This window comes from Amycolatopsis sp. NPDC023774, from assembly GCF_040639695.1.
Lineage (GTDB): Bacteria > Actinomycetota > Actinomycetes > Mycobacteriales > Pseudonocardiaceae > Amycolatopsis.
This window is the reverse complement of the sequence record NZ_JBFAAJ010000001.1, coordinates 169,531-225,379: the sequence shown is the minus strand read 5'-3', so window position 1 is coordinate 225,379 and position 55,849 is coordinate 169,531. Positions and strand designations below refer to the sequence as shown.

Annotated in this window: 57 protein-coding genes and 1 pseudogene (2 of these 58 running past the window's edge); 27 read left to right on the top strand and 31 right to left on the bottom strand. The window is 70.4% G+C overall.

Annotation, left to right across the window (positions count from 1 at the left end; genetic code table 11):
* From AB0F91_RS01140 to AB0F91_RS01130, 3 genes are all read left to right on the top strand, one after another.
* Positions 1-855 carry the 3' portion of a peptidase C39 family protein gene (locus AB0F91_RS01140; protein ID WP_360593682.1) on the top strand. The gene continues 408 nt to the left of window position 1, outside the view, so the window shows 855 of its 1,263 coding nt (coding positions 409-1,263); its start codon lies off the left edge, out of view; the stop codon is at positions 853-855.
* A 112-nt stretch (positions 856-967) separates the two neighbouring features.
* Positions 968-2,065 carry an S-(hydroxymethyl)mycothiol dehydrogenase gene (locus AB0F91_RS01135; protein ID WP_360593680.1) on the top strand — a complete coding sequence of 366 codons (1,098 nt, stop codon included), beginning with the start codon at positions 968-970 and terminating at the stop codon, positions 2,063-2,065.
* A 48-nt stretch (positions 2,066-2,113) separates the two neighbouring features.
* Positions 2,114-2,689 carry a gamma-glutamylcyclotransferase gene (locus AB0F91_RS01130; RefSeq protein WP_360595097.1) on the top strand — a complete coding sequence of 192 codons (576 nt, stop codon included), beginning with the start codon at positions 2,114-2,116 and terminating at the stop codon, positions 2,687-2,689.
* On the opposite strand, the gene AB0F91_RS01125 is transcribed toward AB0F91_RS01130, so the two are convergent.
* Entirely contained in the window at positions 2,682-3,386 is a 705-nt protein-coding gene (locus AB0F91_RS01125) for a class I SAM-dependent methyltransferase (protein ID WP_360593679.1), read from the bottom strand. The two genes, AB0F91_RS01130 and AB0F91_RS01125, sit on opposite strands and share 8 nt — an antisense overlap.
* A 28-nt stretch (positions 3,387-3,414) precedes the next feature.
* Positions 3,415-4,824, bottom strand: a complete 1,410-nt coding sequence (locus AB0F91_RS01120) for an FAD-binding oxidoreductase (RefSeq protein ID WP_360595096.1) — start codon at positions 4,822-4,824, stop codon at positions 3,415-3,417.
* Positions 4,825-5,041: 217 nt separating this feature from the next.
* Here AB0F91_RS01120 and AB0F91_RS01115 point away from each other — a divergent pair, with 217 nt between their 5' ends.
* The 5 genes from AB0F91_RS01115 (at position 5,042) to AB0F91_RS01095 (ending at position 10,715) form a co-directional block, all read left to right on the top strand.
* The gene (locus tag AB0F91_RS01115) at positions 5,042-5,686 is read left to right on the top strand and encodes a TetR/AcrR family transcriptional regulator (RefSeq protein ID WP_360593677.1); all 645 of its coding nucleotides are present in this window, start codon (positions 5,042-5,044) and stop codon (positions 5,684-5,686) included.
* 34 nt (positions 5,687-5,720) lie between these two features.
* A complete protein-coding gene (locus AB0F91_RS01110) occupies positions 5,721-7,256 on the top strand; it encodes a glycerol-3-phosphate dehydrogenase/oxidase (protein WP_360593675.1) in 1,536 nt (511 codons plus the stop codon).
* An 87-nt stretch (positions 7,257-7,343) separates the two neighbouring features.
* A complete protein-coding gene (locus AB0F91_RS01105; protein WP_360593674.1) occupies positions 7,344-8,255 on the top strand; it encodes an ATP-binding cassette domain-containing protein in 912 nt (303 codons plus the stop codon).
* A complete protein-coding gene (locus AB0F91_RS01100) occupies positions 8,252-9,445 on the top strand; it encodes an ABC transporter permease (protein WP_360593672.1) in 1,194 nt (397 codons plus the stop codon). The genes AB0F91_RS01105 and AB0F91_RS01100 overlap by 4 nt, the downstream gene beginning before the upstream one ends.
* An 82-nt stretch (positions 9,446-9,527) precedes the next feature.
* Positions 9,528-10,715, top strand: a complete 1,188-nt coding sequence (locus tag AB0F91_RS01095) for a serine hydrolase domain-containing protein (RefSeq protein WP_360593670.1) — start codon at positions 9,528-9,530, stop codon at positions 10,713-10,715.
* A 39-nt stretch (positions 10,716-10,754) separates the two neighbouring features.
* Here the strand turns inward: AB0F91_RS01095 and AB0F91_RS01090 are convergent, their stop codons facing one another.
* From AB0F91_RS01090 to AB0F91_RS01075, 4 genes are all read right to left on the bottom strand, one after another.
* The gene (locus AB0F91_RS01090; protein WP_360593668.1) at positions 10,755-12,095 is read right to left on the bottom strand and encodes a deoxyribodipyrimidine photo-lyase; all 1,341 of its coding nucleotides are present in this window, start codon (positions 12,093-12,095) and stop codon (positions 10,755-10,757) included.
* Positions 12,096-12,165: 70 nt separating this feature from the next.
* Positions 12,166-13,482, bottom strand: a complete 1,317-nt coding sequence (locus AB0F91_RS01085) for a citrate synthase (RefSeq protein ID WP_360593666.1) — start codon at positions 13,480-13,482, stop codon at positions 12,166-12,168.
* Between the two features lie 191 nt (positions 13,483-13,673).
* Positions 13,674-14,615: a carbohydrate kinase gene (locus AB0F91_RS01080; RefSeq protein ID WP_360593664.1), complete on the bottom strand. Its 942-nt coding sequence runs from the start codon at positions 14,613-14,615 to the stop codon at positions 13,674-13,676.
* 41 nt (positions 14,616-14,656) lie between these two features.
* Positions 14,657-15,253 carry a TetR/AcrR family transcriptional regulator gene (locus tag AB0F91_RS01075; protein WP_360593662.1) on the bottom strand — a complete coding sequence of 199 codons (597 nt, stop codon included), beginning with the start codon at positions 15,251-15,253 and terminating at the stop codon, positions 14,657-14,659.
* A gap of 124 nt (positions 15,254-15,377) precedes the next feature.
* Here AB0F91_RS01075 and AB0F91_RS01070 point away from each other — a divergent pair, with 124 nt between their 5' ends.
* Positions 15,378-16,523, top strand: coding sequence for an acyl-CoA dehydrogenase family protein (locus tag AB0F91_RS01070; protein WP_360593660.1), 1,146 nt, complete (start codon positions 15,378-15,380; stop codon positions 16,521-16,523).
* A gap of 195 nt (positions 16,524-16,718) precedes the next feature.
* Here AB0F91_RS01070 and AB0F91_RS01065 read toward each other — a convergent pair whose 3' ends face one another.
* The 3 genes from AB0F91_RS01065 to AB0F91_RS01055 are packed head-to-tail and all read right to left on the bottom strand — an operon-like array spanning position 16,719 to position 19,341.
* Complete coding sequence (locus tag AB0F91_RS01065; RefSeq protein WP_360593658.1) at positions 16,719-17,939, bottom strand: amidohydrolase; 1,221 nt, start codon at positions 17,937-17,939, stop codon at positions 16,719-16,721.
* Positions 17,940-17,950: 11 nt separating this feature from the next.
* The gene (locus AB0F91_RS01060) at positions 17,951-18,457 is read right to left on the bottom strand and encodes a GNAT family N-acetyltransferase (protein WP_360595094.1); all 507 of its coding nucleotides are present in this window, start codon (positions 18,455-18,457) and stop codon (positions 17,951-17,953) included.
* Entirely contained in the window at positions 18,436-19,341 is a 906-nt protein-coding gene (locus AB0F91_RS01055; RefSeq protein ID WP_360593656.1) for an aldose 1-epimerase family protein, read from the bottom strand. Before AB0F91_RS01055 ends, AB0F91_RS01060 begins: the two co-directional genes overlap by 22 nt.
* Positions 19,342-19,429: 88 nt before the next feature.
* On the opposite strand from AB0F91_RS01055, the gene AB0F91_RS01050 reads away from it, so the two are divergent.
* Together AB0F91_RS01050 and AB0F91_RS01045 are read left to right on the top strand one after the other, a co-directional pair.
* Positions 19,430-20,008, top strand: a complete 579-nt coding sequence (locus AB0F91_RS01050; protein ID WP_360593654.1) for a TetR/AcrR family transcriptional regulator — start codon at positions 19,430-19,432, stop codon at positions 20,006-20,008.
* Positions 20,008-20,811 (top strand): MBL fold metallo-hydrolase, encoded by an 804-nt coding sequence (locus tag AB0F91_RS01045; protein WP_360593652.1) that lies wholly within the window; start codon positions 20,008-20,010, stop codon positions 20,809-20,811. The genes AB0F91_RS01050 and AB0F91_RS01045 overlap by 1 nt, the downstream gene beginning before the upstream one ends.
* Here the strand turns inward: AB0F91_RS01045 and AB0F91_RS01040 are convergent.
* The 4 genes from AB0F91_RS01040 to pdxH form a co-directional block, all read right to left on the bottom strand.
* Entirely contained in the window at positions 20,789-22,159 is a 1,371-nt protein-coding gene (locus AB0F91_RS01040) for an APC family permease (protein WP_360593650.1), read from the bottom strand. The two genes, AB0F91_RS01045 and AB0F91_RS01040, sit on opposite strands and share 23 nt — an antisense overlap.
* A gap of 38 nt (positions 22,160-22,197) precedes the next feature.
* Entirely contained in the window at positions 22,198-22,728 is a 531-nt protein-coding gene (locus AB0F91_RS01035) for a hypothetical protein (RefSeq protein WP_360593648.1), read from the bottom strand.
* 24 nt (positions 22,729-22,752) lie between these two features.
* Positions 22,753-24,033, bottom strand: coding sequence for an MFS transporter (locus AB0F91_RS01030; RefSeq protein WP_360595092.1), 1,281 nt, complete (start codon positions 24,031-24,033; stop codon positions 22,753-22,755).
* A 374-nt stretch (positions 24,034-24,407) separates the two neighbouring features.
* On the bottom strand, positions 24,408-25,091 hold the full coding sequence (gene pdxH / locus AB0F91_RS01025) for a pyridoxamine 5'-phosphate oxidase (RefSeq protein ID WP_360593647.1): 684 nt from the start codon (positions 25,089-25,091) through the stop codon (positions 24,408-24,410).
* A gap of 231 nt (positions 25,092-25,322) precedes the next feature.
* Here pdxH and AB0F91_RS01020 point away from each other — a divergent pair, with 231 nt between their 5' ends.
* Positions 25,323-25,520, top strand: a complete 198-nt coding sequence (locus tag AB0F91_RS01020; protein ID WP_360593645.1) for a hypothetical protein — start codon at positions 25,323-25,325, stop codon at positions 25,518-25,520.
* Positions 25,521-25,646: 126 nt separating this feature from the next.
* Here the strand turns inward: AB0F91_RS01020 and AB0F91_RS01015 are convergent, their stop codons facing one another.
* Entirely contained in the window at positions 25,647-26,054 is a 408-nt protein-coding gene (locus tag AB0F91_RS01015) for a hypothetical protein (protein WP_360593643.1), read from the bottom strand.
* 251 nt (positions 26,055-26,305) lie between these two features.
* Between AB0F91_RS01015 and AB0F91_RS01010 the strand changes: the two genes are divergently transcribed.
* On the top strand, positions 26,306-26,539 hold the full coding sequence (locus tag AB0F91_RS01010) for a hypothetical protein (RefSeq protein WP_360593642.1): 234 nt from the start codon (positions 26,306-26,308) through the stop codon (positions 26,537-26,539).
* A 479-nt stretch (positions 26,540-27,018) separates the two neighbouring features.
* Here AB0F91_RS01010 and AB0F91_RS01005 read toward each other — a convergent pair whose 3' ends face one another.
* The 7 genes from AB0F91_RS01005 to AB0F91_RS00975 form a co-directional block, all read right to left on the bottom strand.
* A complete protein-coding gene (locus tag AB0F91_RS01005) occupies positions 27,019-27,636 on the bottom strand; it encodes a TetR/AcrR family transcriptional regulator (RefSeq protein WP_360593640.1) in 618 nt (205 codons plus the stop codon).
* Between the two features lie 497 nt (positions 27,637-28,133).
* Positions 28,134-28,832, bottom strand: a complete 699-nt coding sequence (locus AB0F91_RS01000; protein ID WP_360593639.1) for an urease accessory protein UreD — start codon at positions 28,830-28,832, stop codon at positions 28,134-28,136.
* Positions 28,829-29,548 carry an urease accessory protein UreG gene (ureG, locus tag AB0F91_RS00995; RefSeq protein ID WP_360593637.1) on the bottom strand — a complete coding sequence of 240 codons (720 nt, stop codon included), beginning with the start codon at positions 29,546-29,548 and terminating at the stop codon, positions 28,829-28,831. The genes AB0F91_RS01000 and ureG overlap by 4 nt, the downstream gene beginning before the upstream one ends.
* Positions 29,538-30,224 carry an urease accessory UreF family protein gene (locus AB0F91_RS00990; RefSeq protein ID WP_360593635.1) on the bottom strand — a complete coding sequence of 229 codons (687 nt, stop codon included), beginning with the start codon at positions 30,222-30,224 and terminating at the stop codon, positions 29,538-29,540. The genes ureG and AB0F91_RS00990 overlap by 11 nt, the downstream gene beginning before the upstream one ends.
* Positions 30,224-31,945, bottom strand: coding sequence for an urease subunit alpha (locus AB0F91_RS00985; protein WP_360593633.1), 1,722 nt, complete (start codon positions 31,943-31,945; stop codon positions 30,224-30,226). Before AB0F91_RS00985 ends, AB0F91_RS00990 begins: the two co-directional genes overlap by 1 nt.
* Positions 31,946-31,947: 2 nt before the next feature.
* Positions 31,948-32,253 (bottom strand): urease subunit beta, encoded by a 306-nt coding sequence (locus AB0F91_RS00980; RefSeq protein ID WP_360593632.1) that lies wholly within the window; start codon positions 32,251-32,253, stop codon positions 31,948-31,950.
* 9 nt (positions 32,254-32,262) lie between these two features.
* Positions 32,263-32,565, bottom strand: a complete 303-nt coding sequence (locus tag AB0F91_RS00975; RefSeq protein ID WP_360593630.1) for an urease subunit gamma — start codon at positions 32,563-32,565, stop codon at positions 32,263-32,265.
* Positions 32,566-32,871: 306 nt separating this feature from the next.
* On the opposite strand from AB0F91_RS00975, the gene AB0F91_RS00970 reads away from it, so the two are divergent.
* The gene (locus AB0F91_RS00970) at positions 32,872-34,017 is read left to right on the top strand and encodes a citrate synthase 2 (RefSeq protein WP_360593628.1); all 1,146 of its coding nucleotides are present in this window, start codon (positions 32,872-32,874) and stop codon (positions 34,015-34,017) included.
* A gap of 66 nt (positions 34,018-34,083) precedes the next feature.
* Here the strand turns inward: AB0F91_RS00970 and AB0F91_RS00965 are convergent, their stop codons facing one another.
* On the bottom strand, positions 34,084-34,671 hold the full coding sequence (locus tag AB0F91_RS00965) for a TetR/AcrR family transcriptional regulator (RefSeq protein WP_360595091.1): 588 nt from the start codon (positions 34,669-34,671) through the stop codon (positions 34,084-34,086).
* A gap of 14 nt (positions 34,672-34,685) precedes the next feature.
* Positions 34,686-36,404, bottom strand: a complete 1,719-nt coding sequence (locus AB0F91_RS00960) for an SDR family oxidoreductase (protein ID WP_360593626.1) — start codon at positions 36,402-36,404, stop codon at positions 34,686-34,688.
* Between the two features lie 213 nt (positions 36,405-36,617).
* Here AB0F91_RS00960 and AB0F91_RS00955 point away from each other — a divergent pair.
* The 7 genes and pseudogenes from AB0F91_RS00955 (at position 36,618) to sepH (ending at position 43,763) form a co-directional block, all read left to right on the top strand.
* A pseudogene (locus AB0F91_RS00955) lies at positions 36,618-37,457 on the top strand (ABC transporter ATP-binding protein).
* Positions 37,454-38,278, top strand: coding sequence for an ABC transporter permease (locus AB0F91_RS00950; RefSeq protein WP_360593624.1), 825 nt, complete (start codon positions 37,454-37,456; stop codon positions 38,276-38,278). Before AB0F91_RS00955 ends, AB0F91_RS00950 begins: the two are co-directional and overlap by 4 nt.
* Positions 38,275-39,447: a sensor histidine kinase gene (locus AB0F91_RS00945; RefSeq protein WP_360593622.1), complete on the top strand. Its 1,173-nt coding sequence runs from the start codon at positions 38,275-38,277 to the stop codon at positions 39,445-39,447. Before AB0F91_RS00950 ends, AB0F91_RS00945 begins: the two co-directional genes overlap by 4 nt.
* Positions 39,444-40,067, top strand: a complete 624-nt coding sequence (locus AB0F91_RS00940) for a response regulator transcription factor (protein ID WP_360593621.1) — start codon at positions 39,444-39,446, stop codon at positions 40,065-40,067. The genes AB0F91_RS00945 and AB0F91_RS00940 overlap by 4 nt, the downstream gene beginning before the upstream one ends.
* A 24-nt stretch (positions 40,068-40,091) precedes the next feature.
* Complete coding sequence (locus AB0F91_RS00935; protein ID WP_360593619.1) at positions 40,092-41,438, top strand: serine hydrolase domain-containing protein; 1,347 nt, start codon at positions 40,092-40,094, stop codon at positions 41,436-41,438.
* 73 nt (positions 41,439-41,511) lie between these two features.
* Complete coding sequence (gene serC / locus AB0F91_RS00930; RefSeq protein ID WP_360593618.1) at positions 41,512-42,645, top strand: phosphoserine transaminase; 1,134 nt, start codon at positions 41,512-41,514, stop codon at positions 42,643-42,645.
* A 269-nt stretch (positions 42,646-42,914) separates the two neighbouring features.
* Entirely contained in the window at positions 42,915-43,763 is an 849-nt protein-coding gene (sepH, locus tag AB0F91_RS00925) for a septation protein SepH (protein ID WP_360593617.1), read from the top strand.
* A 3-nt stretch (positions 43,764-43,766) separates the two neighbouring features.
* On the opposite strand, the gene AB0F91_RS00920 is transcribed toward sepH, so the two are convergent.
* The 4 genes from AB0F91_RS00920 to AB0F91_RS00905 all read right to left on the bottom strand — a co-directional run bounded on the left by AB0F91_RS00920 (position 43,767) and on the right by AB0F91_RS00905 (position 46,003).
* A complete protein-coding gene (locus AB0F91_RS00920; protein ID WP_360593615.1) occupies positions 43,767-44,120 on the bottom strand; it encodes an MmcQ/YjbR family DNA-binding protein in 354 nt (117 codons plus the stop codon).
* An 18-nt stretch (positions 44,121-44,138) separates the two neighbouring features.
* On the bottom strand, positions 44,139-44,735 hold the full coding sequence (locus AB0F91_RS00915; RefSeq protein ID WP_360593613.1) for a DUF2537 domain-containing protein: 597 nt from the start codon (positions 44,733-44,735) through the stop codon (positions 44,139-44,141).
* Positions 44,736-44,863: 128 nt separating this feature from the next.
* Complete coding sequence (locus AB0F91_RS00910) at positions 44,864-45,043, bottom strand: hypothetical protein (protein ID WP_360593611.1); 180 nt, start codon at positions 45,041-45,043, stop codon at positions 44,864-44,866.
* A gap of 156 nt (positions 45,044-45,199) precedes the next feature.
* Complete coding sequence (locus AB0F91_RS00905) at positions 45,200-46,003, bottom strand: RNA methyltransferase (protein ID WP_360593609.1); 804 nt, start codon at positions 46,001-46,003, stop codon at positions 45,200-45,202.
* A 226-nt stretch (positions 46,004-46,229) separates the two neighbouring features.
* Here AB0F91_RS00905 and AB0F91_RS00900 point away from each other — a divergent pair, with 226 nt between their 5' ends.
* The 5 genes from AB0F91_RS00900 to AB0F91_RS00880 all read left to right on the top strand — a co-directional run bounded on the left by AB0F91_RS00900 (position 46,230) and on the right by AB0F91_RS00880 (position 50,889).
* On the top strand, positions 46,230-47,729 hold the full coding sequence (locus AB0F91_RS00900) for a glutamate-cysteine ligase family protein (RefSeq protein ID WP_360593608.1): 1,500 nt from the start codon (positions 46,230-46,232) through the stop codon (positions 47,727-47,729).
* 63 nt (positions 47,730-47,792) lie between these two features.
* Entirely contained in the window at positions 47,793-48,410 is a 618-nt protein-coding gene (locus AB0F91_RS00895; protein WP_360593607.1) for a TetR/AcrR family transcriptional regulator, read from the top strand.
* 66 nt (positions 48,411-48,476) lie between these two features.
* On the top strand, positions 48,477-49,145 hold the full coding sequence (locus AB0F91_RS00890) for a biliverdin-producing heme oxygenase (protein WP_360593605.1): 669 nt from the start codon (positions 48,477-48,479) through the stop codon (positions 49,143-49,145).
* Positions 49,146-49,353: 208 nt separating this feature from the next.
* A complete protein-coding gene (locus AB0F91_RS00885; protein WP_360593604.1) occupies positions 49,354-49,977 on the top strand; it encodes a superoxide dismutase in 624 nt (207 codons plus the stop codon).
* Positions 49,978-50,076: 99 nt separating this feature from the next.
* The gene (locus AB0F91_RS00880; RefSeq protein WP_360593602.1) at positions 50,077-50,889 is read left to right on the top strand and encodes an arylamine N-acetyltransferase; all 813 of its coding nucleotides are present in this window, start codon (positions 50,077-50,079) and stop codon (positions 50,887-50,889) included.
* 283 nt (positions 50,890-51,172) lie between these two features.
* On the opposite strand, the gene AB0F91_RS00875 is transcribed toward AB0F91_RS00880, so the two are convergent.
* The 3 genes from AB0F91_RS00875 to AB0F91_RS00865 form a co-directional block, all read right to left on the bottom strand.
* Complete coding sequence (locus AB0F91_RS00875; protein ID WP_360595089.1) at positions 51,173-52,432, bottom strand: MFS transporter; 1,260 nt, start codon at positions 52,430-52,432, stop codon at positions 51,173-51,175.
* Positions 52,433-52,632: 200 nt separating this feature from the next.
* Entirely contained in the window at positions 52,633-53,064 is a 432-nt protein-coding gene (locus AB0F91_RS00870; protein WP_360593601.1) for a MarR family transcriptional regulator, read from the bottom strand.
* A 118-nt stretch (positions 53,065-53,182) separates the two neighbouring features.
* A complete protein-coding gene (locus AB0F91_RS00865; protein ID WP_360593600.1) occupies positions 53,183-54,649 on the bottom strand; it encodes an NCS2 family permease in 1,467 nt (488 codons plus the stop codon).
* 107 nt (positions 54,650-54,756) lie between these two features.
* On the opposite strand from AB0F91_RS00865, the gene AB0F91_RS00860 reads away from it, so the two are divergent.
* Entirely contained in the window at positions 54,757-54,984 is a 228-nt protein-coding gene (locus AB0F91_RS00860) for a DUF2530 domain-containing protein (RefSeq protein ID WP_360595088.1), read from the top strand.
* A 7-nt stretch (positions 54,985-54,991) separates the two neighbouring features.
* On the opposite strand, the gene AB0F91_RS00855 is transcribed toward AB0F91_RS00860, so the two are convergent.
* On the bottom strand, positions 54,992-55,849 hold the end of the coding sequence (locus tag AB0F91_RS00855; protein WP_360595086.1) for a molecular chaperone Hsp90. The gene runs 1,908 nt beyond the window's last position; 858 of the gene's 2,766 nt are visible here — the last part of the coding sequence; the start codon falls outside the window, past its right edge; it ends in the stop codon at positions 54,992-54,994.

Below are 55,849 nucleotides of genomic sequence, written 5' to 3'. Positions count from 1 at the left end.
CGCTGGGCCAGCGGCGACGCCGACATCCAGCGCACCAGCGTCGACGGCCAGAGCGACGACAACGCGTCGGTGGACGTCGACACGCTGGCCACCAAGACCGGCGTGACGCTGCGTTCGTACCAGCTGCGCGTGAGCCTCTACCGCGAGGCGGGCACGCGGGTGACGCCCACGGTGTCCACGCTCGGCGCCATGACCTCGAACGTCCCGGACCGCTTCGACGTGCCGGCGACCAAGCCGGGCCGCGCGCGGGGCATCGAGCTGAAGGTGCCGGCGTATGCCCAGAACATCCACAAAGGACAGTTCCCGCAGTACGGCGGCGGCGGTGAGGCCTGGTGCAGCCCGACGTCCACCGAGATGGTGGCCGAGTACTGGGGCAAGAAGCCGACCGCGCAGCAGATGAGCTGGATCCCGTCGGACTACCTCGACCCGTCCGTCGTCTACGCCGCGCGCAACACCTACGACTACGCTTACGACGGCACCGGCAACTGGCCGTTCAACACCGCGTACGCCGCCTCCCTCGGCCTGCGCGGCCACATCACGCGCCTGCACGACCTCAACGAGCTCGAGGATTACATCGCCCGCGGCATCCCGGTCATCACCTCGCAGTCCTTCCTCTCCGACGAGCTCGACGGCGCCGGCTACGGCACGTCCGGCCACATCATGGTCGTCGTCGGCTTCACCCAGGCCGGCGACGTGATCGTCAACGACCCGGCCTCCAGCACCGACGCCCGCGTCCGAAATGTGTACAAGCGCGACCAGTTCGAGAAGATCTGGCAGCGCACGAAGCGCTACACGGCCGCCGGCAACGTGGCCGGCGGGCCGGGAGGCGTGGTGTACATCGTGACACCGGCCTGAGCGAGCTCCGGTTTTTCCAGGAGTGGAAACCGACGCATCGTGGTATGGCCACGTGTGCATGTTCCGTGATTAGCTGCCCCGGCAAAGCAAAGGTGCCGGAAAGGGTGAGCGCATGCCGTACGAAGTCCAGGGGGTCGTGTCCCGCGCGAAGGGCGAGCCGGTGGCGCTCGAGACCGTGGTGGTGCCGGACCCGGGTCCGGGCGAGGCGGTCGTGTCGGTGCAGGCCTGCGGGGTCTGCCACACCGACCTGCACTACCGCGAGGGTGGGATCAACGACGACTTCCCGTTCCTGCTCGGCCACGAGGCCGCAGGTCGGGTCGACAAGGTCGGCGCCGGGGTCACGGACATCGCGCCGGGCGACTACGTGATCCTCAACTGGCGCGCCGTCTGCGGCACGTGCCGGGCGTGCAAGCGGGGCAAGCCGTGGTACTGCTTCTCCACGTTCAACGCCGAGCAGCCGATGACGCTCACCGACGGCACGAAGCTGTCGCCCGCACTGGGCATCGGGGCGTTCCTCGAGAAGACACTGGTCCACAGTGGACAGTGCACGAAGGTGGACGAGCGGGCGGAACCCGCGGTGGCGGGCCTGCTCGGCTGCGGCGTGATGGCGGGCCTCGGCGCCGCGATCAACACCGGCGCCGTGACGCGCGGTGACTCCGTGGCCGTGATCGGCTGCGGCGGTGTGGGCGACGCGGCCATCGCCGGCGCCAACCTCGCCGGCGCGACCACGATCATCGCGATCGACACCGACGACCGGAAGCTCGAGTGGGCCAAGGGCTTCGGCGCCACGCACACCGTGAACAGCAAGGGCCTCAGCCAGGACGCGGTGGTGGCGGCCATGCAGGACGCCACGCACTCGTTCGGCCCCGACGTGGTCATCGACGCCGTCGGCCGGCCCGAGACCTGGAAGCAGGCCTTCTACGGCCGCGACCTCGCGGGCACCGTCGTACTGGTCGGCGTGCCGACGCCGGACATGCGGCTCAACGACCTGCCCCTCATCGACTTCTTCGGCCGCGGCGGCTCGCTGAAGTCGTCCTGGTACGGCGACTGCCTGCCCTCGCGCGACTTCCCCATGCTCGTCGACCTCTACCTGCAGGGCCGGCTGCCGCTGGACAAGTTCGTGACCGAGCGCATCGGCGTCGGCGACGTCGAGCAGGCGTTCGAGCGCATGCACCACGGTGACGTACTGCGCAGCGTCGTCGAATTCTGAGTGCGGCTTTTCACCGACGCCGACTACCCGGCCGTCCCCTACCCCGGGGTGCGGCCGGGTACGTCGTTCGTCCACCTCGACGGCGCCGGCCACTCCCTGGACACCGCCCCACCCGGCTGGCGCGACCGGCTGCCCGTGCTGGCGTACGGGTCCAACGCGTGCCCGTCGAAGATCACCTGGTTGCGTGACGAGCTCGGCCTGACCGGTCCCGTCGTAGCCGCCCGCGTGCGCTGCACCGGCCTGGCCGCGGTGTGGGCCTCGGGCCTGCGCAAGGTCGACGACCAGCGCCCCGCCACCCTCACGGCGCTGCCCGGCGCCGAGCACCACTTCCTGTGGTTCGTCACGCCGGAGCAGCGCGAGGTCCTCGACGTCTGCGAAGGCCGCGGCACCCGCTACCACCTCGCCCACCTGCACGACCACTCCGTCGAGCTGGACGGCTCCCCGGTCGGGAACGTCCACGCCTACGTCGGCGCCTCCGCCGTCCGCTACCCGCTCCTCGTCGACGGCCGCCCGGTCCGCGTCACCGACGTCCCCCAGGCCGAAGCCGCACTCCTCCTCGGCGAGCCGGCGGGTGAGCACGGCCTGAAGTGCACGGTCGTGGAGCCGGAGCGGGTCTTCAGCTGAGGCGCGGGTCAGGAATCGCCCGGATGGCGAGGAACCCGGTCGGTTCGCGGGAAAGCCGCGCGTACCGCTCGGGATCGACGTCGGCCGCGGCGACCTGCGGCTGAGGCTCGACCAGCCGCTCGATGAGAAACCCCGCCTCCCGCAGCTCGGCGCATGTGTCCCGCAGCGGGGAGAGCCAGAAGCGCACGTGCCAGCCGTTTTCCCACGTCTCCTCCACCACGCGCGGCTCGAAGTAGTCGCCGCCGTGGCGAAGCCAGTCGCCCGTCGGGTGCATTCGCGAGAGCACCAGCGCGCCACCGGGCCGCAGCACGCGGTGCAGCTCACGCAACACCTGGACCCGGTCGTCCACATACTCGAAAACGAGTGCCAGCAACACCAGATCCACCGACGCCTCGGCGAGCCAGCCGAGCGGCGCGCCAAGGTCGTGCACGCGGAACACCGCGCCCGGCACTCGCGCCCGGCTCAGTTCCACCATGCGCGGGCTCAGGTCGAATCCGGTCACGCGCGCGCCTCGCGCCACCAGCTCTTCCGCGTACAGCCCGGGGCCACAGGCGGCGTCGAGCACGTCGCGGCCGATGACGTCACCGAGCAGCCCCAGGCAGGTGGGGCGGTCGATGTGCGCGTTATAGAACCCGTCGTGGGCGTGGTCGAGGAACTCGTCGGCGAACTGTTCGTACTGGGGGAACGATCCGATCATGCCGGCCAGTCTTCCGGCCGCGCCCGGTTCAGCCGAGCAGTTTTCCGGGGTTGAGGATCCCCGTCGGGTCGACCGTAGACTTCGCGGCGCGCAACACGGACAACCCCAGCGAGCCGATCTCCGGCTCCAAGTACGGCGCGTGGTCGATGCCGACCGCGTGGTGGTGGGTGATCGTGCCGAGGCCGACGATCGCCTCCGAAGCGGCGTGCTTGGCGCGCTGCCACTGGCCGACGGGGTCGGCGTCGTCACGGGAGGTGAGCACCGTGAAGTACAGCGAAGCGCCCGTCTCGTAGACATGCGAAACGTGGCACATCACGATCGCGCAGCCGAGCGAAGCCACCAGCGCCGCCCGCACGGCGTCGTGCAGGTCATCCAGCCGAGACCAGTACGCGGCGGTCTCCAGCGTCTCGACGCACACCCCCAGGTCCATCAACGCGTCGCGCTGGCGCGGACCCGAGAACCGGCCGTGCCGCCACGACTCGCCGAGTGCGGCGCCGATCCGCAGGGCGCCGGCGCGACGGAGGAACCGCGCCGTGCGGTGGCGGCGGGCCCGCACGTCGCTTTCCCAGCCGACGATCAGCAGGCAGGGATGCTTCACGCCCCGCGCGGCCAGGTACGTCCGCAGCGCGGAGGTCTTCAGGCCGGCGTTCAAGGCGAACGACACCGCCGTCTCGTCCACATCGGACAGTCGTGTGACGTCGGCCGTCGCGTGGTTCTGCGCGAGCGCGCGCACGGCCTCGGCGCCGGCGGTCCAGCCGTCGATCACCCAGCCCTCGTAGCGGCGCTCGGCGGGCACCGGCCGCACCCGCAGCGCGACCTCGGTGATCACACCCAGCGAGCCCTCACTCCCCACCGCGAGCTGGCGCAGGTCCGGCCCCGCCGCCGACGCGGGCGCGACACCCAGCCGCCACTCGCCCTGCGGCGTCGCCACGCGGACGCCGGCCACCATGTCCTCGAAGCGGCCGTAACCCGCCGACGCCTGCCCGGCCGAGCGCGTGGCCGCGAACCCGCCGATGGTCGCCCGCTCGAACGACTGCGGCACGTGGCCGAGCGTGAACCCGTGCTCACCGAGCAGCCGCTCGGCCTCGGGCCCGCGCACGCCGGCCTGCAGCACGGCGAGGTGCGACTGCTCGTCCACCGACACCAGCGCGTCGAGCCGCACCAGGTCGAGCGCGATCACGGCGGCCTTGCCGCCGCGCAGCGCCGCGACGCCGCCGACCACCGACGTGCCCCCGCCGAACGGGACGACCCCCACGTCGTGCCGCACGCAGACCTCGAGCACGGCCTGCACCTGCTCCGGTGAAGCGGGCAGCACCACCGCGTCGGGCGCCGGCACCGAGTCGCCGAGCCGGCGGTGTAGCAGGTCCAGATAGGACAGACCACCGGCGCGCGCAAGCCGCTCGTCGGCGTCGACCAGCACGTTCTCCACGCCGACCACGGCCGAAAGGTCCTCGCGAGCTTGGCCGGGAAGGGCAGAACCGGTCAAGTTCGGGACGGAATCCGGCCTTCGCCCTCGATCAGCACCCACCGGGCCGATACGCTGGCCGAGCCACCGGACCGCCCGATCGGGCAGCAAGGTGGCGCCAGCGCCGTCGCCGGTCCACGAGTGCCGGATGCGGTGGTTTATGAGATCGCTCACGACTACAGTGTGACATATGGACGTCAAACGTCACTCCCCGCCGGGAGAGACTCCCTCGGCCCTCGCGGGGGCCCGCAGCCGCCAGACCTCAGCGCGCGTTGCCGACGACGTGCTGCTCGACGCCGCGCGCGAGTGCGTGCTCGCGGTCGGTGTCCGGCGCACCACGCTCGCCGAGATCGCCCGCACCGCGCGCGTGAGCCGCATGACCGTGTACCGCCGGTTCCCCGACGTGCGCAGTGTGCTCGCCGCGCTGATGACGCGCGAGTTCAGTGGCCTGCTCAAACACGCCAGTCACGTGGGCGACGAAGCGACCAACACCCGCGAGCGCCTCGTGCTCATCGCGGCGGCCGGCGTCAGCGCGCTGGCGGCCGACCCGCTGTTCCGCACGCTGCTCGACGTCGACCCGGAGCTCGTGCTGCCCTACATCGTGGAGCGGCTCGGGGCCACGCAGATCTTCGCCGAACAGGTACTGCGCCAACTGCTCGAGGCCGGGCACCGCGACGGTTCCGTGCGCCAGGCCGAGGTCACCGCGCAGGCGCGCTCGATCCTGCTGGTCGTGCAGTCGTTCGCCTTCTCGCTGCGGCCCGCCACCGCGGACCTCGACGAGCAGGTGCTGCTCGAAGAGTTCCGGTACCTAGTCGACGCAGCGTTGAAACCATGAGCACCGCCGACGTACTCCTTCCCGCGGAGGCGGCATGAGCACTGGTTCGCTGAACGCACGCCGGCGCGAACGTGAGCTGGACCGGCTCACGAACGGTGAGCGGGTGGACGTCGTGGTGGTCGGCGGCGGTGTCACCGGCGCGGGCATCGCGCTCGACGCGGCGGCCCGCGGGCTGTCGGTCGCGCTGGTCGAGGCCCACGACCTGGCGTTCGGCACGTCCCGCTGGTCGAGCAAGCTCGTGCACGGCGGCCTGCGCTACCTCGCGAAGGGCGAGTTCGCGCTCGCGCACGAGAGCGCTGTCGAGCGCGGGATCCTGATGACGCGCACAGCGCCGCACCTCACGCGCGCCATGCCGCAGCTGTTCCCCTTGTACCCCAGCACTTCCCGCGCGCAGCAGGCCGTGATCGCCACCGGCCTGCGCGCGGGTGACGCGCTGCGCCGAGCCGCGCGCACGCCGTCGTCGGTGCTGCCGCGGCCGCGGCAGATCCCGGTGGCCGAGGCCGTGGCGTTGGCTCCGGGTCTCACGCCCGCCGGTCTGCGCGGCGCGTTGCTCGCCTACGACGGCGCCCTGGTCGACGACGCGCGCCTGGTCGTGAACCTCGCCCGCACGGCCGCGATGCTGGGCGCCCGGATCCTCACGCACCTGGAAGCCGTGTCGCTGTCGGGCACCGGCGTGCGCGTGCGCGAAGGATCGGCGGAGTACGACCTCCACGCGCGCCAGGTCGTCAACGCGACCGGCGTCTGGGCGGGCACCCTCACCGACGCCGTGCGGCTGCGGCCGTCGCGCGGCTCGCACCTGGTCCTCGCGCCGGGCGCCGCCGCGGTGGGCGCGACGTCGGTGAACGTCGCCGTGCCGGGGGAAAGCAACCGGTTCGTCTTCCTGCTGCCGCAGGTCGACGGCCGCGTCTACTTGGGACTCACCGATGAGCCCATCGAGGGGGAGATCCCGTCGGTGCCCGAGGTGCCGGAGTCCGATGTGGACTTCCTGCTCTCCGTGGCGTCGTCGGTGCTCGCCCGGCCCCTGACCCGCGCCGACGTGATCGGGTCCTACGCCGGCCTTCGTCCTCTGGTGGCCGGCTCCGCGGGCAGCAGCGCGGACCTCTCGCGCAAGCACGCGGTGGTCACCGGCACCGACGGCGTGCTCACCGTGGTCGGCGGCAAGCTCACCACCTACCGCCGGATGGCCGAGGACGCCGTCGACGCGGCGCTGGTGCACTCGGGCCTGCACGCCGGCCCGTCGCGCACCGCGCGCCTGCCGTTGCTGGGCGCCGCCCCGCGTGCCCGGCTGTCCCTTGTGGATGCTCCGGCTCTCCTGGTCGCCAAGTACGGCACGGAAGCTCCCCGTGTCGCCGCCCTCGGCGAGGTCGACCGGACGTTCGCCACGCCACTGTTCGACGGCACGCAGATCACCGCGGCCGAGGTCGTGTGGGCCGTCCGCCACGAAGGCGCTCTGGATGTCGAAGACGTGCTCGAACGCCGCACCCGCCTGTCGCTGGTCCCCGCCGAAGCCGAAGCCGCGCGCGCCCGCGTGGCGGAGCTGGTCGAGAAGGCCCTGGCCGGACTGTCCTGAACACCGGGAGAGGACCCGCGCCGTTCGCTAGAGTTGGCGGCGCGGGGCTCACCACCGTCCACACAGGCGTTCGGAGAGGGGGCGGTTTTGCCCGGAGGAGCACTCGAGATCGATGCGATCTCCAAGCGCTACGGGCGCAAGCTCGCCCTCGACGGCGTGACGTTCGACGTGCGGCCGGGTGAGCTGTTCGGCTTCGTCGGCAGCAACGGCGCCGGCAAGACCACCACCATGCGCATCGCGCTCGGCGTGCTCGCGGCCGACTCCGGCGAGGTCCGCTTCGCGGGCGAGCCGGTGACCCACGAAACCCGCACGCGCATCGGGTACATGCCCGAGGAGCGCGGTTTGTACCCGAAGATGAAGGTGCTCGAGCAGCTCGTTTTTCTCGCGGAGCTCCACGGCCTGAGCACCAACGACGCCCACCGCGCCACGGAGCTGTGGCTCGCGCGGCTCGGGCTGGGGGAACGCCGCACGGACGAGGTGCAGAAGCTGAGCCTCGGCAACCAGCAGCGCGTGCAGCTCGCGGCCGCGCTCGTGCACGAACCCGACGTGCTGGTGCTCGACGAGCCGTTCTCCGGCCTCGATCCGATCGCCGTTGACGTGATGAGCGCGGTGCTGCGAGAGAAGGCGTCGACCGGCGTGCCCGTCGTGTTCTCCAGCCACCAGCTCGACCTGGTCGAGCGCCTGTGTGACCGCGTCGGCATCATCCGCGACGGGCGCATGGTCGCCGTCGGCACGGTGGAGGACCTGACGCGCGGCGCGGGCAGCCGGCTCGTGGTGACGGCGCCGGCCGCGCGGCCCGGCTGGGCGTCGACCGTGCCCGGCGCTCGCGTTGTCGAGTCTTCCGGCGCCACGACGGTGCTGGAGCTCGCCTCGAGCGCCGACGACCAGGCCGTGCTCGCCGCCGCGCTGGCCACCGGGCCGGTCACGGAGTTCAGCCGGCAGCGCCGATCGCTGGGTGAGCTGTTCCGCGACGCCGTCGCCCAGGGAGAGTCGGCGTGAGCCGCATCAGCGCCGCGCGGGCCGTCCGGCTCGTCGCGGAGCGCGAGGTGAACACGCGGCTGCGCACGCGGGCGTTCGTGGTCAGCACGGTGGTGTTGGTGCTGCTGCTTGTCGGATACGTGGCGCTGCAGGCTTTCCTCATCGGATCCGCGACCACGTCGAAGGTCGCGCTGACCGGTCAGGCGCAGGGCATCGCGCAGCAGCTGCAGCTCGCCGGGAAGGCGGGCGGGGAGACGATCGACGTGGTCACCGTCGCGTCCGAACAGGACGGGCTCGCCCAGGTCCGCAGCGGTGACGTCGACGCGCTCGTCTCCGGCAGCGCCTCGCGGCTGCGGGTCACCGTCAAGTCCACTGTGGACCCGACGCTGCAGCACTCGCTCGACGAGATCGTGCAGCAGCAAGTGCTCGACGCGCAGCTCTCCGCCGCGCACCTCGACCCGGTCGCCGTGCACCAGGCCGTGTCCGCGGCCCACGTCGACGTGCTGCCGCTGGAGAAACGCGATCCGCGGGCCGGGCAGAAGCTCGTGGTCGGCGTGGTCGTGGCGGTGTTGCTGTACCTGAGCATCATCACGTACGGGATGCTCGTGGCGCAGGGCGTCGTCGAGGAGAAGTCGAGCCGGGTCGTGGAAATCCTGCTGTCGGCCGTGCGGCCGTGGCACCTGTTGCTGGGCAAGGTGATCGGGCTGGGGCTGGTCGGGCTGGCGCAGCTCGGGATCCTCGCCGTGGTCGGGCTCGCCGCGGCGCTGGGCACCGGCGTGCTGGGGTCGATCTCGGGCATCGCGGTGGGCGCTGTGGTGTGGGGGGTCGTCTGGTACCTGCTCGGTTTCCTGCTCTACGCCATGATCTACGGCGCGGCGGGCTCGCTCGTCTCGCGCCAGGAGGACACGCAGTCGGTGGTGGCGCCGGTGAACATCGCGCTGGTCATCGGGTTCGTCGCGGGCATCAACCTCCTCACGCAGTCGCCCGACGGCGCGGCGACGAAGGTCCTCTCACTCATCCCGCTGCTGTCGCCGGTGCTGATGCCGGCGCGGATTGCGACGGGTTCGGCCGAGCTGTGGGAGATCGTGCTGTCGGTGGTGTTGACGGCGGCGCTGATCGCGCTCGTGACGTGGGTGGGCGCGCGGATCTACCGCAACGGTGTGCTGCGCGTGGGCAGCCGGGTCAAGCTGTTCGAGGCCCTGCGCGGCTGACCCTGCGCGGCTGACCCTTAAGTAGCCGAGCCCGGGTTTCTCCCCGATGGCAGGTCGTTCGCAAGTCGAAAGACTCGCTGCCATGAAGAGAAACCCGTTGATCCGCATCGCCGCGGCCGCGAGCGCCACCCTCCTGCTCACCGCCGCCGTGACCCCGGCCGCGCTCGCCGAGCCCGCGTCCTTCTCGAACCCCGCTGTGTCTCCGAAGTACACGCTGTCTCCGAGGAACACGTTGCCGCCGATGAACCCGGCCTCGCTGGCGGGCGCCATCGCCGGCCTCCCCAATGACCAGGCCACCGGCGCGCTCGTGCAGGTCCGCGGCTCGGCCGGCGCGTGGAGCGGTGTGTCCGGGACAGCCGACCTGAGCACCGGGGCACCCGTCCCGGCGAACGCGCACTTCCGCATCGGCAGCATCACCAAGACGTTCACCGCCGTCGTCGTGCTGCAGCTCGCGGCCGAGCACCGGCTCGACCTCGACGCGCCCGTGCAGCGCTACCTGCCGGGCCTGCTGCCGGCCGGCTACCCGCGGATCACCGTCGCGCAGCTGCTCAACCACACCAGCGGTCTGCCCGGCGTCGACCTGCCCGCTGATCCGCAGTGGATCGTCGAGAACCGCTACACCGTTTTCACCCCGCAGCAAGTGCTGGCCACGGCGTTCCGGCACGGCCTGGTCTTCGCACCCGGCACGCAGCAGCAGTACACGAACACCAACTACCTGGTTGCCGGGCTGCTCGTCGAGAAGCTCACGCACCACTCCTACGGCGACGAGGTGCGCGACCGCATCCTGCGCCCGCTCGGCCTGCGCGAGACCTCCGTGCCGGGCAACGACCCGAACCTGCCCGCGCCCTACGCCCACGGCTACCAGGTCGTGAACGGGCAGCTCGTGGACCTGACCCGCATGAACCAGTCGATCCCCTGGGCCGCGGGCGAGATGATCTCCACGACGCGCGACCTCGACAAGTTCCTGATCGCCCTGTTCCAGGGCCGGCTGGTGCCGAACCCGGTGCTGCAGCGCATGTTCACCGTGCCCGCCGTGACCATCTTCGGCACTGACGACCCCGCGATCTACAGCCAGGGCCTGATGACCTCGACCGTCAACGGCGTCACCGTCTGGGGCAAGACCGGCAGCCGCTACGGCTACACCAATGGCATCTGGGCCACCCGTGACCTGCAGCGCCGCGCGGTCTACTCGATCAACACCACGGACAAGGGCTTCGAAGGCCAGCCCGAGATCGTGCAGAAGCTCGCGCTCGCCATCGGCGGCCTCTGAGGCCACGGACGGCCCGGTCTCGGGGTCCGGGCCGTCCACTCAGGACCCGGTGATCGCCCCATACCGCTGCAACGCCACCTGCCGCTCGTGCGCGTGGTCGACCAGCGGCGCCGGATAGTCCTCCGGACGATGCTTCAGCTTGTGCACCGCTTTGCCGGCCACACCACGAAGCTCCGGCACAAACCGCCGCACATAATCCCCGTCCGGATCGAACTTCTCGCCCTGCGTGGTGGGGTTGAAAACACGGAAGTAGGGAGCCGCATCAGTACCCGAGCCGGCAACCCACTGCCAGTTCAGCTGGTTGGAGGCGAGGTCACCGTCCACGAGGTGCCGCATGAAGTGCCGCGCACCCCACCACCAAGGCAGGTGCAGGTCCTTCACGAGGAAGCTCGCGACGACCATCCGGACCCGGTTGTGCATCCAGCCCTCTGCGAGCAGCTGGCGCATGCCGGCGTCGACGATCGGGTAGCCGGTGCGGCCGGCGCACCACGCGTCGAACGCGTCCGAGTCGGAATCGTGGTCCATGCGGTCGAAGCGTGAGTCGTAGTTCTCGCGGGCGGTTTCCGGGCGGTGCCACAGCACATCCGCGTGGAATTCGCGCCAGCACAGCTCCGAGCGCAGTGCCTGGGCACCGTCGCTGGAATCACCCGACAAGTCGGCGAGCATCGTGCGCGGGTGAAGGGCGCCCCAGCGCAGGTAGGGCGACATCCGCGTGGTGCCCCCGCGGTCGGGGCGGTCGCGGTCGGTGGCGTAGGAACGCACGCCCGAGTCGAGGAAATCGTGCCAAGCCGAGAGTGCCGCCGGCTCTCCGGGCGGAGGCAACGCCATCTCCCCGAGGTCGGGGAGCGCGGGGAGCTTGCGCGACGCAGCGGGCTCGACCCAGTCCACAAGGGACGCACCCGTGTCCGCCGGGCGCCGCCACCCGTGTCGCGTCCACGCGCGGTGGAACGGTGTGAACACGCGGTACGGATCACCGTCCGGTTTGGTCACTCGTCCCGGCGCCACGGCGTACGGCGAGCCCGTGGCCACCCACGAAATGTCGTGCTCCGCCAACGCTTCCGCCACGGCATCGTCCCGGCAACGACCGTACGGCCCGTGGTCAGCGCTCACGTGCACCGCCGAAGCACCCACCGACCGCGCCACGCGCAGGACTTCTCGCACCGGATCACCGTGCGCCACCATCAGCCGGCCCTCCAGCGCGGCGTCCAGCGATTCCAGACACCCCCACAGGAACGCCCGCCGCGGCGCGCCCGACGGCTTCAGCAGCTTCTCGTCGAGCACGTACAACGCCAGCACCGGCTCGCCGGCCTCCGCGGCCGCCAGCAGCGCCGCGTGGTCGCCGAGCCGCAGGTCTCGCCGGAACCACAGCACGCTCGTCATACCCGCCAACGCTAAACGCCCCGCCGTGCGGCTGCACGGCGGGGCGTTCAGAGCAGTTCGGAAGCGGGACTCAGCGCTCCGAGATCGACTTGTAGTCGCGCGACGCGTGACCGGTGTAGATCTGGCGCGGGCGCCCGATCTTGGTCTGCGGGTCGTTGATCATCTCGCGCCAGTGCGCGATCCAGCCGGGGAGCCGGCCGAGCGCGAACAGCACGGTGAAGAACTTCGTCGGGAACCCGAGCGCCCGGTAGATGAGACCGGTGTAGAAGTCCACGTTCGGGTACAGCTTGCGCTCGACGAAGTAGTCGTCGGAGAGCGCCGTCTCCTCGAGTTTCTTGGCGATGTCGAGCAGCTGGTCGCCACCCGCGATCTTGCCGAGGATCTCGTCGGCGGTGTTCTTGATGATCTTCGCGCGCGGGTCGTAGTTCTTGTAGACCCGGTGCCCGAAGCCCATGAGCTTGACACCCTTTTCCTTGTTCTTCACGCGGTTCACGAACGTGGCGACATCGCCGCCCTCGTCGCGAATGCCCTCGAGCATGTCGAGAACAGCTGCGTTGGCACCGCCGTGGAGCGGGCCGAACAGGGCGTTGATGCCCGCCGAGATGCTGGCGAACAGGTTCGCCTCCGACGAGCCGACCAGGCGCACCGTCGACGTCGAGCAGTTCTGCTCGTGGTCGGCGTGCAGGATGAACAGCAGGTCGAGGGCCTTGGCGACGGCGGGGTCCACCTCGTACGGCTCCGCGGGGAAGCCGAAGGTCATCCGCAGGAAGTTCTCCACCAGGCCCAGCGAGTTGTCCGGGTACAGCAGCGGCTGGCCCACGGACTTCTTGTACGCGTAGGCAGCCAGGGTCGGCACCTTCGCGAGCAGGCGGATGGTGGACAGCTCCACGTTGGGCTCGTCGAACGGGTTCAGCGAGTCCTGGTAAAAGGTCGACAGCGCCGAGACCGCGCTCGAGAGCACGGGCATCGGGTGCGCGTCGCGCGGGAAGCCCGAGAAGAACGCCTTGAGGTCCTCGTGCAGCAGGGTGTGCCGCTGGATCTTCTCGGTGAAGTCGGCGAGCTGGGCCTCGGTGGGCAGCTCACCGTAGATGAGCAGGTAGGACACCTCGATGAAGCTGGACTTCTCGGCGAGCTGCTCGATCGGGTACCCGCGGTAGCGCAGGATGCCCGCATCACCGTCGATGTAGGTGATGGCCGACGACGCGGCACCGGTGTTCACGAACCCGGGGTCGTAAGTGATGTACCCCGTCTGCGCGAGCAGCTTCCCCAGCTCGATCCCGGGTGCACCCTCCACCGGGTGTACGACCTTGAATTCGTGCTCGCCACTCGGCAGGCGCAGCGTCGCGGTTTCGCCGCCGGACTGCCCCGCATTCGTCGCGTCGGACATGCAGGTCCCTCTCACGTTGGCACGGGCCGGCGGCGCCTGTACGTTTCACAGGTAGCCACGTGTTCACGCGAGGAAACACGCGCCTCGCTGCACACCGCCCCGCTGGGGTATGAATTCCCCCCTACGCTAGTCGAAATAAGGGTGTGCGCGCAGCCGCTGCGTTGCCCTCAATAGCCCCTTTGGGACCAGGTTCACACGGTGGAAGCCATTTCCCGCGCCGTCGGCGGCTCCGCGCCGCTGCGGGAGACGGTGATCGAGGCCGCTTTGGCGGCGTAGCCGAGCGCCTCGCGCCACGCGTCGGCGTCGAGAGCGGCCAGGTCACGGACCTCGCGGGCGTGGAGCCACGCCAGCAGCGAGCCCTGCACGGTGTCGCCCGCCCCGATCGTGTCGACCACCGGTACCCGGCGCGAAGGCACGTGGGCCAGCTCACCTGCGGCGGTGATCACGGACAGGCCTTCGGCGCCGCGCGTGAGGACGACCGCGTCCACACCGGACTCGACCCACGTCTTCGCGGCTGCCACCGGATCGGCTCCTTCAGTGAGCCACGCCGCGTCGTCGTCGGAGATCTTCAGCAACCGGACATCGGGAAGCCACGACGCGAACCGTGCGCGGTAGGCGGCCGGGTCGGCGATGAGCGCCTCGCGGATGTTCGGGTCGAGCGCGGTGAGGGTGCCGCGCGCGGCCTCGCGGCGCAGCACCGCTTCGTACGCGCTGGCGCCGGGCTCCAGCACCAGGCCGAGCGTGCCGAGCGAAAGCGCGGTGACGCCGTCGGGCAGCGTGCCCGGGTCGGTCACGAGCCGGTCGGCCGTGCCCTCGACGTAGAAGGTGTAACGAGCGGCACCCGTTTGGTCCAGTGCCACCACGGCGAGCGTGGTCGGCTCGTCGCCGCGCTGGAGCAGCGAGGTGTCCACGCCGGAGTCGACGAGCCGGTCGACGAGCGCAGCGCCGAACCGGTCGGTGGACACGCGGGACAGGAACGACGCCGGCACACCGAGCCGCGCGGCGGCGAGCGCGACGTTGTAGGGCCCGCCACCCAACCGTGGCAGCAGAGCACGCAGCCCACCGTCTACATTGGAGCCCAACGGTTCACCCGGTACGAGGTCGACCAGCGCCTCTCCACCCACCACGATCACGAGCGCGAGTGTAGAGGACCTGTTCTTGACAAATCCTGTCCTCAGTCCTTGGTCAACCCACCGAGGAGGAGCTCACCGAGCGCGGTGAACGCCTCCGCGTCGGACACGTCGGTGCGGCGCCCGAGCACGCCGGTCTGGATGCCCTCGACGATCAGACCCGTCATCTCGGCGACGAGGCGGGCGTGCACGTCGCGGAACACGCCGTCGGCCACCCCCTTGTCGATGAACGCGCGGATGCGGCGGGCGGCGGCACGGCTGTTGAGCTGGTAGCTGTCGCGCGCCGGCTCGAACTGCGCGATGTCGGTCATGAACGCGGGCGACGCGCGGTTCAGGTGCTCCGAGACGCCGGCGAGGTACTCCCCGATCAGCTTGCGCGCGTCGTCGATGCCCTCGATGCGGGTCTCGATGCGCTTCGCGGCGCCCCTGAAGAAGTGGGCGACGACCTTCACCGCGAGCTGCTCCTTGCTGGGGGCGAGCGCGTAGAGGGTCGATTTGGAGCAGCGCAGGCGTGCGGCCAGGTCGTCGAGCGTGAAGCCGGCGAAACCCTCCGCGAGGAACAGCGTCTCGAGCTCGGCGAGCAACGCCTGCTGCCGCGCCGTCGGACGACGGCGGCCTTCGGGTTCGGACTGTACTGCCATCGGGGGCCACCAGCTTTCCTGATCGCGTCACTATCCCTCATCAAGTCAGGACAGCTCCCACCTCCGTACGGTACTCTGAAACGGCCCACAGTACTGTTTTCAGTACTCCCGCACTGGAGGAGCCATGCCGGCGGACCGTTTGCTGCCCACCCCCGAGGCCGAGGACCTGCTTGCTCGGGTCAGGGAGATCGCACGCGACGAGTTGAAGCCCCGCGCCGCGGCGGCCGAGGAGGCCGAGCAGTTCCCGCGCGACGCGTTCACACTGCTGGGCAAGTCCGGGCTGCTGGGGCTGCCGTACGCCGAGCGCTGGGGTGGCGCCGACCTGCCGTACGAGGTGTATCTGCAGGCGCTGGAGGAGGTCGCCGCCGCGTGGATGACGGTCGGCGTGGGGTTGTCGGTGCACACGATGTCCTGCTACGCGCTGGCCCACTACGGCACCGACGAGCAGCGCGAGCAGTGGCTGCCGGACATGCTCGGCGGCTCGCTGCTGGGCGCGTACGCCCTGTCAGAGACGCAGGCCGGCTCCGACGCGGCCGCTTTGTCGACCCGCGCCCGCCGCGACGGCGACGACTACGTGGTCAACGGCACCAAGGCCTGGATCACCCACGCCGGTGTCGCCGACTTCTACACCACCATGGTCCGCACGAGCGACGACGGCGGCCACGGCATCTCGTGCCTGCTCGTCGACTCGTCGACTCCCGGCCTCTCGGCCGCGGCCCGCGAACGCAAGATGGGCCTCACGGGCTCCCCGACGGCCCAGATGATCTTCGACCACGCCCGGGTGCCGGTTTCCCGCCGGATCGGTGACGAGGGTTCCGGCCTGAAGATCGCGCTGTCGTCCCTGAGCTCCGGCCGCCTCGGCATCGCCGCCTGCGCCGTGGGCCTGGCGCAGGCCGCGCTGGACGAGGCCGTGGCCTACGCCAAGGGCCGTACCCAGTTCGGCAAGCCCATCATCGAGTTCCAGGGCCTGGAGTTCCTGCTCGCAGACATGGCCGCCACGGTCGAATCCGCCCGCGCGACCTACCTCGACGCCGCCCGGCGCCGCGACCGCGGCCTCGACTTCCAGCGCCAGTCGTCCATCGCGAAACTCGTCGCCACCGACGGCGCCATGAAGGTGACCACCGACGCCGTCCAGGTCCTCGGCGGCGCCGGCTACACGCGCGACTTCCCAGTCGAGCGCTACATGCGCGAGGCGAAGGTCCCGCAGATCTTCGAGGGGACGAACCAGATCCAGCGGATGGTGATCGCGCGGGCGTTGAAGGCGGCCTGACGCCTGGTAGCGGATCTTCAGCCAACGGTCACGTAGCGTGGTCGGCGAGATCGAGCCCGGCTAAAACGCACCGACCACGTGACCAAGCACGACGAGTACGCCGACGCCGGCATCCCGTCCTACCGGATCGTCGACCTCACCGCGCTCACCGCTGGGGGGCACCGAACCCTCGGCGCCCCCCAGCGGTGGCGCAGGTCAGCGGGTTTCGCGGTACCGGCGGTCCGCCGCGACGCCTTCGCCGGTGGACTCGTCGTAGTGGTAGACCTCGCGACCCCGGACGAAGACGCGCAGGGCGCGGTTCATGACGTCCAGCGGGTCGCCCGACCAGAGGACCACGTCGGCGTCCAGGCCGGGCGCCAGTGAGCCGATGCGGTCGTCGAGGCCGAGCATCTCGGCCGGGTGCACGGTGAGCGAGCGCAGCGCCGTCTCGGGGTCCAGGCCGTCCTTCACGGCGAGGGCCGCTTGGTAGACGAGGAAGTTGATCGGGACCACGGGGTGGTCGGTGGTGATGGCGATCTTCACGCCCGCACGGGCCAGGATTCCGGCCGAGCGCAGGGAGCGGTTGCGCAGCTCGACCTTGGACTTCGTGGTGAACAGGGGGCCCAGGATGACGGGCACGCCGCGCTCGGCCAGCAGGTCGGCGATGAGGTGGCCCTCGGTGCCGTGGTTGATCACGAGCTTGTAGCCGAACTCGTCGGCCAGCCGGATGGCCGTGACCATGTCGTCGGCGCGGTGCACGTGCTGGTCCCAGTACAGCTCACCGTCCAGGACCTTCGACAGCGTCTCGTGCGTCAGGTCGACCTCGTGCGGCTTGCCTTCCGCGAGGGCGTGCTCGCGCTTGGCCTGGTAGTTGCGGGCCTTGGTGAACGCCTCGCGCAGGATCGCGGCCACGCCGAGGCGGGTCGACGGCGTCTGCTTCTTGTCGCCGTACACGCGCTTCGGGTTCTCGCCCAGGGCGCTTTTCACGCTCACCTGCTCGGCGAACGTCATGTCCAGGATGCTGCGGCCCCACGTCTTCACGCCGATGGTCTGGCCGCCGATCGGGTTGCCCGACCCCGGCTTGATCACCACGCTCGTGACACCGCCGGCCAGCGCGTCGTCGAAGCCCGGCTCGTACGGGTCGATGCCGTCGACGGCGCGGAAGCGGGCGCCGTTCGGGTCGGTCATCTCGTTGGTGTCGTTGCCGGCCCAGCCTTCACCGTCCTCGTGGACGCCGAGGTGCGCGTGCGCGTCGATGAAGCCCGGCAGGACCCAGCTGCCGGACGCGTCGACGAGCTCGGCGTCCTCCGGCACGTCCACGTCGGCGGCGGCGCCGACCTGGACGATCCGGCCGTCCTCGATGAGCACGGTGCCGTCCTCGATGGGAGCCGCACCGACGGGGACGACGTAGCCCCCCACAATCGCCTTAGAAGCCATAGTTTGACACGCTAACGAATTGCCGCGGGTGCGCGCTCGCGGGGTTTCTCCAGGTGGATGAGCTGGTAGTTTGCCTCGGAGCTGCGGTGGGTCTCGCGGTAGCCCAGCTTCGCGTACAGCCGCAGCGGCCCGGCGGAGCGCTCGCCGGTGAACAGCCGGAACCGCGTGACCTCCGCGGGGGCCAGCTCCTCCGCCGCGAGCAGCAACGCGGTGCCGAGCCCCTCGCCCTGCCGGTCCGGCGCCACGGCCAGCCGGCCGACCTCGCCGACGTCGCCGTTCACCCGGACCCGCACCGTCGCGATCAGCCGCGAGCCGGCGCGCAGACCCCACACCGGCAGCGACGGGTCGGCGAGCGCCGAGCGCACGCTCTCCAACGGCTCCACCAGCGGCGGGAGCTCGAAGTTGTCGTGCGCGCGGGCCTCGCTGAGGTACGCGGCGCGCTGCAGCGTGAGCAGCTCACCGGCGTCGGCCTCGGTCAGCAGCTCGGGCGACACGGTCACAGGACGCGGATGCCCCAGCTACCGGTCCACGACGTCGCGGGCTCCAGTTCGATCAGGTCGGTGCCGGTGTTGAGCGCGTCGGCCGGGCAGGTCATCGGTTCCAACGCGACGGCGCGGCCGCGGCCGGTCAGGTCGTCGGGCGTGAACACCTGCACCCAGCGGAAGTCGGGACCGGTCCAGACCACCAGCTGCTGGTCCTCGTGGGAGAGCACGTGGTGGTGCGTGCCGTCGTCGGCGAGGGATAGGGAGCCGAAGGCCGTGTCGAGGTCGACGCCCGCGAGCACCCGGCCGTCGCGGAAGTCGTACTCGGTACCCGCGACATCCTGCTCGTCCGCGTACGGCATCTGCTGGTCACCGACGTACGGCCGCACGCGTGAAGCCGGCAGTGTGAGCGTCAGCTCGTCCGTCGGCACGTCGCCGATGCGGAAGTACGGGTGCGTGCCCACGCCGACGCCGACGGGCTGCTCACCCTCGTTGCGGATCTCGTGCGTGATCGTGAGCTCGCGCGGCTGCAGTTCGTAGGTGATGGTGGCGCGCAACGGCACCGGCCAGCCCGGCTGCACCTCGACGTCGACCGCGAGCGTGATCGACGACTCGGCGTGCTCCAGCAGCTCCCACTCCTTGTGGCGGGTGAGGCCGTGGATCGCGTTGCCGCGCGCGGCCTCCGTGATCTCCAGCTGCTGCATCTCGCCCTGGAACTCCCACTGTCCGCCTTTCGTGCGGTTCGGCCACGGAAGCAGCACCTGGCCGAGGCCCTTCGGCGGCTTCTCGTCGGCCGCGAACTCCTCGACGTAGGGCACACCGCCGACCTCGAACGCACGCAGACCGGCACCGATCTCGGTGACGATGGCGCGCGCGTTGCCGCGGGTGATTTCGAACTGCTCTCCGGTGGGGTTGGCCATGCCGCAGACATTACCGGCGGACACCACGTGGATGCGGCCGGTCAAACTAACTAGACCGGTCGTCATAGTTCGAGCTACGGTGAGCCGCATGGTCCGCCGCACTGACTCCCGTCGTCGCATGCTCGACACCGCCGCCGAGCTGTTCCAGGCGCAGGGCTACCACGCCACCGGCCTCACGCAGCTCGTCGCCGCGGGCGGGGCCCCGAAGGGCTCGCTGTACTTCCACTTCCCCGGCGGCAAGGAACAGCTGGCGGCCGAGGCCGTGCGGCTGTCGAGCGAACGAGTGGCCGACGTGCTGGCCACCGTGATCGCCGCCGCGCCGGACCCGGCGTCGGCGATCGACGCGGTGACCGACACCCTCGCCGCCTCGCTCACCGAGTCCGGCTTCCGGCGCGGGTGTCCACTTGCGACAGTCGCGCTGGAGGCCGCCGCGGAGAGCGAACCGATCCGCGAGGCCTGCCAGGACGGTTACGCCGGCTGGCACACGCGGTTGGCCGGGTACTTCACGTGCGAAGGCCTGCCCGCCGAACGCGCCGGTTCCCTGGCGACGGTGGTGCTCGCGGCGATCGAGGGCGCGCTGCTGTTCGCCAAGACCCGCCGCGACGTCACGCCCCTGCGCGACATCGCCGCCCACTTGCACACCACCGTCGAGAGGGAGTTCGCCTGATGCGCGTGCACCACCTGAACTGCGGCACCATGACGCCGATCGGCGGCCGGCTCGTCGACGGCCGACCCGGGCTGTTCCGGCACGCCACGCTCGTGTGCCACTGCCTGCTGCTCGAGACCGGCACCGGGCTCGTGCTGATCGAGACGGGCCTGGGCACGCCCGCCGTCGCCGACCCGGAACGCTGGCTGGGCCGCCGGTTCCTCACCCTGTCGAAGCCCGTGTCGCGCGCCGAGGAAACGGCCGTGAACCAGATCCGCGCCCTCGGCTTCGACCCGGCGGACGTGCGCGACGTCGTGCTGACCCACCTCGACCTCGACCACGCGGGTGGCCTCGTCGACTTCCCGCAGGCGCGTGTGCACGTCTACGCGGCCGAACTCGCGGCCTACCACGCCGGGAACAAGCGGTACCGCAAGGTCCAGTTCGCCCACGGTCCACAGTGGACTCCCTACGAGGACGCCGGCGACGACTGGTTCGGCTTCTCCGCCGTCAAGGAAATCGTCCCCGGCGTCGCGCTGATCCCCCTGGCCGGCCACACCCCCGGCCACGCCGGCGTCGCCGTCGACACCGACACCGGCTGGCTCCTCAACGCCGGCGACGCCTACTTCTTCCACTCCGAAATCGACGAACCGGCCCACATTCCGGCAGGGCTCGCCTTGTTCGAACGTCTGGTCCAGACATTGCCCGAGCCCCGGCTGGAGAACCAGCAGCGGCTGCGCGAGCTGCGGCGCACGAGCGACGTGACGATCTTCGCCGCCCACGACCGCACCGATTTCGAACGCCTCAGCCGACCTGCTCGCGCTTGAGATCCCGGCGATCCAGGCCACGTTTGACCAGCCAGTTCACGAACCACAGGATCACGCCCACACCCAGCAGGACGGCACCCACGGTGTAGTCGCTCGCCGGCCGGCCCGACAGCGGGCTCACGAGGTAGAGGCAGAAGATCGCGGCCAGCACGGGGATCGCCGTGGGCGCGCGGAAGTGCTTGTGCTCGACCTTGTCCTTGCGCAGCACGAGCAGGGCGATGTTGACGATGGCGAATACCACCAGCAACAGGAGCGCCGTGGTCCCGCCGAGCGCACTGATATCCACGAACGACACCAGGAGGATCGCGATCGCGCTCGTGAAGATGATCGACACCCACGGCGTGCGCCGCGTCGGGTGGACGCGGCCGAAGGCCGACGGCAGCACGCGTTCGTTGGCCAGGCCGTAGAGCAGGCGGCTGGCCATGAGCATGTTGATCAACGCCGAGTTGATGACCGCAAACAGGCCGATGGCCGAGAAGACTTCGCGTGGGAAGCCGGGAGCGCCGACGTCGAGCACGGTGAGCAGCGCGCTGCTCTTGGCCGCGGCCAGGTCGTCGGCCGGGACGAGCAGCGAGGACGTGATGGAGACCAGCACGTAGATCGTCGCGGCGACGACCATGCCCCAGAGCATGGCCTTCGGGAAGATGCGCACCGGGTCGTGGCATTCCTCGGCCATGTTCACGGAGTCCTCGAAGCCGACCATGGCGAAGAAGGCCAGCGAGGTCGCCGATGTGATGGCCACCAGCCACGTCTTGTCGGCGGTGTTGATCTCGACCAGCCGGGACGGCTCGCCGGCGCCGTTGATCACGGCCCACACCCCGACGCCGATGATGATCAGCAGGCCGGACAGTTCGATGCAGGTGAGCACCGCGTTGGCCTTCACCGATTCGCCCACGCCGCGGAAGTTGATGAGTCCCAGCGCGATCACGAACACGATCCCGACCAGCACCATCGGCAGCTTGACGAACGCCGCCAGGTACGTCGCGCCGAACGCGACCGCGGCCGACGACGCCGACGTGATGCCGGAGCACATCACCGCGAACGCGACCATGAACGTCAGGAACGGCACCCCGAACGCCTTGTTGGTGTACAGCGCGGCCCCCGCGGCTCGCGGGTACTTGCCGACCAGCTCCAGGTAGCTGAACGCGGTCATGAACGCGACCACGAACGCCAGCAGGAACGGCAGCCACAAGGCACCGCCGACCCGGCCGGCGACCTGGCCGGTCAGCGCGTAGATCCCCGTACCGATGATGTCGCCGACCACGAAGAACAACAGGAGCTTCGGCCCCATCACGCGCCGGAGACCCGGTCCACCCGTCTGCGGACCGTCCGCCCTAACGTCCGTCATGGGCGAATAGTCTGCCTTGTCTGGCTGCCGCGCGAAAGTCAGACGGCGGTGACAGCCGTTTTGACCAGCGGAATCATCATCTGCTGGGTCATCTTCACCGGGCCGGTGTAGTTGACGAGCACCGGCACGCCTTTGGCGATCTTGGCCGTGGCGAGCGTCGCGGTCTTCTGCTCGTCGACGTAGTACACGGCCCCATGGGGGAAGCCCGGCACGTCGACGGCGCCCGGCTTGGCCTTCTTGATGGCCGCGACCATCGCGGCCGGGTCGGCCTGGCGGCCCTCGTAGCGGGTCACGGCCAGCGCGCCGGCCTGCTTGTCGCCGACGAGGTATTCGCAGCTCGTGGCCTTGCCGCCGTTGCCGGCGTTCTCCTGGTTCGGGCCGACCTTCGAGGTGACGCCGGGGATCTTGATGGCGTTGCCGACCTCGCCGGCCGACAGCAGTGAACACGTCGAACCCGGCGGCGCGGGCTTCGTGGAAGTCGGTTTCGGCGGGGCGGCCTGCTGCTCACCCGAAGAGCAGGCGGTGAGCGCGGCGGCGGTGAGCAACAGGGCGACCGGGTAAACACGCATGCCCGGCATGTTAGGCCGTTTGGACTAGTCCCCCGCGACCGGTTCGGCGCCCTTCGCCGCGGCCGGCTCCGGATTGGCCCTTCCCACGGGCGCGCGGTAGCGCCAGAACGCGGGCAGCACCAGCATCGCCGCGAGCACCAGCACGATCACCAGCAACCCACCGCCCGTCGCGGCGGCCTCGGTGCCCCACGCGGCGCCGGCCCAGCCGTGCGTCAGGTCGGCCAGCCGCGGACCGCCTGCGACGACGACCGTGAACACGCCTTGGAGGCGGCCGCGCATCTCATCAGTGGTGGCGGTCTGGAGGATGGCCTGGCGGTAGACGGAGCTGACCATGTCGGCGCCGCCGGCCAGCGCCATGAAGATCACCGCGAGCCACAGCGAGTGCGCGAGCCCGAACACCGCGATCGCCGCGCCCCACAGGCAGATGGAGACCACGACGGCCACGCCTTGGCGCGAAACGCGGTGCAGCCAGCCGGAGAACAGGCCGATCACCATCGCGCCGGCCGGGAGCGCCGCGTAGAGCAGGCCCAGCGCCGGACCACCGCCCGGCGGGTCGCCGAACGTGCGCTCGGCCATCTCCGGGATCAGCGCGCGCGGCATGCCGGCGACCATGGCGATGATGTCGGCGACGAACGACGCCAGCAGCACCTTCTGCGTGGCCAGGTAGCGGAACCCGTCGACGACGTCACCGAACCTCGCGCGCCGCGACGGCCCGTTCAGTGGCGGGATCGGCGGCAGCCGCCACACGGCGATGAGCGTGATCATCAACGCGCACACGTCGACGAGGTACAGCGTCGACAGCCCGATCACGGGGATCAGCGCCCCGCCGAACAACGGCCCGAACACCGCACCGAACGTCGACATCGTCGTGTTCAGCGCGTTGGCTGACGGCAGCAGCTCAGGAGGCACCAGCCGCGCCACGACAGCGCCGCGCGTGGGCATGTTGATCGCGAAAAACGCCTGGTTGGCCGCCAGCAGCACCAGCACCAGCGTCACGGAGCGGAAGTCCGCGAAGGCCTGCAACCACAGCAGCGCCGAGGAGACCGCCACACCGATGTTCGTCACCAGCAGCAGCTTCCGCCGGTCGACCGCATCGGCGATCGCACCGCCCCACAACCCGAACACGAGCAGCGGCACCAGCGCGACGGCCCCGGTCAGCCCCACATACCCGGACGACCCGGTGAGGTCGAACACCTGCTTCGGCACCGCCACGGCCGTCAGCTGCGACCCGACCGCGGTCACCGCCGTCGACACCCACAACCGCCGGAACGCCGGAATCTTCAACGGCCGCGTATCGACCACGATGCGCCCGAGGACTCCACGCGCCCCCCGACGAGGGCGCGACGACCCCGGATGAGAACTCACGACTCACTATCTTAGCCGCGCTAACTATCGCCTCGCGGGTGATTTTGATCGCCGCCCGCCGCCCGAAATGCCGCATTCATCAGCAGCCCTCGCAGTAGACCCCACAACCCGCAGCCAACCCCACCCCACAAACGGCCACCAGTGCACCCAACTCACCCGTGCACCCAGACCCGGCCCCGCACCTCGATCCCCGCGCCCTTCACAATCAAAGATCGGGGTGCCTGCCAAAAAGGCGAGCGACCCCGCTCAACGCACCCAGCAGACACCCACCCACCGGCCACCGCGACAAGCAGCCAAACCGCAGATGCGTGGGATCAGGGAGCCAACCTCTCCACCAACCACCCATCATCCGTCCGCCTGAACCTCAACCGATCATGCATCCGGTCTTCCCGCCCCTGCCAGAACTCCACAAAGTCAGGCCGGATCCGCCACCCACCCCAATGTGGTGGCGCCGGAATCCGCTCCACGTCCTCGAATCGCCGCTCGATCCCGCGCAGCGCGTTGTCCAAGGCTCGCCGGCCGTCGACGATCCGCGACTGCGGCGAAGCCCAAGCCCCCAGCTGCGAGCCCCGCGGCCGCTGCGCCCAATACGCAGCCGTCTCCGCGGAGTCGACCTTCTCGACCTCTCCCCGCACCGTCACCTGCCGCTGCAGGGAGTACCAGGGGAACGTCGCCGACGCGTACCGCGTGGCCGTGAGGTTGTGGCTCTTCGCCGAGGTGTAGTTCGTGTAGAAGACCACGCCGCGCTCGTCGAGGCCCTTGCACAGGACCGTGCGCGACGAGGGGTGGCCCTCCTGGTCCGCGGTGGCGAGGACCATCGCGTTGGGTTCGGCGACGCCTTCGGAGATCGCCTGGCTCAGCCAGTTCTGCAGCTGCTCGGTCCAGGTGGCCGCGAGCGCCGTCTCGTCGAACGGGGCGCCGTCGTAGGCCACCCGCATCCCGGGCAGCCGGACCACCGCGTCGGCTACGTCGGCCACCTCGTCGGTCTCCGGCATCATGGGCCCCAACCTCCGTACCCCTGGTGAGGGTGTCGACTCATCGGTATCCGCCGACGGTATTGGGTCCTCAGCTGCGGCGAAACCCACCGAACGGTGACTCCTGCCACCCTCTGGTGCTCACCGGCCCGTAACCGCAGGACCCCAAACCGTAACCCCCGGGTTACCTTGCGAACCCTGATCGATAAAGGCGCGGCCTAGCGTCTGGCCTCCCCACCGTCTGGAGGCAGGCCCGTGACCGACACCCTGTCCGGAACCGGCGAAGGCACCACGAAGCCGCAGCGGACGTACCCAGCTCTCGCTGCCAACGAGAACCGCGAGGACTACTCGCTCCGGTTCGCCGCTCACTCGTTCCGCCGCTGGTCCCCGCTCGTGGTCGCGACCACCGCGCTCGGCGGCATCGCCTACTCGCCGACTTCGCGATTGGTGTGAGCATCGTGCTCTCCTACGGCTTCACGTCCGGCGTGCTGGCCATCCTCGCCGCGGCCGTCGTGATCTTCGTGACGGGCGTCCCCATCGCGCGCGCCTGCGCGACGTACGGCGTGGACATGGACCTGCTCACCCCGCGGAGCCGGCTTCGGCTACTTCGGGTCGACGCTCACGTCGCTGGTCTACGCCGGCTTCACGGTCATCTTCTTCTCGCTCGAAGGCTCGATCATGGGCCAGGCCTTCGAGCTGGCGCTCGGCATCCCGCTGCCGATCGGCTACCTGCTCGCGACGCTGATCGTGCTGCCCTTTGCCCCGTACGGCATGGGCGCGGTCGCGAAGATGCAGACGTGGACGCAGCCGCTGTGGATCGCGGGCCTGGTGCTGCCGTTCGTGGTGGTGCTGGTGCGCGAGCCGGGCCGCTTCGCCGACTTCGCCGCCTTCGACGGCACTGAGGGCGCGGGCGCCGGGTTCTCGGCGGTCGGGTTCGGCTTCGGCATGGGCGTGGCGCTGTCGTTGATCGGGCAGATCGGCGAGCAAGCCGACTACCTGCGGTTCATGCCGGAGAAAACGGTGGAGAACAAGCGGGCTTGGCGGACCGCCGTGCTCGCCGCCGGCCCCGGCTGGGTCGTTCTCGGTGCGGCGAAGCAAATCGGCGGCGCGCTGCTCGCGTTCCTCGCGCTCGGCGCGGTGGGCAAGGCGGCCGCGCTCGAGCCGATCGCGCCGTACCTGGCGGCGGTGAAGCCCGCGCTGGGGCCGGTGGCGCTCACGTTCGCGGCCCTGTCGTGGTCGTGTCGCAGATCAAGATCAACACCACCAACGCGTACTCGGGCTCGCTGTCGTTCGCCAACTTCTTCTCACGCGTGCTGCACAAGCACCCCGGCCGCGCCTGGTACGTGCTGGTCAACTGCGGGATCGCGCTGGCGCTCATGGAGTTCGGCGCGTTCGCGTTCCTCAACAAGATCCTGGGTTCTACTCGAACGTCGCCATCGCGTGGATCGGCGCCGGGTGCGCGGACCTGGTGATCGCGAAACCGCTGGGCCTCTCGCCGCGATACATCGAGTTCAAGCGCGCGTACCTGCACAAGGTCAACCCCGTGGGCTTCGGCTCGATGCTCGTCGCCTCGGCCGTGTCGATCGTGGCCTACTTCGGCGCGTTCGGTCCGGTGCTCGCGGCGTTCAGCCCGCTGCTGGCGCTGGTGATCGCCGTGGCGCTGGTGCCGACGCTGGCCGTGGCGACGAAGGGGAAGTACTACCTGGCGCGGCCCAACACCGTGTCCGGCCCCGGCATCGAGGCCGACCTGCGCGCCACGCACACGTGCTCGGTGTGCTGCGATGCCTACGAGCTGCCCGACATCGCCGACTGCGCCAAGCAGGGCGGGGCGATCTGCTCGCTGTGCTGCACGCTCGACAGCACCTGCCACGACCTGTGCCGCACCACGGGGCCGGTCGACCTGCCGCTGCCCACCCCCAGCCGGCCTGACCCAGCACCGTGGTCGAGGACGTCAGGCCCGCGTGATCGCCGCGAGCATCAGCGCCCGCAGCTCGGCGCCGACGTCCTCGACCGGCAGCGGTGGCTCGTGCGCCTGCCATTCGCGCAGCAGGCCCGTGGCGGCACCGACGAGCGCGATCGCGGTGAGACGGTAGTCGCGGTTGGGCGCGACGCCGGCTTCGGCCGCGCGGCGCGCCTCCAGCTCGATGAAGGTGGCCCAGCGGTCCACCCACACCTGGTGCTGCTCCTCGAGCTCCGGGCTCACGCCCACCGCCTCGACGTAGTTCAGCCGCGGCATGCGCGGGTCGATGGTCACGGTGGCGACGAAGACGTCGAGCAGCTTCGCGATGCGCGTCATCGCGTCGGCGTCCCTGACCTCCTCCAGCGCGGCGGAGACGTGCGTGAGGGCGAGCGAGTTGATCCGGTCGTGCAGGGTCCGCAGCACTTCTTCCTTGCTGCCGAACTCCTCGTAGAAGTTCCGCGTGGACACCCCGGCACGAGTACACAACTGGGTGATCTTCGCCTGCCGGAAGCCCGTCGAGGTGAACAGCTCCAGTGCGGCCGTCAGCAACCGCTCCCGGCGCTCGGCGCGTCTCTGCTCCGGCGGGACGCCACCGTAGGTACGGGCCACCGGCCCTCCTTCCCGCCGCGCGCCGCCCAGGGGCGGCACTGGCGTCCATCTTGTGAAAATCCCAATTACCGATCAAACGGACGCGAGAGCGCTCGAAAATTGATTCCGGTAATCGCGGTGGCCACTCCGCCGAGCACTCACGAAACGCGGCCCACGCGCACGGTCCGGCGGCCGATCGCGCCGTCGAACCGCGGCGATCACGGTATCGAGCAGCGGAACACCGGCTCGCGCAGGCCCCACCCCAGGCGATCACCGAACGCTAAGTCGTTGCCACGCCTGGGAATCGTCCCTGCACCTCGCGCTTGAACGCTGTTCTGCGCCGGTGCGTCACGGCGGCACGCGCCGTTCCGTGATCCGGCGTGCGCGACACCGCGCGGACACCGCCGTGCGCTCGGTACCGACGTGGACTGGCAGGGCTTCCCCTCGCTGGAACACCGTGTCGGCGTTCCTGGTCGACGTGCGCTGGCTGGGCACGAAGTTTTAGCAGCCCAAGCGGTTCAAGGCAACAGCCGCGCGGCAACCACCGCATCTTCCGCCAGCGCCGTGGTGAGCGTGACCCCGGCGGCCGGTGAGGTGCGCGCCCACCAGTCACCCGAAGCCGCGGAACGCGGGAGAAAACCCACTTCGAGATCGGTCGCGAGCACCCGCTTGCCCGCCAGCACGGCCAGCCCGGCGTCCAGTGCCGGGTCACCGATCGTCTGCGTCTGGCGCAGCAGCGGAATTCCGGCGCGGATCACGTGCGTGGTCGCGGTGAGCCGGCCGGGCCGTTCACCCGCACGGCCCAACACCAGGACCTCCCGGGTGTGGAAACGGGATTTTTCCCCGAGGGTCGCGCGCAGCACCGCCGTGTGGTCCGCGCGGGCGGTGACCACCGTCGGCTCGGGCAGATACGCGAGCTCACCACCGTCGGCCACCTCGATGTCCACAGTGGACGAACTGCCGCCGCCGGACGGCCCCGGCAACGCGAGCGTCGCCGCCACCCCGGACAGCCGCAGTACCGCGCCAGGCCCGACGCGGACGTCGAGCAGCAGCTCGTCACCGCCCAGCGGCGCGGTGGCGGAGCTGACGAGGTGCACCACGGCCTCCCGGCCGGTGCGGCGGCGTGGGAACAACGTGAGCGGCGCCATCGAGCGCAGCTCGCGCAACACCGTCCGGCCGTCCTCGAAGCACGCGACCACCCGCGCGTGGGCCTTCACCCCGCGCGCACCGGCAGTACCGACCGCACCCACCGCGCAACGTCCGGCGCGTCCGGCGTGTCCACGAGCGACTGCGCGATGACCGGCAGCTCGCCGCGCATGCGGTGCGCGTCGGACGTCATCACGTCGAGGTCCGCGCCGACGAGGTGAGCGATGTCGACCTTGTTGATCACCAGCAGGTCGGCCGTCGTCACGCCGGGGCCGCCCTTGCGCGGCACCTTGTCGCCGCCGGCGACGTCGACCACGAACACTTGGCTGTCGGCGAGGCCACGGCTGAACACGGCGGTGAGGTTGTCGCCGCCGCTTTCGATGATGACCAGGTCCAGGGCCGGGAAGCGTTCCTCGAGCTGCTCGACGGCGTCGAGGTTGGCGGTGATGTCGTCGCGGATCGCGGTGTGCGGGCAGGCGCCGGTCTGCACGGCCGCGATGCGCTCGGGCGCGAGTACGCCGGCCTTGCGCAGGAAATCGGCGTCTTCGGTGGTGTAGATGTCGTTGGTGACCACGGCGAGGTTGAGCTCGCCGCCGAGCGCGCGGCACAGCGCCGCGGTGAGCGCCGTCTTGCCGCTGCCGACGGGACCGCCGATGCCGATGCGGTAGGCGCGCCCGGCAGTCGGGGCGGGGGCGTAGTGGTCCGGTTCGGTCTTCGTCGGATCGAAGCTGACCGGGTGGACGTGACCGTGACCATGACCGTGGTGATGGTCGTGTTCAGCTGGCAAAGAGACGCACCTCTTCCTCGTGGTGCCGGGCGTGGGCCTCGGCGAACAGGTCCAGCGCGGGCGAGCCCGGCGCGGGCAGGTCGGCCGGGTCCAGCCCGGCGACGTCGGCGGCGGCTCCGGCCACGGCGCGCACCTCGGTGCCGAGCCTCGCGACCACGGCGTTGACGGCGAACGGGTCGAGCCCCAGCAGCCGCACGGCCGCGCTCGCCGGCCCGCTCACGGCCAGGTACGCCACGGCAGCCGCGGCCTCGGCCGGCTCGCCACCGGCGATGCCCACCAGCGCCCCGCAGACGATCGGGTGGTGCGGCCGCGGCGTCTCGGCCAGCAGCGCGGTCAGCACCGGCGACGGCCACGCGACGGCCCCGGCCCGCGCGGTGCCACGGCCCTGGGCCCGTGACGCCACGCGCTGGGCGGGCGAGGGCGTACGCGCGTCGAGCTCCTGATCGAGCCGCCCCCAGTATCCACTGTGGACACCACGGCCGGCGGCTTGGGCCGAGGCCGCGGCGAACGCGGCCGACAGCGCGCCCGCTGTGCGCAGGCGGCTGAGCAGGAACCCCGGCAGGTCGGCTTCGGTCGTCACGAGCCTGCGGCCCACGGCCTCCTCCAGGCCGCCGGAGTGCACGTGGCCGCCCCCGGGGAAGCGGGAGTCGGCGAGGATCAGCGCGGAGAGGTCCATCAGAACAAGAAGTACCTTTGGGCCATCGGCAGCTCCGTCACCGGCGTCGGCTCGATCAGCTCGCCGTCCACCCGCACGGCGAAGCTGTCGGGCTCCACGCGCACGTCCGGGGTCGCGTCGTTGAGCACCATGTCGGTCTTCGTCCGCGCCCGCGTGTTCGCGACGGCGACCAGCGGCCGGTTGATGCCGAACGTCTCCGCGAGCCCCGAACCGAGGGCCTCCGGCGCCACGAAGTGGAGGCTCGACGCGGCGGCCACGCGCGGCACGGCGCCGAACATCGGCCGCGCCAGCACCGGCTGCGGGGTGGGGATCGAGGCGTTCGCGTCCCCCATCGCCGCCCACGCCGGGAAGCCACCCTTGAGCACCACGTGCGGGCGCACGCCGAAGAACTTCGGTTCCCACAGCACGAGGTCCGCGAGCTTGCCGACCTCCACCGAGCCGATCTCGGCGTCGATGCCGTGGGCGACGGCGGGGTTGATCGTGTACTTGGCGACATAACGACGCGCGCGCAGGTTGTCGGCCGCGCCGTCGCCGGGCAGCGCGCCGCGGCGGCGTTTCATCACGTGCGCGGTCTGCCAGGTCCGGATGATCACCTCGCCGATGCGGCCCATCGCCTGCGAGTCGGAGCTCATCATCGAGATGGCGCCCAGGTCGTGCAGCACGTCCTCGGCGGCGATGGTGCTCGGCCGGATCCGGCTCTCGGCGAACGCGAGGTCCTCGGGCACCGACGGGTTGAGGTGGTGGCAGACCACCAGCATGTCGAGGTGCTCGTCGAGCGTGTTCACGGTGTGCGGGCGCGTCGGGTTGGTCGAGGACGGCAGGATGTGCGGCAGCGAGACGACCTGGATGATGTCCGGCGCGTGGCCGCCGCCGGCGCCTTCGGTGTGGTACGCGTTGATCGAGCGGCCGCGGATCGCTTCCACAGTGGACTCGAGGAAGCCGGCCTCGTTCAGCGTGTCGGTATGGATGGCCACCTGCACGCCGGACTCGTCGGCCACCGTGAGGCACGCGTCGATGGCGGCGGGCGTGCTGCCCCAGTCCTCGTGCAGCTTGAACCCGCCGGCGCCGGCGGCGAGCTGCTCGCGCAGGGCCTCGTGCCGGACGGTGTTTCCCTTGCCCAGCAGCAGGACGTTGACCGGATAACTGTCCATTGCGGACAGTATGCGGCCGAGGTTCCACGCGCCGGGCGTGACGGTGGTGGCCTTGGTGCCCTCGTTCGGTCCGGTGCCGCCGCCCACGAGCGTGGTCAGGCCCGCGGCGAGCGCGGTGTCCACGAGCTGCGGGCAGACGAAGTGCACGTGGCAGTCGATGCCACCGGCGGTGAGGATCTTCCCGTTGCCCGACAGCACTTCCGTGGCCGGGCCGATCACGAGCGCGGGGTCGACGCCGTCCATCGTGTCGGGGTTGCCGGCCTTGCCGATGCCGACGATCCGGCCGTCGCGCACGCCGACGTCGGCCTTCACCACACCCCAGTGGTCGAGGATCACGGCACCGGTGATGACCAGGTCGGGGGCGCCTTCCGCGCGCGTGGCCATGCCCTGACCCATCGACTCGCGGATGACCTTTCCGCCGCCGAAGAGCACCTCGTCACCGGCCCCCGAAGGGCCCATCGACCGGTCTTCGGTCACCTCGATGAGCAGCTCCGTGTCGGCCAGCCGGATCCGATCACCGGTGGTGGGGCCGAACAGTTCCGCGTAACGCTCACGATCGATCTGCGGCATTCTCAGAACTCCCCGGCGTATTCGGTGCGTAGCCCCGGCACCCGCCGGTCTCCGCGCAGCGGAACAAGATCGACTTCCCGCTCGACCCCCGGCTCGAACCGCACCGACGTCCCGGCCGGCACGTCGAGCCGGTGCCCCCGCGCGGCTTCGCGGTCGAACTCCAGCCCCGGGTTCACCGCCGCGAAGTGGTAGTGCGAACCGACCTGCACAGGCCGGTCACCGAGATTGCGCACTCGCAACCGCACGCGCTCCCGTCCGGGGTTCAGCTCCACGGGCTCGTCGCCGGGGATGATCTCGCCTGGCCGCACTCGGTTCTCCTAGACGATCGGGTCGTGCACGGTGACGAGCTTGGTCCCGTCCGGGAAAGTGGCCTCCACCTGCACGGAGTCGACCATTTCGGGCACCCCGGAGAGCACCTGCGCACGCGAGAGCACGCTTCGGCCGCTCGCTGCGAGCTCGCTCACGGAAAGCCCGTCCCGCGCGCCTTCGAGCACGTGGTCGGTGATCAGCGCGACGGCCTCGGGGTAGTTGAGCAGCACGCCGCGCTCGAGACGGCGGCGCGCGACGTCGGCGGCGACGTGGACCAGCAGCTTGTCGCGTTCCTGCGGGCTCAGGTGCATGCGACAGGTTGTATCACCGAGTCCGCCGGGTCACCGGGTTCGGAAACACAGGATTTACCTCCGGTACACCGGGTGTCTTCGGGCTCGGTCACAGCCCGTTGCCGAAGAACCTGCCGCGACACCGCTTCCTGGACTGAATCGTTCTCGGAATCGTGACCGAAACCACCACATCTTTCATTGCCCACGGCCCGGCAGAGGAGCAAGGTTTGTCCATCCGTGCGATGAGGCGCGCCGAGGTTTGCGTGTATCCCGTCAGCGCGAGTGGTCCGACAAAGCCGGGGAAATGCGCATCGAAAGGTTCGCGAAGTGACTACCTCCACCATCAAGCAGACGAACTCCGACCAGGCCGATGACGGCTTCCGCCCCGGCCTCGAAGGCGTGGTGGCGTTCCGCACCGAAATCGCCGAACCCGACCGGGACGGCGGCGCGCTGCGGTACCGCGGTGTCGACATCGAGGACCTCGCCGGCAAGGTGAGCTTCGGGGACGTGTGGGGCCTGCTCGTGGACGGCCGGTTCGGCAACGGTCTTCCGCCCGCCGAGCCGTTCCCGCTTCCCGTGCACACGGGCGACGTACGCGTGGACGTGCAGGCGGCGCTGCCGATGCTCGCGCCGATCTGGGGCTACGAGCCGCTGCTCGACATCACCGACGAGCAGGCCCGCGACCAGCTCGCGCGGGCGTCGGTGATGGCGCTGTCCTACATCGCGCAGTCGGCGCGCGGCATTTCGCAGCCGGCCGTGCCGGAGTCGAAGGTCGACGAGGCCTCGACGATCACCGAGCGATTCATGGTCCGCTGGCGCGGCGAGCCGGACCCGGCCCACGTGAAGGCGCTCGATGCCTACTGGGTCTCCGCCGCCGAACACGGCCTCAACGCGTCGACCTTCACCGCGCGCGTGATCGCGTCGACGGGCGCGGACGTGGCCGCCGCGCTCTCGGGTGCCATCGGCGCGATGTCGGGCCCGCTGCACGGTGGCGCGCCCGCGCGCGTGCTGCCGATGATCGAAGAGGTCGAGCGGACCGGTGACGCCGCCGGTCTGGTCACGGGCATTCTCGACCGCAGGGAGCGCCTGATGGGCTTCGGCCACCGCGTGTACCGCGCGGAGGACCCGCGGGCCCGCGTGCTGCGCCGCACCTGCCAGGAACTCGGCGCCGAGCGTTACGAGGCCGCCGCGGCGCTGGAGCAGGCCGCGCTGTCCGAGCTGCGCCAGCGCCGCCCGGACCACCCGATCGAGACCAACGTGGAATTCTGGGCCGCCGTGATCCTGGACTTCGCGAAGGTGCCGCCGCAGATGATGCCCGCGATGTTCTCCTCCGCGCGCACCGCCGGCTGGGCGGCGCACATCCTGGAGCAGAAGCAGACCGGCCGTCTCGTGCGCCCGTCGGCGAAGTACGTGGGCCCGGAGCCCCGCAAGCCCGAGGACGTCGAGGGCTGGGAAACCGTCACCAAGCAGTGACCCACGCCGCCCCAATGTGGCGTTCGGTGCGTTGAACGCAATCAACGTCGCATTGGGGTGCTCGGGTCAGGTGCCGGAGGCGACGGGGTCGTGGGCGGCGGTCGTGGTGAGCATGGCCGTGAGCTGGTCGACGAGCCAGCCCTCGAGGATTTCGCGCGGCACGTTGCGTTCCTGGAGCCACGACAGCAGCGCGCCCTCCACCACGGCCGTCCAGCACCGCAGCGTCAGCAGCACGAGCGGCGACGGCTCGGCGAGGCCTAGCGCGTCGAGGATCAGCTCCACGGACCGGTTGCGCACCTCATCGATGGCCGAGTCCGTCTCCGACGTCGCGATCACGGAACCGCTGCGCAGCAAGGCGACGTAGCCCGCGCGGTAGTGGTCGGCCACGTCGATCAGCCCCCGCACAGCTGTGCGCAGCCGGTCCTCCGGCGGCCCCTGCTCCAAGTGCTCGAGCCCGTCGACGAGGCCGTCGGTGACCGTACGCAACGCCTCGACCTGCAGCTCGCGCAGGCTCGGGAAGTAGCGGTAGAACAGCGGCCGCGACACCTCGGCGCGCGCGACGATGTCGTCCACCGTCACCAGCTCCGGCGCGCGGCTGCCGAACAGGTCCAGCGCGGCGGCGATCAGGTCGTCTCGCCGGGCCTGCGGGGTCATCCGGCGCGGGCGGCTCACGGGGTGACGTCCAGCTTCGCCGCCGCGCGCAGCAGGCCGGGGGTCAGCCGCGACAGGACCAGCGCGACCTTCGCTTCCGGCGTCGACGGCTGGATCGCGCGGTCGCGCTCGACGGCCCGCAGGATGTCGCGCGCCACCTTCTCCGGGCCGAAGCCGCGCCGCGCGTAGAGCTTCGTCGACGCCTTCTGCCGCCGCGCTTCCTCGTCCGGCGCGACGCCGACGAATCGCGTGGAGCTGGTGATGTTGGTGTTCACCAGGCCAGGGCAGATCGCCGTGACGCCGATGCCGTCGCCCGCCAGCTCCGCGCGCAGCCCGACGCTCAGCGCGAGCACGGCGGCTTTCGTCGTGCCGTAAGCCGTGAGGACCTTCGACGGCAGGTACGCGGCGGCTGACGCGAGGTTCACGATCTGCCCGCCCTCGGCGCGCTCGACCATTATCGGCGCGAACACGCGGCACCCGTGGATCACGCCCCACAGGTTCACGTCCACGACCTTCTCCCAGTCGGCCAGCGACGTGTCGAGGAACGGCCCCGACATGCCGATGCCCGCGTTGTTCACCACGATGTCGGGCACGCCGAACTCCGCGCGCACCTGCTCGGCGAACCGGGCCATGGCGTGGCCGTCGGCAACGTCCACTGTGTACTGTCCGGCCTCGACACCCTTGTCCCGCACCAGCTTTACCGTCTCCATGGCCGCCGCCGGGTTCAGGTCGGTGACCACCACGTCGGCACCCTCGTCGGCGAACGCGAGCGCGGTCGCCCGCCCGATCCCACTGCCGGCCCCGGTCACGACTACGAGCCGGTTCGGGAACCGGCCGCGCTCGGCACCACCGACGCGAGCACGCTTCAGCGCCCGGCTCTCCGCACCACCCTCGACGTGGTCGATCAGCTCCGCCGTCGCCGAGGCGATCACGTCCGGATTGCTGCGGACGATCCAGTGCGAGCCGGTGAGCCGCCGCACGCGCAGGTCCGGCACCCAGCGCGAGATCTCCGTCTGCAGCGGTGTGGTCACGAACGCGTCGCCCGCGGGCGCGAGCACCTGCACCGGCACGTCGGCCGAACGCGGCGCGGGCCGGGAAAGCCGCGTGAACATGTTGGCGCGGTACAGCTTCAGCCCGTGCACGGCGTCGGCCGTCGAGACGTGTCCCGCGGCCGGGTCGAGGCGGCGGATCAACGCGGGCACGATCCCCGAGCTCCAGCCCAGCTCCGGCACGAGCGGGAGCTGGAACAGCAGGATGTAGTACGAGTGCAGGAACTGCCTCGCTGCACGCGGCAGACCCGACGGCCGCCGCAGCTGCGAGCGGAACCACGCACCGGCGTGATCGAGGCTCGGGCCGGAGATCGATGTGTACGACGCGATCCGCCCGCGCAGCTCGTCGCCGGTGACCGCGTGCCAGGTCTGGATCGAACCCCAGTCGTGGGCGAGCAGGTGGACCTTGCCGGTCGGCTGCACGGCGTCGGCGACCGCCGCGAGGTCCGAGGCGAGCTGGTCGAGGCGGTACGCGCTGCGCGCCTTCGGTTTGTCGGACTCACCCGCGCCGCGCACGTCGTAGACCACGACGCGGTGGCGGCGGCCGAGCTCGGCGGCCACGCCGTCCCACATCGAGCCGTTGTCGGGGTAGCCGTGGACGAGCACGACCGTGGGTCCCTCCGCGGCGCCGGTCACGCGGACCGAGAGGCGGACACCGTCACTGGCGGTCACCTGCTTGTGAGACATTCCGTCATGTTAGACAGTTTGTCAACAAGGCGGTTCACCTCGGCGGCGGTTGCCGTCTGCAGGGCGTTCGTGCAGTAGGTGCTTTTCGGGGTTCGCAACGGCGTTTTCGCTGGTTCCACGGGAGACACCGGCTCGTGTCCGCCGTTCGGTGGACAAGCGGGTTCCACTGGCCGGATGTCCCGCGATGACGGTACGTGGCCGCAGGATTGAGCCATGACCACAGCAGTGAGGGTGCGCGGACTGCGCAAGGAGTACCCCGGCCACGTCGCCGTGGGTGGACTCGACCTCGACATCCACCACGGCGAGGTGTTCGCGCTTCTGGGGCCCAACGGCGCGGGCAAGACCACGACCGTCGAGATTCTCTAAGGGCACCGGCAGCGCACGGCCGGCGAAGCCGAGGTGCTCGGCGAAGACCCCGGCAAGGCCGGCCGCGCGTGGCGCTCCCGGCTCGGCATCGTGCTCCAGACCGCGACCGACGCGGCCGAGTTGACCGTCACGGAAACCGTGCGGCACTTCGCGAAGTACTACCCCAACCCGCGAGACCCGGAGGCGGTGATCGACCAGGTCGGCCTCACGGAAAAGGCCGGCGCTCGCGTGAAGTCGCTTTCGGGCGGGCAGCGCCGCCGCGTCGACGTGGCACTCGGGATCATCGGCCGGCCCCAACTGCTCTTCCTCGACGAGCCCACCACGGGGTTCGACCCCGAGGCGCGGCGGCAGTTCTGGGGCTTGATCGACGGTCTCGCCGAGGAAGGCACCACCATCCTGCTGACCTCGCACTACCTCGACGAGGTGGAGGCGCTGGCCGACCGGCTCGTGGTGATCGCCGACGGCAGCGTGGTCGCACAGGGGACTCCCGAAGCTCTCGGGGGCCGCGGCCAGGCCGAGGCGATCGTGCGGTGGAGCGACGAAACCGGGGACCACGAGGAGCGCACCGCGTACCCGACGAAACTCGTCACGATGCTGTCCGGTGGCTCGAGGGAGCTCACCGGCCTCACCGTGACCCGCCCCAGCCTGGAGGACATCTACCTTGGGCTGATCGGAGGGAACCTGTGACCACCGTCGTCAACGCGCCGGCCCTGCCGGGCACCTTCACGCTCGGCGCCGCCCGCGGCAGCTTCGAGCTCCGGCAGTTCTTCCGCAACAAGGAGCAGGTGGTCTTCACCTTCTCCCTGCCCGCGGTGCTGATGATCCTGCTCGGGTCCATTCTGGACGGTCCGACCGGACAGGCCGGGGTGTCGTCCGGCCAGTTGCTCGCCGCGAGCATGCTCGGCGCCGGCATCGTGTCGACGTCATTCAACAGCGTCGGCATCGGGATCGCCGCCGACCGCGAGGTGGGCGCGCTCAAGCGCCTACGCGGCACGCCGATGGCGGCGGCGTCGTACTTCATCGGCAAGATGATCATGGTGCTCGTCACGAGCCTCGCCCAGACGGTGATCATGGCCGCGGTCGCGATGCTCCTGTTCGGGCTGAGGCTGCCCGCCGACGGCGAGAAGTGGGCCACGCTGGTGTGGGTGATGCTGCTGGGCGTGATCTCCTCGACGCTGCTCGGCATCTCGATCAGCTCGCTCACGCGCACCGCCAACGGCACGGTGGCCGTGGTGCAAGTGGTCTACCTGGTGCTGCAGTTCATCTCGGGTGTGTTCGTCACGCCGATCACGCACCTGCCGAAGATCATGGTCGACATCGCGTCGTTCTCCCCGCTGAAATGGATCTGCCAGGGTTTCCGGTCGGTGTTCCTGCCGGAGGCGGCCGCGAGTCAGGAGATGGCGGGGACATGGGAACTTCCGACGGTGGCTCTGGTGCTGGGCGCCTGGTGCGTGGCTGGGCTCGTGCTCGCGAGGCTCACGTTCCGGTGGACGAACGAGCCCCGGTGACCTCCCACGACGACGCGTGGGAGCGCTCGTTCTGGGTCTGGGAGGTGCTGTTCGCGGTCGTCTACGTGGCGACCGCCCTCCTGGTGCTCTTCGACGACGTCTCCCTCGCGGAGAAGGTCGTCGCGGAGACGGCGCTCGCGGCGCTGCTCATCGGCTACTTCGCGACCGGGCGCCGGATCGTGCGCACCGACGACAACCCCGTGCCCCGCACCGTCGCGACGAGCGTGCTGGCGGTGCTCGTGGCCACGGCCATCTTCTCCGACACCACCGCCTCGTTCATCCTGTTCATGGCTTGCCCGATGCTGTTCATGCTGCAGGAGATCCGCCCGGGCATCGTGCTCACGACGGTGCTGATCCTGCTGGACCCGGTGGCCGCCGTCGTCCGGGGCGGGTGGGAAAACCCAAGCCTGCCGATCCTGCTGCCGATGACCGCGATCCTCGTGGTGTTCAGCGTGCTGGCGGGCAAGTTCACCACCGACGTCATCAAGCAGAGCGCCGCGCGCGCCGAGCTCATCCGGCAGCTGGAAGACAGCCAGGCCGAGGTCTCGCGGCTCTCGCGCGAGGCCGGCACCGCGGCCGAACGCGAGCGCCTGGCCCGCGAAATCCACGACACGCTGGCGCAGGGCTTCACCAGCATCGTCACGCTCACGCCGGCCATCGAGTCCGAACTGGACACCGATGTCACGGCGGCCCGCCGGCACCTCGCGCTGGCGTCGGCCACGGCCCGCGAGAACCTGGCCGAGGCCCGCGCGATGGTGGCGGCGCTCGCGCCTTCGGACCTCGCGGCCGGCACGCTGACCGACGCGGTGCGCCGCGCGGCCGAGCGCCTCGCCGACGAGGCCGGCCTGCACGTCGAGTACGAAGTGGACGATCCCCTGCCGCCGCTGGCCACGGTCACCGAGGTCGTGCTGCTGCGCGGCGCGCAGGAGGCGCTGGCCAACATCCGCAAGCACGCGGGCGCGGAGTCGGTTCAGGTACGGCTGTCCGCAGTGGACGGAACGGTACGGTTGCGCGTGCACGACGACGGCTGCGGCTTTTCCCCGGACACGCCCACCGACGGCTTCGGCCTGCGCGGGATGCGTTCGCGCGTCGAGCAGGTGGGCGGATGGCTGAGCCTGCGCGGTGGCGTGGGCGGCGGGACCGAACTGGAGCTGGAGGTGCCCGCGTGATCACGATCATGCTGGTCGACGACCACCCCGTGGTGCGCGAAGGCCTGCGCGGGATGCTCGAGGCCGAGGCCGATCTGACCGTGGTCGGCGAAGCGGGCTCGGGCCACGAAGCCATCGCGCTCGACCGCGTGAGGCAGCCCGACGTCGTGCTGATGGACCTGCGCATGCCGGGTCTCGACGGCGTCGGCGCGATCCGCGGCATCCTCAAGGAGACACCGAAGCGGCGGATCGTCGTGCTCACCACGTACGAGACCGACGCCGACATCCTGCGGGCCGTCGAAGCGGGCGCAGCGGGGTACCTGCTCAAGGACGCCTCCCGCGCCGAGCTGGCGGGCGCGATCCGGGCGGCGGCGCGCGGCGAGACGGTGCTGGCGCCGTCGGTGGCGGGCAAGCTCGTGAACCGCGTGCGAAACCCGGAAGCCGCGTCGCCCCTGTCGGCGCGCGAAGTCGAGGTGCTGCGGCTCGTCGCGAAGGGGCTGACCAACGCCGAAATCGGGCGCTCGCTGCACATCGGCGAAGCGACGGTGAAAACACACCTGCTGCGCGTGTTCGGCAAGCTCGGCGTGTCCGACCGCACCGCCGCCGTCACCACGGCGCTGGACCGGCAGCTGCTGGGCTGAGCCGCGCGAGGCAGAATGGCCGGCATGCTCGCTTCCACCGAACTCGCCCTGTACCGCCGGCTCGCGCGGGAGCAGGCGGCCTCCCGCACGCCGTCCCTCGTCGCCGCCGTGGTGCGCGACGGGAACCTCGTGTGGTCCGGCGCGCGCGGCCGCGTCGGCTCCGCGCGGCCCGACGACGACACGCAGTACCGCCTCGGCTCGATCACCAAGACGATGATCGCCACGGCCGTGCTGCGCCTGCGTGACGAGGGCCGACTCGAGCTCACCGACCCGATCGAGAAGCACCTGCCCGGCACCGCGTTCGCCACGGCGACGGTGGCGCAGCTGCTCTCGCACACCTCCGGCCTCACGTCGGAGTCGCCGGGCCTGTGGTGGGAGCGCACGCCGGGCGCCGACTGGGCCGCTCTCGTGGCGAGCCTCGACAAGGACGCGACGAAACTGCGCCCCGGCTTCAAGTTCCACTACTCCAACGTCGGCTTCGGCGTGCTGGGCGAGCTCGTGGCCCGCCACCGCGAAAAGCCGTGGTTCGACGTCGTGCGCGAGGAGATCCTCACCCCGCTGGGCATGACCCGCACGACACCGCACCCCGAGGGCGCGCACGCCGAGGGCTTCGCCGTGCACCCGTTCGCCGACGTCCTGCTGCCCGAGCCCTCGCCCGACGCCGGCGCGATGGCCCCGGCCGGCCAGCTCTGGTCGACGGTCAAGGACCTCGGCCGCTGGACGTCGTTCCTGGGCGGGCACACCGGTGGTGTGCTGAGCGAGGACACCGTGGCCGAGATGCGCACGATGAACACCGTCGACGACGCCGAGGTCTGGACCACTGGCTTCGGCCTCGGCGTGATGGTGGTGCGCTACGAGGGCCGCCACCTCGCGGGCCACACCGGCTCGATGCCGGGCTTCCTCGCCGCGTCGCTCGTCGACCCGGCCACCGGCACCGGCGCGCTGTGCCTCACCAACGCGACCGCGGGCGTCGGCATCACGCAGCTGACTCTCGACCTGCTCACGATGACCGACGAGCTGGAGCCCGCGCTGCCCGACGAGTGGGAGCCGTCCACTGTGGACCCGGCGCTGCTCGCGCTCACGGGCCTGTGGCACTGGGGTCCGACGCCCTACCACCTGCGGGTGCTGGGCTCGGACCTCATCTCGCTCGATCCCGTAAACGGCGCCGGGCGCGCGTCCCGGTTCCGTCCCACCGGCCCGGACACGTGGCTCGGCCTCGACGGCTACTACACCGGCGAAACCCTCACCGTCGGCCGCGACGCGTCGGGCACGGCCAACCACCTGGACCTCGCGACGTTCATCTTCACCCGCACCCCGTACGACCCCGCCGCGCCGATTCCGGGCGGTGTCGACGAGAACGGATGGCGCTGAGTGTCGCGTTCCACATGCCGGACACCTCCCCACCGCATTGAGCAGGCGCATCCCGACCTGAGAGACTGCCCACATGACCGATGCAGCGGAGTTGAGCATCCCCGAAGACCTCAAGCCGGCCGATGGGCGCTTCGGTTGCGGACCGTCCAAGGTCCGTGACGAGCAGCTCGCCAAGCTGGCTGAGTCCGGCCACACCTACCTCGGCACGTCGCACCGCCAGAAGCCGGTGAAGTCGCTGGTCGGGCGCGTGCGCGCGGGGCTGTCCGAGCTGTTCTCCCTGCCGGAGGGCTACGAGGTCATCCTCGGCAACGGCGGCACCACCGCGTTCTGGGACGCCGCCGCGTTCGGGCTCGTGCGCGAGCGCGCGCAGCACTTCACCTACGGCGAGTTCTCCTCGAAGTTCGCGAGCGTCACGAACAAGGCGCCGTTCCTCGCCGACTCGATCATCGTGAAGGCGGATGCGGGCAGCGCGCCCGACATCGCGTACGAAACCGGTGCCGACCTCGTCGGCTGGGCGCACAACGAAACCTCGACCGGTGTCGCGGTGCCGGTCCGCCGCCCCGAAAACAGCGCTGCCAGTGACGCCTTGATCGCGATCGACGCGACGTCCGGCGCCGGCGGCCTGCCGGTGAAGGCCGAGGACTTCGACGTCTACTACTTCGCGCCGCAGAAGTCCTTCGCGTCCGACGGTGGCCTGTGGATCGCCCTCGCGTCGCCGGCCGCGGTCGAGCGCATCGGCGAGCTCGGCAGCGGTGACCGCTGGATCCCCGAGTTCCTGTCGCTCACCACAGCGCTGGACAACTCGCGCAAGGACCAGACGTACAACACCCCGGCCGTGGCCACGCTCTTCCTGCTCGCCGACCAGATCGAGTGGATGAACGGCCAGGGCGGGCTCGCCTGGACGACCGCGCGCACGCAGGACTCGTCGAACCGGCTGTACGAGTGGGCCGAGAAGACCTCCTACACCACGCCGTTCGTGAAGGACCCGGAGCTGCGCTCGCAGGTCGTCGGCACCATCGACTTCGCCGACGAGGTCGACGCCGCGGCCGTGGCCAAGGTGCTGCGCGCCAACGGCATCGTCGACACCGAGCCGTACCGCAAGCTCGGCCGCAACCAACTGCGCATCGGCCTGTTCCCGGCCATCGACCCCGACGACATCACGAAGCTCACGCAGAGCATCGAGTACGTGGTCGAGCGGCTGGGCTGAGGTCCTCGCCGCTGAGTTCCGCACCGACGGGCCCCTCTCACTCCGGGAGGGGCCCGTCGTGCGTTGCGCCACGAACACGGAACACCACTCATTCGTGACGGAACGTGGTCGGCGTGTCCCACGGCCTCCCGGTGAGCGGCCCGGGAGGATGACGCAGACCGTCGCCAAAAAGGTGATGGATGGGTGATGCATCGGCGCGCCTCGCGCGTCAAGCCGACGCGCCGTTCTAACGTGAGCACCCACAAAGGTGAAGATCGGGGAGGCGAGAAATGCGGGCGCTACGGGTGGTCGGGCTGCACGAGGATGGCAAGTCCATCGTGCTCGAGGACCCGGCGAGCCGTACCCGTTTCCTGCTCCCGGCCGACGAAACACTGCGAGCGGCGGCGAGGGGGGACATCGCTCGGCTGGGCCAGATCGAGATCGAGTTGGAGAGCCAGATGCGGCCACGCGAGATCCAGGCGCGAATCCGCGCCGGCGAGTCCGTCGAACAGGTCGCGAGCGGCGCCGGCGTCTCGGTGCAGCGCGTGGAGCGGTTCGCCTACCCTGTGCTGCTGGAGCGTTCTCGCACGGCCGAGCTCGCCCAGAGCGCCCACCCCGTCCGCGAAGACGGTCCCGACGTGCAGACGCTCGGTGAGGTGATCGCGTACGCGTTCGGCGTCCGCGGCCACGACTACAGCCAGGCCCGCTGGGACTCCTGGCGCGGCGACGACGGCAAGTGGGTCGTCGTGCTGCAGTGGAAGGCCGGGCGCTCCGACAACCGCGCCCACTGGTCGTTCTCGCCCGGCGCTCACGGCGGCACTGTGCACGCCCTCGACGAGAACGCCGAGGTGCTGCTCAACCCCAACTCCTACCGCCCGCCGCGCACGGTCCGCGCGCTCGACCCGGCGCGTGACGCCGTCGTGCAGCCGACGCTGGACTCGGCCGAGGACGAGCGGCTCGCCGTCGAGGCGCCGGCGGACCCGCACGAGGAGGACGACGACACCCGGGAGATCCCGCGCGTCCCGTCCGACGACGAGGCCGCCGACGACGACCAGCCGCGCGCGAAGCCCAAGAAGAACCACCCCATCGTGCCGTCGTGGGAAGACGTGCTGCTGGGCGTGCGTTCGCAGCGCGGCTAGTTCTCAGTCGAGGAGCAAGGCCAGCGACTTCGGGGCGACCAGCCGGTAGGCGTCGCGCACGATGTGGTCGATCTCGGCCCAGTCGACGTCCACGTCGAGGCGCACGCCGAGCCAGCCGCGGTGCCCGACGTAGGGCGGGCGGAAGAACCGCTCCGGCTCGGTGCGCACGAGGTCCTCCTGCGCACCGGGCGGCGCCGGGCACCAGAAGGCCAAGCGCCCGTCGTCGTGGTGGTGGTTCGCGAACATCACGAACGTCTTCTTGCCCCGCACGAACCACGTCGGCTCGCCGTGGCTGAGCCGTTCGGTGGCCTCGGGCTGCGCGAGGCACAGCCTGCGCAACTCGTCGAGGGGTGTCATCGGGCCAGTATCGGCCGGTCAGAGCACGATCGCCAGTACACCCAGCCACGCGGCGACGATGCCGGCACCCGCGCCGTAGACCGCCCACCGCACGATCGGCAGCCGCCGACCGAGCCACAGCGACGGCCCGATCCCGGCCGTCACCACGACCGACGCCACCAGCGCGATCCACACGCTCGTCTCGCGCACGAGGGTTTCCGCCAACGCGAGCATCGCCACGGCCACGAGCACCGCGGCGAACGCCGACACCGTCAGTCCGGTCAGCCACGGCGTCGGCTCAGTCGTCGCTCCAGGCACCCCACGCCACCGCGCCACCACGCGCGCGGGCGGCTCGATCACCGTCTCGACCCCGGACACCGGGTCCACGAAGCGCACCGTCGTCCCCATCACCGTCGCCAGCCGCCCGGCCAGCTGCCGCCCCCGCTGCGACACAACCGAAGTGGCGATCTCCGCGTCGCCCCCCGCCCGCGACACCGCCGACGCGACGCGCGCCCACTCGTGCAGCGCCTGTGCCAGGTCGGCCCCGATCGCCAGCCGCCGCGGGTCTACTTCGCGCGCACCCTCGCCACCCGGGCCGGCGAGCACCGCACGCTCGCCCCGGATCCGCAGCTCCACTGACGTCCTCCTGCTGGGCATACCCACCTGCGGGTGCTGCCGTCGAACGCGACTGCACCTGCCCGCAGCAGCGTAAGCCCCGCGAGCCGCTCGGCGGGACCGGCACCCGGCGCGGAAACCGACCGGACTCAGAGCCGCACGTCGAGCAGCTCCTCGACCGCCACCGGCGTGCCGTCCACCTCGGCCATCACGCGCGCGTGCCGCACACCTTCGTCCACCAGCGTCACCTCGACCTCGGCCGCACATTCCCCGGCTTCCGCGAGCCACGAGCGCAGCACTTCGGCCTTCTCCGGCGAAATCCGGCTCACCCGAATGTTGATCAGCGCGCGAAAAATAGCCGCGCCGGCCCGCCGATGCCAAGGCTTGCCGCGCGGCCGGGGCCGGACACACCACGGTCGTTGACCGATCGACATTTCCGCCTGTGGTTATCGGCGCGAAATGGGTATCCCGGAAATGTGAGCACCTCAACGCGTGGCGGCGACCTCGTGGAACGCGACCGCGGCGGCGGTGGCGACGTTCAGGGAGTCGACCCCCGCCACCATCTCGATGCGCACGGCCAGATCCGCGGCCGTGATCGCCTCGTCGGTGAGCCCGGGGCCTTCGGCGCCGAGCATCAAAGCCACGCGCTCACCCACCTTCTCGCGCAGTCCGCGCAGCGGAACGGAACCCGGCCGCGGTGTGAGCGCCGCCACGGTGAAACCGCTCTCCCGCAAGAGATTCAGGTCGTCCGGCCACCCGTCCAGCGGAGCGAAGGGCACGCGGAGCACGTGGCCCATCGACACGCGCACGCTGCGCCGGTAGAGCGGATCCGAGCAGCCCGGTCCCAGCAGGACCCCGCCGACGCCGAGCGCGGACGCGTTGCGGAAGATCGAACCGAGGTTCTCGTGGTCGCCGACGCCTTCGAGCACGGCGAGCACCTGCGCACCGGCGATGATCTCCGAAACCGCGGGCGGCGCCGGACGATCGGCCACCGCCAGCACCCCGCGGTTGAGGTGGAACCCCACGACGGAAGCCATCGTTTCCGCCGACGTCACATACGCGGGCGCGGCGACGCCGGAAAGGTCGAGGTCACGCACCCGCCGTTCCACGCCGAGCAACGCACGCACGGGGTACCGCGAAGCGAGCATCCGCTCGACCACCACGGTGCCTTCCGCGATCACGAGCCCCCGCCCGCCGGGACGGTCCGGTCGCCGGTCCGCAGTGGACAAGTCGCGGAAATCGTCGAGCCGGGGATCTTCCGGATCCTCGGTGAAGATCAGTTCAGCCACACCGCACAGTGTGACACCCGCATGTTGGAACCCCATCCCGCACGAAGCTGGTCCGAACGACCGGAGAACTCTGGTACGAATGGGCCATTTTCGCACACGGTCAACCCCCCGTGACGGAGAGCACCAGTTTGGCCGCTAGCCCGGATGCGCCGCACTGTGCGACGGTGGGCGGCCTGGCAGTCCCCGCCCGGACACCCGCGGACAGCAGCCAAGGAGCGCGTCAGACATGGGTACCGATCTTTCGGCGAAACCGTTCGACCAGCTGGACCGAGGACGGTACCGCCGCAAGGTCCAACGCTGCCTCGACACGCTCGCCCGGATGCTGACGGACGGCAGCTTTTCCTTCCCCCGCAAGAACATCGGGCTCGAAGTGGAGCTGAACCTCGTCGACGGGCAACTGCGCCCGTCGATGACCAACACGGCGGTGCTGGAAGCGCTCGACGACCCCTCGTTCACCACCGAGCTCGGGCAGCACAACCTCGAGCTGAACGTGCCGCCGCGCCCGCTCGCCGGCGATTCGGCTCTTCAGCTGGAAGAAGATCTGCGCGCATACCTCGGCAAAGCGTCTGCCAAGGCCACGGACGCCGGCTCGGCCCTCGCGATGATCGGGATCCTGCCGACACTGCGTCAAGAGCACTTCGACCAGAAATGGCTCACGAACAACGCGCGCTATTCGTCGCTGAACGACCAGATCTTCGCCGCGCGCGGCGAGCGGATCGCCCTTTCCATGGACGGCGCCGCGCTTCCGGGCGAACAGCCGGAAAAGCTCCGCAGTTTCGCGGAATCCATCCTGCCCGAAGCCGCGTGCACGTCCGTTCAGCTGCACCTTCAGGTGGCGCCCGAAGAATTCGCCGCGCACTGGAACGCCGCGCAGTGCCTCGCCGGCGTGCAGACGGCGCTGGCCGCCAACTCGCCCTTCCTGCTGGGCAAGGCGTTGTGGCACGAGACGCGCATCCCGCTGTTCCAGCAGGCCACCGACACGCGCCCGGAAGAGCTGAAGAACCAGGGCGTTCGGCCGAGAGTGTGGTTCGGCGAGCGGTGGATCACGTCGATCTTCGACCTGTTCGAGGAGAACGTGCGGTACTTCCCCGGCCTGCTGCCGCAGACCGACGCGGAAGACCCGCTCGAGACGCTGGAGTCGGGCCAGGCACCGAAGCTCACCGAGCTGCGCATGCACAACGGCACGATCTGGCGCTGGAACCGGCCCGTGTACGACGTCGTCGACGGCTTGCCGCACCTGCGGGTCGAGAACCGCGTGCTGCCGGCCGGGCCCACGATCGTCGACATCGTGGCCAACGCCGCGTTCTTCTACGGCGCCCAGCGCGCGCTGGCCGAGCAGGAACGCCCGGTGTGGACGCAGATGTCGTTCCAGGCCGCGGAGGAGAACCTCTACGCCGGCGCGCGCAAGGGCTTCGAGGCGCAGCTGTACTGGCCGGGCATCGGCTGGATCCCGCCCGACGAGCTGGCGCTGCGTGTACTCCTGCCGCTCGCCCACGAGGGCTTGCGCCGCTCCGGGGTGTCCGACGAGGCGCGCGTGAAGTACCTCGGCGTGATCGAACGACGCTGCCTCGCCCGCCGCAGCGGCGCCACCTGGCAGCGCGACTACGTGCTGCGCGCGCAGGAGCGCGGCGCCGACCGCGAGACGGCGCTCAACCGCATGCTGGGCCGCTACCTCGAGCTCTCGGCCGCCGGCGAACCCGTGCACACCTGGTCGCTCACCGACTGAGTACGCGTCCCCGTTCGGCCTTATGGTGGCCGGAGCAGGTCTCAGGCAGGCAGGGGAACAACGGTGCCGAAGGTACTCGGCGGCTCGCTCGAAGCGCACCGGCGCGAAGTCCGCGCGCGGGTGTTCGAAGTGCTGCGCGCGCAGCTGTACGAGCGCGGCTTCGACGCGATCACGCTCGCCGGCGTCGCCGCCGAGGCCGGGCTGGGCCGCACCGCGCTGTACAACCACTTCCCCGACAAGGAAAGCCTGCTCGTCGCGTTCGTCGAGGACGAGGCGGCGCGCTACGTCGAGCGCCTGCGCACGGCCGTGGAAGCCGAGACGGACCCGATCGCGCAGCTGGCCACGTTCGTCCGGCTGCAGCTGCGCGTGCTCGCCGAGCACCACCTGCCGCCCGGCGGCGCGCTGGAGTCTGCGCTCGCGCCGGCGGCCTACCGGCGCATCAGCGCCCACGCCGACCCGATCACCGGGCAGCTGCGCGCGGTACTGCTCGGCGGCGTCGACGCGGGCAGCTGGCCCGCGCAGGATGTGGACGTGGTGGTCCCCATGATCACCGCGGCGCTCGGCACGCGGCAGGTGATCGACGTGCCCGCCGAGCGGCTGGCCGGCGTGATCGAGGCGGCCGTGCGGTTCGTGCTGCAGGCCGTCGGTTCGAGTGAACTTCCGGATCCCCGTCCGTTTTAGAGAGCCCCAGTCCCGATCGTGGCCTACCCTCATTCTGACAGCGTGTCAGAAAAGAGGGAGGCCGCCATGTCGGTGACCACTGAGCTCGAGGCCCGGCCGTTCTCCGGACAGCTGCGGGAGTCGACCAGGGGCGTGCACGACCGGGCCAACCACTCCACGTACATGAACGCGCTGCTCGGCGGCGAGCTCTCGCTGGACGGCTACACGCAGCTCGCGATCCAGTACTACTTCATCTACCAGGCCATCGAGCGCGTCAGCGACACGATGACCGGCGACGCGGTGGGCCGCGAGTTCGTGTTCGACGAGCTGCGCCGGCTGCCCGCGCTCGAGCGCGACCTCGAGCGCCTCGTCGGCCCGGCCTGGCGCACCGAGATCCGCCCGCTCGCCAGCACCGAGGCGTACGCCGCGCGCATCGCCGAAGCGTCGGCGTGGGCCGGCGGGTACGTGGCGCACCACTACACGCGCTACCTGGGCGACATCGCGGGCGGCCAGATCATCCGGCGGCTGCTGGAGAAGAACTTCGACCTCGCCGAGGCGGGCTCGCTGTTCTACCGCTTCGACGAGATCGGCAGTGCGCCCGCGTTCCGCGACCGCTACCGCGCGAAGCTCGACGCCGCGCCGTGGGACCACGACGCCCGCGCCCGGGTGATCAACGAGACACTGGTCGCCTTCGAGCACAACGTCGCCGTGTTCGACGAGCTGGCACGGGGCCTGGACCGCTACCGGATCGCCTGACGCCCGGGCGAAGAGGCTGATCACAAGAAGTTGACCTCCAGTTTGGTGGAGGTACAAGGCTCGGTTTCGCACAGTGCCCACCCGGGTACGCAGTAGCCGAACGAGTGGGTCCACCCTGTGGCACGGAGGCCGCCCCCGGTCGCCGCGAACCCGGGTGTGCTACTAGGTTCGGTAGTAGGAACTTGTGTCGAAGACTGAAGGAGGGCCAATGGCCCGGTACAACCTGCCCGATCTCGACTACGACTACGGCGCTCTCGCGCCCCACATCTCCGGTCAGATCAACGAGCTGCACCACAGCAAGCACCACGCGACCTACGTCAAGGGCGCGAACGACACGCTCGACAAGATCGCGGAAGCGCGCGAAGCCGGCGACTTCGGCAACATCGTCGGCCTGGAGACCACGCTGGCCTTCAACCTGGCCGGCCACGCGAACCACGTCGTCTGGTGGAAGATCCTTTCGCCGGAAGGTGGCGACAAGCCGACCGGCGAGCTGGCCGCGGCGATCGACGAGGCGTTCGGCTCCTTCGACAAGTTCAAGGCGCAGTTCACCGCCGTCTCCACCACGATCCAGGGCAACGGCTGGGGTGCGCTCTCCTGGGACCCGATCGGCAAGACGCTGATCACCCAGCAGCTGCGCGACCACCACAACAACCTGATCCTGCCGACCACGCCGATCCTGCTGGTCGACGTGTGGGAGCACGCGTTCTACCTGGACTACAAGAACGTGAAGCCGGACTACGTCAAGGCCCTGTGGAACATCTTCAACTGGGGTGAGATCAGCAAGCGCTTCGACAACGCCGTCGCCGGCGGCAACGGCCTGCTGCTCAGCTGAGCCCGCTCCTTGGGCAAAAGCGGGGTTCTCCTTGACGGAGGGCCCCGTTTTTCGTTTCTCGCTTGACTTCGAGTGCACTCCAGGTGTGAGGCTGGGGTCATGGACGTCGACGCCTACCTCGCCCGCCTCGATCTCGCGTTGCCCGCCAAGGCCGACCTCGCGGCCCTGCGGCAGCTGCAGGAACGCCACCTCGAACGCGTGCCGTTCGAAAACCTGAGCGTGCACCTCGGTGAACCCATCGAGCTGACCGAGGAAGCGCTGTTCGACAAGATCGTGCGCCGCCGGCGCGGCGGCTTCTGCTACGAGCTCAACGGCCTCTTCGCGGCCCTGCTGCGCGAGCTCGGCTTCGACGCAGCGCTGCGCAGCGCGCAGGTTTTCACCGACGAGGGCGAGCCGGGGCCGCCGCTGGACCACGCGACCGTGGTCGTGGAGCTCGACGACGAGCAGTGGCTGGTGGACGTCGGCTTCGGCCGCTTCAGCCGGGGCCCGCTGCGCCTGTCGGCCGTGGAGGTCCAGTCCGATCCCGACGGGGAGTTCCTCTTCCTGGACGCCCCGTTCGGCGACGTGGACGTGGTGATGGACGGCAAGCCCGTCTACCGCCTCGAGGCACGCACGCGGCCGCTGACGGACTTCGTACCGATGGCGTGGTGGCAGTCGACGTCGCCGCTCTCGGGCTTCACCGGACGGCTCACGTGCTCGCGTCCGACCTCCCAGGGCCGCGTGACGCTGTCGGGGCACCGGCTGATCGAAACGGTCGACGGCGTGCGCAACGTGGTGCTGCTGACCACGGACGACGCCGTGCGGACCGCGTACCGCGTGTACTTCGGCCTGGAGCTCTCGCGGCTGCCGACCCCACCAGGTGAGCACCCCTTGACGGAGCCCGTGGCCGACTCGACCATGAACCCGTCGTGAGCCGGTGAAGGACGCCTGGTCCAATACCCTCGTCACGGAACCCGTCGTCAATGAACGGAGCCCCGCACCTGGGGTTCCCAGGCGCGGGGCTCCGTCCGTTCCCGAACTGACTGCCGCTCCCACCACGAAGCGGACATGTATGAGGTTAGCCTAACCTCATCAACTCAGGCAAGTCCCCTGTCGTGGAGACCCGCCCCTCACTCGTCCGGGTGACCCCTTGAAAAGTCTCCGAAAAGCTTGAAGGGCACCTCGGCGAACCGAGGCGCCCTTCGAAATCCGCAGGTCAGACGCGTTCGCGCTTGAGCACACGCAGGCCGTTGCCGAAGCGGCGCACGGGCAGCGAGACGCCGCCTCGCCGGATGAGCACCAGCGCGCACACCACGGCGGCGACCAGCGAAATCGCGCCGCCGATGTAGAACGGCGAGCGGCCGCCGAACGCGTCGGCCATCCAGCCCGTCATCGGGCCGCCGATGGGGTTGCCGCCGATGAGCACCAGCACGTAGATGCCCATCACGCGGCCGCGCATCTCGGGTGTGACGGACGTCTGCACCAGCGCGTTCGCCGTGTTCAGGAACGTGATGGTGGCGAAACCCAGCGGGATGAGGCCGAGGCCGAAGGCCAGGTACGTCGGCATGAACGCCGTGACGAACTCGAACAGGCCGAGCGCGGCGGCGGCGATCAGCATCGTCCGCACCCGTGGCCGGCTCCTGATGCCCCGGCGCGCGGACAACAGCGCGCCGACGAAAGTCCCCACGGCGACGAGCGTGGACAACAGGCCGTAACCGTCGGCTTGGGTGTGGAAAACGTTGGCGGCGACGATCGGCAGCGACGTGAAGTAGGTGATGCCGAACGTGCTGACGAAGAACATCAGCACCATCACCGTGACCAGGTCGGAGCGGCGGCGCACGTAGCGCAGGCCCTCCATGAGCTGGCCCTTCGCGCGGGGGATCGCCGGGCCGCGGAAGAGCTTGGCGGGGTTCATCAAGGCGAGCCCGGTGACCACGGCGACGGTGCTCACCGCGTTGGCGATGAACAGCCAGCCGGTGCCGACCCAAGTGATCGCGAACCCGGCGATGGCCGGCCCCACGATGCGGGCCAGGTTGAAGATGGAGGAGTTGAGCGCGACGGCGTTGGCGATCTGGTCGCGGCCCACCATTTCGGCGACGAAAGACTGGCGCGTCGGCACCTCCACGGCGGAGGTGATGCCGAGCATCATGCACAGCAGGTACACGTGCCAGATCTGCACGACGCCGGTCAGGTTCAGCACGCCCAGCAGCGTGGCCTGCACGCAGTTGATGCTCTGGATGAGGATCAGCATCCGCCGCTTGTCGACGCGGTCGGCGAGCACACCGGCCCACAGTGACAGCAGCAGCGTCGGCGTGAACTGGAACGCGACGGCGATGCCGAGCGCCACCGGGTTGTTGCCCGAGAGCTGGAACACCAGCCAGTCCTGGGCGATGCGCTGCATCCAGGTGCCGACGTTCGAAATGACCTGGCCGCTGAAGAACAGCCGGTAGTTGCGCACGCGCAGCGAGGCGAACATGCCTTTGCCGCGCTGGGGCTCCGCGGGTCTCACGGGTTCTTCGGGCACGCGGTCCGCGCCGTCGGGCAGGCTCGGCGTCCTGGCCGCCTTGGCACCGGGTGGTCCGGACGCGGGCGGGCCGGCCGGCTGGGGCGCCGTCTCCCGGGTAGCAATGGTTTCGGTCGTACGCTCTGCTTCGCTACCCGTGGTCGCCACCGGTGTTAGTTCCCCGCCATCCTGTCGATGATCTCAGCGGCGCGGGAGAGCACGTCCAGCTCTTCCTCGCCGAGTTCGGCCAGTTGCCGATCCAGCCACGCCTCCCGCACGGAAATGGCCTTCTTCACGTAGGCCATACCGCTGTCGGACAACTCGACGATGGCCTGCCGGCCATCGGTCGGGTGCGGACGCCGCTCGACGAACCCCATCTCCTCGAGCGCGGCGATGACCCTCGTCATCGAGGGCGGCTGGACGCCTTCCTTGGCGGCGAGCTGACCAGGCGTCAGCGGGCCGCACTTGTGCAAGGTGGACAGCGCCGCGGTCTGTGTCAACGTCACGTCGTCGCCCACGCGCTGTGCCCGGAGCCGGCGGTTGAGCCGGACCACCGCGAGACGCAGGCGGCTCGCGAGGGAGCGCTCTTGCGTGTCGCCGGACATATAGTTAGCGTACCTCACGAAAATGGCGCCAACGGGTGAACCCCGCCACCCTCCGCGATCACGCTCAGCTCAAGGCCGACCGCTGTCGGCACCGGTCAGCGCGGCGCCCGTTCCCCGCTCAGCTCAGCGCCGCCTGGATCGGACCCACCGCGAAGTACGCGACGAACGCCACCGCGATCACCCACATCAGCGGGTGGACCTGGCGAGCCTTGCCGGTGGCGGCGCGGATGACGACGTAGCTCACGAAGCCCGCGCCGATGCCGTTGGCGATGGAGTAGGTGAACGGCATGACGACGATCGTGAGGAAGGCCGGCAGCGCGATCGAGAAGTCCGTGAAGTCGATTTCCCGGACCTGGCCCATCATCAGCGCGCCCACGACCACCAGCGCCGGCGCAGCGGCCTCGACGGGCACCACCTGGTAGAGCGGCGTCAGGAACATGGCGGCGAGGAAGAGCACGCCGGTGACGACGTTGGCGAGGCCCGTGCGCGCGCCCTCCGCGATGCCGGAGGCGGACTCGACGAAGACGGTGTTCGAGCTGGCGGAGCCGAAGCCACCGGCCGCACCGGCGAGGCCCTCGACGAACAGGGCGCGCCCGACGCCTGCCAGCTGGCCGTCCTTGCCGATCAGGCCGGCTTCCTTGCCGAGGCCGGTCATGGTGCCCATGGCGTCGAAGAAGTCGGCGAGCACCAGCGTGAACACGAGCAGGACGACGGTGATGATCGGCAGCCGCGTCCAGGCGCCGAAGGACACGTCGCCGACCAGCGACAGGTCCGGGATGCCGAAGACGTTCGACGGCAGCGCCGGATAGCCGAGGTTCCAGCCCTTGGGATTGGTGCCGTTCGACGGCCCGGCCTTCACGATCGCCTCGACGACGATGGCCAGCACGGTCGAGCCCAGCACGCCGATGAGGATCGCGCCCTTGACCTTCTTCGCCACGAGGATCGCGGTGAGCAGGAGGCCGACCACGAACACGGCCGTCGGCCAGGAGGCGACCGAGCCGTTGATGCCGAGGCCGACCGGGACGGTGGTGTGCGCGTCGTCGGGCAGGCGGCGCACGAAGCCGGCGTCCACGAGGCCGATGAGGCAGATGAACAGGCCGATGCCGACCGCGATCGCCGACTTGAGCGCCGGCGGCACCGCGCGGAACACGGCCGTGCGGAAGCCGGTGAGCACCAGCAGGACGATGATCACGCCCTCGATCACGACCAGGCCCATGGCCTCGGGCCAGGTCATCTGGGGTGCGAGCGTGACGGCGAGCAGGCTGTTGAGGCCCAGGCCGGTGGCGATGGCGAACGGGTAGTTGGCGACCAGGCCCATCAGGATCGTCATCACACCGGCGACCAGCGCCGTCACCGCGGCGACGGCCGGCACGGGCAGGATGTGGCCGAGCACGTCGGCGTGGGCCGAGGGCGTACCCGCGGCGAAGCTGCCGATGATGAGCGGGTTGAGCACCACGATGTAGGCCATGGTCACGAACGTGACGACGCCACCGCGGATCTCCCGCCCGGCCGTCGAGCCGCGTTCGGTGATCTTGAAGAACCGGTCCAGAGTGGACACGGTCTCCCGCTCGCGCTGATCCGTCATGCCCTGCCCCTGTCTTGCTCGCTGCCGGCCTGCTCGTTTCGTGGACGCCCGGGGGTACCCTTCACCACGTGGATGAACCGATCAATCCCGCGGAGGTTACGGGCTCGTTGCGGCACACGCCGGACCTGCCCAAGCGCCTGACCGACCTGACCCCGGTGGTGATCGTAGGTACCTCGCTGTGGGCCGTCGCGCTGGTGGTGCTCTTTTTCGTCACGGCCGGCGTGTGGGTGTGGACGGCGTTCGCCGGGATCGTCCTGGGGTTCATCGGTTTCGGCATCATCTTCTGGCAGCGCGCGGCGGCCCGGCGCGGGTCCAAGTCGGCGCAGCGGCTCTAGTTCGCCGCTAGTTGAGGAACGTGTGCGGCGCCGGGTCGTCGAGCAGTGCGGTGATGCGATAACGCTCGGCCCAGTGGTCAGTGGCCCAAGCGAACGCGCGGGCCAGACCTTCCGACGTGTCGGCGGCGTGGAGGCGGTTGTCTTCGTCCGACCACCACGGGACGTCGGCGGTGGTGCCGTCGACGGTCACGGTGAGCACGTCGTGCAGCAGCGGGCCGCCCTCGGGCACGGTGAGGCCGAGCTGGTCGGCAACGAGGCGGATCGCGGGCAGGTCCGCCCAGGCGACGTACTCGCCGGTGCTGGTCACCTCGTTCGGCAGGGCGCTCGCGAGGGGCACGTCGAGCAGCTCGGCGAGGCGTTCGGGGTCTTCGGGCGCGGCGATGATCTTCGGCGCCGGCAGCGCCGAAGCCGCCCACGGGACGTCGAGGACCACGGCCTTGTCGGCGGCTGCCACGCTCGCGTCGGCCGCGCGGACGCGGACGGGAGCGTCGAGGTCGTCGACCTCCACGGGCGACTGCACGAGCGCGCGGTGAGCGCGCGCGGCGAGGCCCGGCGTGAGCGTGCGGGCGGGGTCGCCGAGGCGGTCGAGCAGGTCGGTGACGTCTTCGGACGTCGCGAGGTCCAGTGTGGTCCGGACGCCGGCGGCCTGGAGCAGCTCCTCGGTGAGCTCGAGGTCGGGCACCTCGTCGTAGAGGCCGGCGAGGTCGGCCGCTGACGGCAGGCGCCAGGAGCCGGGCGCTTCGCCGGCCAGCAGGGCGTAGCGGGCGAGCCACCAGCCCGCGTGGCCCTCGGGCGCGTGCAGCGCCTGCCACGTTTCGGGACGCGCGGCGATGAGGCGCAGCGCGGCGGGCCAGGCGTCGTCGGC

Bases quoted from the DNA above. Each gene is read 5' to 3' on its own strand.
- AB0F91_RS01045 (WP_360593652.1), top strand. From the start codon at position 20,008: ATGCGCGTGCACCACCTGAACTGCGGCACCATGACGCCGATCGGCGGC.
- AB0F91_RS01115 (WP_360593677.1), top strand. From the start codon at position 5,042: ATGGACGTCAAACGTCACTCCCCGCCGGGAGAGACTCCCTCGGCCCTC.
- AB0F91_RS01090 (WP_360593668.1), bottom strand. From the start codon at position 12,095: ATGACGAGCGTGCTGTGGTTCCGGCGAGACCTGCGGCTCGGCGACCAC.
- AB0F91_RS01125 (WP_360593679.1), bottom strand. From the start codon at position 3,386: ATGATCGGATCGTTCCCCCAGTACGAACAGTTCGCCGACGAGTTCCTC.
- AB0F91_RS01135 (WP_360593680.1), top strand. From the start codon at position 968: ATGCCGTACGAAGTCCAGGGGGTCGTGTCCCGCGCGAAGGGCGAGCCG.
- pdxH (WP_360593647.1), bottom strand. From the start codon at position 25,091: ATGATGCCGGAGACCGACGAGGTGGCCGACGTAGCCGACGCGGTGGTC.
- AB0F91_RS00885 (WP_360593604.1), top strand. From the start codon at position 49,354: ATGGCCCGGTACAACCTGCCCGATCTCGACTACGACTACGGCGCTCTC.
- AB0F91_RS01035 (WP_360593648.1), bottom strand. From the start codon at position 22,728: ATGCGTGTTTACCCGGTCGCCCTGTTGCTCACCGCCGCCGCGCTCACC.
- AB0F91_RS00965 (WP_360595091.1), bottom strand. From the start codon at position 34,671: ATGACCCCGCAGGCCCGGCGAGACGACCTGATCGCCGCCGCGCTGGAC.
- AB0F91_RS01110 (WP_360593675.1), top strand. From the start codon at position 5,721: ATGAGCACTGGTTCGCTGAACGCACGCCGGCGCGAACGTGAGCTGGAC.
- AB0F91_RS01085 (WP_360593666.1), bottom strand. From the start codon at position 13,482: ATGTCCGACGCGACGAATGCGGGGCAGTCCGGCGGCGAAACCGCGACG.
- AB0F91_RS00935 (WP_360593619.1), top strand. From the start codon at position 40,092: ATGCTCGCTTCCACCGAACTCGCCCTGTACCGCCGGCTCGCGCGGGAG.
- AB0F91_RS00865 (WP_360593600.1), bottom strand. From the start codon at position 54,649: ATGACGGATCAGCGCGAGCGGGAGACCGTGTCCACTCTGGACCGGTTC.
- AB0F91_RS00880 (WP_360593602.1), top strand. From the start codon at position 50,077: ATGGACGTCGACGCCTACCTCGCCCGCCTCGATCTCGCGTTGCCCGCC.
- AB0F91_RS00990 (WP_360593635.1), bottom strand. From the start codon at position 30,224: ATGGACCTCTCCGCGCTGATCCTCGCCGACTCCCGCTTCCCCGGGGGC.
- AB0F91_RS00960 (WP_360593626.1), bottom strand. From the start codon at position 36,404: ATGTCTCACAAGCAGGTGACCGCCAGTGACGGTGTCCGCCTCTCGGTC.
- AB0F91_RS00975 (WP_360593630.1), bottom strand. From the start codon at position 32,565: ATGCACCTGAGCCCGCAGGAACGCGACAAGCTGCTGGTCCACGTCGCC.
- AB0F91_RS01040 (WP_360593650.1), bottom strand. From the start codon at position 22,159: ATGACGGACGTTAGGGCGGACGGTCCGCAGACGGGTGGACCGGGTCTC.
- AB0F91_RS01055 (WP_360593656.1), bottom strand. From the start codon at position 19,341: ATGGCCAACCCCACCGGAGAGCAGTTCGAAATCACCCGCGGCAACGCG.
- AB0F91_RS01050 (WP_360593654.1), top strand. From the start codon at position 19,430: ATGGTCCGCCGCACTGACTCCCGTCGTCGCATGCTCGACACCGCCGCC.
- AB0F91_RS01070 (WP_360593660.1), top strand. From the start codon at position 15,378: ATGCCGGCGGACCGTTTGCTGCCCACCCCCGAGGCCGAGGACCTGCTT.
- AB0F91_RS00870 (WP_360593601.1), bottom strand. From the start codon at position 53,064: ATGTCCGGCGACACGCAAGAGCGCTCCCTCGCGAGCCGCCTGCGTCTC.
- AB0F91_RS01075 (WP_360593662.1), bottom strand. From the start codon at position 15,253: ATGGCAGTACAGTCCGAACCCGAAGGCCGCCGTCGTCCGACGGCGCGG.
- AB0F91_RS01095 (WP_360593670.1), top strand. From the start codon at position 9,528: ATGAAGAGAAACCCGTTGATCCGCATCGCCGCGGCCGCGAGCGCCACC.
- AB0F91_RS01065 (WP_360593658.1), bottom strand. From the start codon at position 17,939: ATGGCTTCTAAGGCGATTGTGGGGGGCTACGTCGTCCCCGTCGGTGCG.
- AB0F91_RS00985 (WP_360593633.1), bottom strand. From the start codon at position 31,945: ATGCCGCAGATCGATCGTGAGCGTTACGCGGAACTGTTCGGCCCCACC.
- serC (WP_360593618.1), top strand. From the start codon at position 41,512: ATGACCGATGCAGCGGAGTTGAGCATCCCCGAAGACCTCAAGCCGGCC.
- AB0F91_RS00920 (WP_360593615.1), bottom strand. From the start codon at position 44,120: ATGACACCCCTCGACGAGTTGCGCAGGCTGTGCCTCGCGCAGCCCGAG.
- AB0F91_RS00890 (WP_360593605.1), top strand. From the start codon at position 48,477: ATGTCGGTGACCACTGAGCTCGAGGCCCGGCCGTTCTCCGGACAGCTG.
- AB0F91_RS00875 (WP_360595089.1), bottom strand. From the start codon at position 52,432: ATGTTCGCCTCGCTGCGCGTGCGCAACTACCGGCTGTTCTTCAGCGGC.
- sepH (WP_360593617.1), top strand. From the start codon at position 42,915: ATGCGGGCGCTACGGGTGGTCGGGCTGCACGAGGATGGCAAGTCCATC.
- AB0F91_RS00900 (WP_360593608.1), top strand. From the start codon at position 46,230: ATGGGTACCGATCTTTCGGCGAAACCGTTCGACCAGCTGGACCGAGGA.